General features: G+C 45.1%; 58 protein-coding genes and 2 pseudogenes (1 of these 60 only partly in view). 30 read left to right on the forward strand and 30 right to left on the reverse strand.

Features of this window, described 5'->3' with window-relative positions; all coding sequences use genetic code 11:
* Positions 1-669: 669 nt before the first annotated feature.
* Positions 670-1,035 carry a transposase gene (locus tag JGK07_RS33110; protein WP_363319223.1) on the reverse strand — a complete coding sequence of 122 codons (366 nt, stop codon included), beginning with the start codon at positions 1,033-1,035 and terminating at the stop codon, positions 670-672.
* The gene (locus JGK07_RS04090) at positions 1,013-1,993 is read right to left on the reverse strand and encodes a transposase (RefSeq protein WP_293207847.1); all 981 of its coding nucleotides are present in this window, start codon (positions 1,991-1,993) and stop codon (positions 1,013-1,015) included. Before JGK07_RS04090 ends, JGK07_RS33110 begins: the two co-directional genes overlap by 23 nt.
* A 66-nt stretch (positions 1,994-2,059) precedes the next feature.
* Here JGK07_RS04090 and tnpA point away from each other — a divergent pair, with 66 nt between their 5' ends.
* From tnpA to JGK07_RS04145, 11 genes and pseudogenes are all read left to right on the forward strand, one after another.
* A complete protein-coding gene (gene tnpA / locus JGK07_RS04095) occupies positions 2,060-2,473 on the forward strand; it encodes an IS200/IS605 family transposase (RefSeq protein ID WP_293207850.1) in 414 nt (137 codons plus the stop codon).
* Positions 2,474-3,506: 1,033 nt separating this feature from the next.
* Positions 3,507-3,911, forward strand: coding sequence for a DUF4347 domain-containing protein (locus JGK07_RS04100; RefSeq protein ID WP_293241421.1), 405 nt, complete (start codon positions 3,507-3,509; stop codon positions 3,909-3,911).
* Complete coding sequence (locus JGK07_RS04105) at positions 3,866-4,354, forward strand: DUF4347 domain-containing protein (protein ID WP_293241418.1); 489 nt, start codon at positions 3,866-3,868, stop codon at positions 4,352-4,354. Before JGK07_RS04100 ends, JGK07_RS04105 begins: the two co-directional genes overlap by 46 nt.
* Complete coding sequence (locus tag JGK07_RS04110; RefSeq protein ID WP_293241427.1) at positions 4,302-5,126, forward strand: hypothetical protein; 825 nt, start codon at positions 4,302-4,304, stop codon at positions 5,124-5,126. Before JGK07_RS04105 ends, JGK07_RS04110 begins: the two co-directional genes overlap by 53 nt.
* A 98-nt stretch (positions 5,127-5,224) precedes the next feature.
* A pseudogene (locus tag JGK07_RS04115) lies at positions 5,225-5,290 on the forward strand (hypothetical protein); the annotation flags it as partial.
* Positions 5,291-5,350: 60 nt separating this feature from the next.
* A complete protein-coding gene (locus JGK07_RS04120) occupies positions 5,351-6,250 on the forward strand; it encodes a calcium-binding protein (RefSeq protein ID WP_293198838.1) in 900 nt (299 codons plus the stop codon).
* A gap of 280 nt (positions 6,251-6,530) precedes the next feature.
* Positions 6,531-7,025, forward strand: a complete 495-nt coding sequence (sixA, locus tag JGK07_RS04125; RefSeq protein WP_293186333.1) for a phosphohistidine phosphatase SixA — start codon at positions 6,531-6,533, stop codon at positions 7,023-7,025.
* A 224-nt stretch (positions 7,026-7,249) separates the two neighbouring features.
* Positions 7,250-8,395, forward strand: a complete 1,146-nt coding sequence (locus tag JGK07_RS04130) for a citrate synthase (protein ID WP_293190127.1) — start codon at positions 7,250-7,252, stop codon at positions 8,393-8,395.
* Between the two features lie 51 nt (positions 8,396-8,446).
* A complete protein-coding gene (locus tag JGK07_RS04135; protein ID WP_293241415.1) occupies positions 8,447-8,590 on the forward strand; it encodes a hypothetical protein in 144 nt (47 codons plus the stop codon).
* Positions 8,591-8,861: 271 nt separating this feature from the next.
* Complete coding sequence (locus tag JGK07_RS04140) at positions 8,862-12,371, forward strand: hypothetical protein (RefSeq protein ID WP_293241412.1); 3,510 nt, start codon at positions 8,862-8,864, stop codon at positions 12,369-12,371.
* Complete coding sequence (locus JGK07_RS04145) at positions 12,361-13,533, forward strand: hypothetical protein (RefSeq protein ID WP_293241409.1); 1,173 nt, start codon at positions 12,361-12,363, stop codon at positions 13,531-13,533. Before JGK07_RS04140 ends, JGK07_RS04145 begins: the two co-directional genes overlap by 11 nt.
* 157 nt (positions 13,534-13,690) lie before the next feature.
* On the opposite strand, the gene JGK07_RS04150 is transcribed toward JGK07_RS04145, so the two are convergent.
* The 3 genes from JGK07_RS04150 to JGK07_RS04160 form a co-directional block, all read right to left on the reverse strand.
* Positions 13,691-15,805 carry a TIGR00300 family protein gene (locus tag JGK07_RS04150; RefSeq protein WP_293241406.1) on the reverse strand — a complete coding sequence of 705 codons (2,115 nt, stop codon included), beginning with the start codon at positions 15,803-15,805 and terminating at the stop codon, positions 13,691-13,693.
* Positions 15,806-16,219: 414 nt separating this feature from the next.
* Entirely contained in the window at positions 16,220-19,375 is a 3,156-nt protein-coding gene (locus JGK07_RS04155) for a PAS domain-containing protein (RefSeq protein ID WP_293207318.1), read from the reverse strand.
* 979 nt (positions 19,376-20,354) lie between these two features.
* On the reverse strand, positions 20,355-21,293 hold the full coding sequence (locus tag JGK07_RS04160; protein WP_293186321.1) for a glycosyltransferase: 939 nt from the start codon (positions 21,291-21,293) through the stop codon (positions 20,355-20,357).
* A 495-nt stretch (positions 21,294-21,788) separates the two neighbouring features.
* On the opposite strand from JGK07_RS04160, the gene JGK07_RS04165 reads away from it, so the two are divergent.
* Entirely contained in the window at positions 21,789-22,991 is a 1,203-nt protein-coding gene (locus JGK07_RS04165) for an argininosuccinate synthase (protein ID WP_293179989.1), read from the forward strand.
* A 269-nt stretch (positions 22,992-23,260) separates the two neighbouring features.
* Positions 23,261-23,887: a Uma2 family endonuclease gene (locus tag JGK07_RS04170; RefSeq protein WP_293179992.1), complete on the forward strand. Its 627-nt coding sequence runs from the start codon at positions 23,261-23,263 to the stop codon at positions 23,885-23,887.
* Between the two features lie 39 nt (positions 23,888-23,926).
* Here JGK07_RS04170 and JGK07_RS04175 read toward each other — a convergent pair whose 3' ends face one another.
* Positions 23,927-24,706, reverse strand: coding sequence for a pentapeptide repeat-containing protein (locus tag JGK07_RS04175; RefSeq protein WP_293179995.1), 780 nt, complete (start codon positions 24,704-24,706; stop codon positions 23,927-23,929).
* A 262-nt stretch (positions 24,707-24,968) separates the two neighbouring features.
* On the opposite strand from JGK07_RS04175, the gene JGK07_RS04180 reads away from it, so the two are divergent.
* Both JGK07_RS04180 and JGK07_RS04185 read left to right on the forward strand, forming a co-directional pair.
* Positions 24,969-25,526, forward strand: coding sequence for a DUF6232 family protein (locus JGK07_RS04180; RefSeq protein ID WP_293179998.1), 558 nt, complete (start codon positions 24,969-24,971; stop codon positions 25,524-25,526).
* Between the two features lie 44 nt (positions 25,527-25,570).
* On the forward strand, positions 25,571-25,984 hold the full coding sequence (locus tag JGK07_RS04185) for a hypothetical protein (RefSeq protein WP_293180001.1): 414 nt from the start codon (positions 25,571-25,573) through the stop codon (positions 25,982-25,984).
* Positions 25,985-26,038: 54 nt separating this feature from the next.
* Here JGK07_RS04185 and JGK07_RS04190 read toward each other — a convergent pair whose 3' ends face one another.
* From JGK07_RS04190 to JGK07_RS04210, 5 genes are all read right to left on the reverse strand, one after another.
* The gene (locus JGK07_RS04190) at positions 26,039-26,467 is read right to left on the reverse strand and encodes a hypothetical protein (RefSeq protein ID WP_293180004.1); all 429 of its coding nucleotides are present in this window, start codon (positions 26,465-26,467) and stop codon (positions 26,039-26,041) included.
* Between the two features lie 80 nt (positions 26,468-26,547).
* Entirely contained in the window at positions 26,548-27,120 is a 573-nt protein-coding gene (locus JGK07_RS04195; protein ID WP_293180007.1) for a Uma2 family endonuclease, read from the reverse strand.
* 74 nt (positions 27,121-27,194) lie between these two features.
* Positions 27,195-27,815, reverse strand: a complete 621-nt coding sequence (locus JGK07_RS04200) for a Uma2 family endonuclease (RefSeq protein WP_293180010.1) — start codon at positions 27,813-27,815, stop codon at positions 27,195-27,197.
* A gap of 63 nt (positions 27,816-27,878) precedes the next feature.
* Entirely contained in the window at positions 27,879-28,613 is a 735-nt protein-coding gene (locus JGK07_RS04205) for a hypothetical protein (protein ID WP_293190115.1), read from the reverse strand.
* Positions 28,614-28,810: 197 nt separating this feature from the next.
* A complete protein-coding gene (locus JGK07_RS04210) occupies positions 28,811-29,434 on the reverse strand; it encodes a DedA family protein (protein ID WP_293151269.1) in 624 nt (207 codons plus the stop codon).
* A 345-nt stretch (positions 29,435-29,779) separates the two neighbouring features.
* On the opposite strand from JGK07_RS04210, the gene JGK07_RS04215 reads away from it, so the two are divergent.
* On the forward strand, positions 29,780-30,124 hold the full coding sequence (locus JGK07_RS04215; RefSeq protein ID WP_293197027.1) for an STAS domain-containing protein: 345 nt from the start codon (positions 29,780-29,782) through the stop codon (positions 30,122-30,124).
* Between the two features lie 97 nt (positions 30,125-30,221).
* On the opposite strand, the gene JGK07_RS04220 is transcribed toward JGK07_RS04215, so the two are convergent.
* The 3 genes from JGK07_RS04220 to JGK07_RS04230 all read right to left on the reverse strand — a co-directional run bounded on the left by JGK07_RS04220 (position 30,222) and on the right by JGK07_RS04230 (position 32,429).
* Positions 30,222-30,875 carry a hypothetical protein gene (locus JGK07_RS04220; RefSeq protein ID WP_293197026.1) on the reverse strand — a complete coding sequence of 218 codons (654 nt, stop codon included), beginning with the start codon at positions 30,873-30,875 and terminating at the stop codon, positions 30,222-30,224.
* A complete protein-coding gene (locus JGK07_RS04225; protein ID WP_293151059.1) occupies positions 30,868-31,422 on the reverse strand; it encodes an Npun_F5560 family protein in 555 nt (184 codons plus the stop codon). Before JGK07_RS04225 ends, JGK07_RS04220 begins: the two co-directional genes overlap by 8 nt.
* A 413-nt stretch (positions 31,423-31,835) precedes the next feature.
* Entirely contained in the window at positions 31,836-32,429 is a 594-nt protein-coding gene (locus JGK07_RS04230; RefSeq protein WP_293190114.1) for a class II aldolase/adducin family protein, read from the reverse strand.
* A 514-nt stretch (positions 32,430-32,943) separates the two neighbouring features.
* On the opposite strand from JGK07_RS04230, the gene JGK07_RS04235 reads away from it, so the two are divergent.
* Positions 32,944-33,150, forward strand: a complete 207-nt coding sequence (locus JGK07_RS04235) for a hypothetical protein (protein WP_293190113.1) — start codon at positions 32,944-32,946, stop codon at positions 33,148-33,150.
* 275 nt (positions 33,151-33,425) lie between these two features.
* On the opposite strand, the gene JGK07_RS04240 is transcribed toward JGK07_RS04235, so the two are convergent.
* On the reverse strand, positions 33,426-34,349 hold the full coding sequence (locus tag JGK07_RS04240) for a hypothetical protein (RefSeq protein WP_293151072.1): 924 nt from the start codon (positions 34,347-34,349) through the stop codon (positions 33,426-33,428).
* Between the two features lie 247 nt (positions 34,350-34,596).
* Here JGK07_RS04240 and JGK07_RS04245 point away from each other — a divergent pair, with 247 nt between their 5' ends.
* A complete protein-coding gene (locus JGK07_RS04245; protein ID WP_293180028.1) occupies positions 34,597-34,854 on the forward strand; it encodes a hypothetical protein in 258 nt (85 codons plus the stop codon).
* A gap of 420 nt (positions 34,855-35,274) precedes the next feature.
* On the opposite strand, the gene JGK07_RS04250 is transcribed toward JGK07_RS04245, so the two are convergent.
* From JGK07_RS04250 to psbN, 3 genes are all read right to left on the reverse strand, one after another.
* Positions 35,275-36,186 carry an MBL fold metallo-hydrolase gene (locus tag JGK07_RS04250; RefSeq protein ID WP_293180031.1) on the reverse strand — a complete coding sequence of 304 codons (912 nt, stop codon included), beginning with the start codon at positions 36,184-36,186 and terminating at the stop codon, positions 35,275-35,277.
* A 1-nt stretch (position 36,187) separates the two neighbouring features.
* The gene (aroC, locus tag JGK07_RS04255; RefSeq protein WP_293151084.1) at positions 36,188-37,288 is read right to left on the reverse strand and encodes a chorismate synthase; all 1,101 of its coding nucleotides are present in this window, start codon (positions 37,286-37,288) and stop codon (positions 36,188-36,190) included.
* Positions 37,289-37,542: 254 nt separating this feature from the next.
* Positions 37,543-37,674 carry a photosystem II reaction center protein PsbN gene (gene psbN / locus JGK07_RS04260; RefSeq protein ID WP_193971847.1) on the reverse strand — a complete coding sequence of 44 codons (132 nt, stop codon included), beginning with the start codon at positions 37,672-37,674 and terminating at the stop codon, positions 37,543-37,545.
* A 216-nt stretch (positions 37,675-37,890) separates the two neighbouring features.
* Here psbN and psbH point away from each other — a divergent pair, with 216 nt between their 5' ends.
* The 4 genes from psbH (at position 37,891) to JGK07_RS04280 (ending at position 39,422) form a co-directional block, all read left to right on the forward strand.
* Complete coding sequence (gene psbH / locus JGK07_RS04265) at positions 37,891-38,094, forward strand: photosystem II reaction center protein PsbH (protein WP_293127124.1); 204 nt, start codon at positions 37,891-37,893, stop codon at positions 38,092-38,094.
* 150 nt (positions 38,095-38,244) lie between these two features.
* Positions 38,245-38,496, forward strand: a complete 252-nt coding sequence (locus JGK07_RS04270) for a TatA/E family twin arginine-targeting protein translocase (RefSeq protein ID WP_293180036.1) — start codon at positions 38,245-38,247, stop codon at positions 38,494-38,496.
* On the forward strand, positions 38,497-39,159 hold the full coding sequence (gene pth / locus JGK07_RS04275) for an aminoacyl-tRNA hydrolase (RefSeq protein WP_293190112.1): 663 nt from the start codon (positions 38,497-38,499) through the stop codon (positions 39,157-39,159).
* On the forward strand, positions 39,156-39,422 hold the full coding sequence (locus JGK07_RS04280) for a DUF3146 family protein (RefSeq protein WP_293180042.1): 267 nt from the start codon (positions 39,156-39,158) through the stop codon (positions 39,420-39,422). Before pth ends, JGK07_RS04280 begins: the two co-directional genes overlap by 4 nt.
* 137 nt (positions 39,423-39,559) lie before the next feature.
* On the opposite strand, the gene JGK07_RS04285 is transcribed toward JGK07_RS04280, so the two are convergent.
* Entirely contained in the window at positions 39,560-39,871 is a 312-nt protein-coding gene (locus JGK07_RS04285; protein WP_293180045.1) for an S-layer protein, read from the reverse strand.
* Positions 39,872-39,927: 56 nt separating this feature from the next.
* Here JGK07_RS04285 and JGK07_RS04290 point away from each other — a divergent pair, with 56 nt between their 5' ends.
* The gene (locus JGK07_RS04290; protein ID WP_293180048.1) at positions 39,928-41,868 is read left to right on the forward strand and encodes a bifunctional serine/threonine-protein kinase/formylglycine-generating enzyme family protein; all 1,941 of its coding nucleotides are present in this window, start codon (positions 39,928-39,930) and stop codon (positions 41,866-41,868) included.
* Positions 41,869-42,137: 269 nt separating this feature from the next.
* Here JGK07_RS04290 and JGK07_RS04295 read toward each other — a convergent pair whose 3' ends face one another.
* The 7 genes and pseudogenes from JGK07_RS04295 to JGK07_RS04325 all read right to left on the reverse strand — a co-directional run bounded on the left by JGK07_RS04295 (position 42,138) and on the right by JGK07_RS04325 (position 45,240).
* On the reverse strand, positions 42,138-42,605 hold the full coding sequence (locus tag JGK07_RS04295; RefSeq protein WP_293180051.1) for a hypothetical protein: 468 nt from the start codon (positions 42,603-42,605) through the stop codon (positions 42,138-42,140).
* Positions 42,602-43,111, reverse strand: a complete 510-nt coding sequence (locus JGK07_RS04300; protein WP_293180054.1) for a hypothetical protein — start codon at positions 43,109-43,111, stop codon at positions 42,602-42,604. Before JGK07_RS04300 ends, JGK07_RS04295 begins: the two co-directional genes overlap by 4 nt.
* A 72-nt stretch (positions 43,112-43,183) precedes the next feature.
* Positions 43,184-43,402 (reverse strand): DUF433 domain-containing protein, encoded by a 219-nt coding sequence (locus tag JGK07_RS04305; protein ID WP_293180057.1) that lies wholly within the window; start codon positions 43,400-43,402, stop codon positions 43,184-43,186.
* Positions 43,403-43,489: 87 nt separating this feature from the next.
* Positions 43,490-43,705, reverse strand: a pseudogene (locus tag JGK07_RS04310) (CPBP family intramembrane glutamate endopeptidase); the annotation flags it as partial.
* Positions 43,698-44,129 carry a hypothetical protein gene (locus JGK07_RS04315; protein WP_293180059.1) on the reverse strand — a complete coding sequence of 144 codons (432 nt, stop codon included), beginning with the start codon at positions 44,127-44,129 and terminating at the stop codon, positions 43,698-43,700. The gene JGK07_RS04315 and the pseudogene JGK07_RS04310, both read right to left, overlap by 8 nt.
* Positions 44,122-44,340, reverse strand: coding sequence for a hypothetical protein (locus tag JGK07_RS04320; protein ID WP_293180061.1), 219 nt, complete (start codon positions 44,338-44,340; stop codon positions 44,122-44,124). The genes JGK07_RS04315 and JGK07_RS04320 overlap by 8 nt, the downstream gene beginning before the upstream one ends.
* Positions 44,341-44,403: 63 nt before the next feature.
* Positions 44,404-45,240, reverse strand: coding sequence for a type II CAAX endopeptidase family protein (locus JGK07_RS04325; RefSeq protein WP_293218429.1), 837 nt, complete (start codon positions 45,238-45,240; stop codon positions 44,404-44,406).
* A gap of 212 nt (positions 45,241-45,452) precedes the next feature.
* Here JGK07_RS04325 and JGK07_RS04330 point away from each other — a divergent pair, with 212 nt between their 5' ends.
* From JGK07_RS04330 to JGK07_RS04350, 5 genes are all read left to right on the forward strand, one after another.
* Complete coding sequence (locus tag JGK07_RS04330) at positions 45,453-46,901, forward strand: GTP-binding protein (RefSeq protein WP_293180065.1); 1,449 nt, start codon at positions 45,453-45,455, stop codon at positions 46,899-46,901.
* Between the two features lie 132 nt (positions 46,902-47,033).
* Complete coding sequence (locus JGK07_RS04335; RefSeq protein ID WP_293197023.1) at positions 47,034-48,434, forward strand: 3' terminal RNA ribose 2'-O-methyltransferase Hen1; 1,401 nt, start codon at positions 47,034-47,036, stop codon at positions 48,432-48,434.
* 59 nt (positions 48,435-48,493) lie between these two features.
* Positions 48,494-48,754: an AbrB/MazE/SpoVT family DNA-binding domain-containing protein gene (locus tag JGK07_RS04340; protein WP_293180071.1), complete on the forward strand. Its 261-nt coding sequence runs from the start codon at positions 48,494-48,496 to the stop codon at positions 48,752-48,754.
* A complete protein-coding gene (locus tag JGK07_RS04345; RefSeq protein ID WP_293180074.1) occupies positions 48,748-49,071 on the forward strand; it encodes a type II toxin-antitoxin system PemK/MazF family toxin in 324 nt (107 codons plus the stop codon). The genes JGK07_RS04340 and JGK07_RS04345 overlap by 7 nt, the downstream gene beginning before the upstream one ends.
* 12 nt (positions 49,072-49,083) lie before the next feature.
* Positions 49,084-51,693, forward strand: a complete 2,610-nt coding sequence (locus JGK07_RS04350; RefSeq protein WP_293197022.1) for a polynucleotide kinase-phosphatase — start codon at positions 49,084-49,086, stop codon at positions 51,691-51,693.
* A gap of 151 nt (positions 51,694-51,844) precedes the next feature.
* Here JGK07_RS04350 and JGK07_RS04355 read toward each other — a convergent pair whose 3' ends face one another.
* A complete protein-coding gene (locus JGK07_RS04355; RefSeq protein WP_293180080.1) occupies positions 51,845-52,606 on the reverse strand; it encodes a Uma2 family endonuclease in 762 nt (253 codons plus the stop codon).
* A 113-nt stretch (positions 52,607-52,719) separates the two neighbouring features.
* Positions 52,720-54,399 carry a mechanosensitive ion channel gene (locus JGK07_RS04360; protein ID WP_293190093.1) on the reverse strand — a complete coding sequence of 560 codons (1,680 nt, stop codon included), beginning with the start codon at positions 54,397-54,399 and terminating at the stop codon, positions 52,720-52,722.
* Positions 54,400-54,476: 77 nt separating this feature from the next.
* Here JGK07_RS04360 and JGK07_RS04365 point away from each other — a divergent pair, with 77 nt between their 5' ends.
* On the forward strand, positions 54,477-54,941 hold the full coding sequence (locus JGK07_RS04365) for an SRPBCC family protein (RefSeq protein ID WP_293180086.1): 465 nt from the start codon (positions 54,477-54,479) through the stop codon (positions 54,939-54,941).
* Between the two features lie 162 nt (positions 54,942-55,103).
* Here JGK07_RS04365 and JGK07_RS04370 read toward each other — a convergent pair whose 3' ends face one another.
* Together JGK07_RS04370 and JGK07_RS04375 are read right to left on the reverse strand one after the other, a co-directional pair.
* Positions 55,104-55,781, reverse strand: coding sequence for an alpha/beta hydrolase (locus tag JGK07_RS04370; protein WP_293180089.1), 678 nt, complete (start codon positions 55,779-55,781; stop codon positions 55,104-55,106).
* Between the two features lie 318 nt (positions 55,782-56,099).
* Complete coding sequence (locus JGK07_RS04375) at positions 56,100-56,921, reverse strand: SirB1 family protein (protein WP_293180092.1); 822 nt, start codon at positions 56,919-56,921, stop codon at positions 56,100-56,102.
* Between the two features lie 489 nt (positions 56,922-57,410).
* On the opposite strand from JGK07_RS04375, the gene JGK07_RS04380 reads away from it, so the two are divergent.
* A protein-coding gene (locus tag JGK07_RS04380; protein ID WP_293241399.1) for a hypothetical protein crosses the window boundary here: on the forward strand, positions 57,411-57,671 show its start. Its footprint extends 960 nt past the window's final position; only the first 261 of its 1,221 coding nucleotides appear in the window; the start codon lies at positions 57,411-57,413; its stop codon lies off the right edge, out of view.

Here is a 57,671-nt window from a genome sequence, read left to right on the forward strand (position 1 = left end):
TATACTCAGCTCGCCGACGCACCAAAAACTCCAATAAAAGTCATACTTCGTCTTTTTGAGAAGGTACGTTGTTGGGAAGAGAGCCCTCTTTTGGTGATGATATAGCCTTTCTCAAAAAGATGAGGTATAACTGACAACTTATATAACCACTAAACTCAGAGGGCTGAAGCCCAACAACATACCTCATCTGTGTGATAACCGCTATACACTAAACTTGCGGACGCACCAAAAACTCCAATAACAGTCATACTTCATCTTTTTGAGAAGGTACGTTGTTGGGAAGAGAGCCCTCTTGTGGTGATGGTACACTCAACTTGCGGACGCACCAAAAACTCCAATAAAATTCATACTTCGTCTTTTTGAGTAATTGCTGTTGATAGTTCCTATAAACTTTCTGAGATTTGTGGAAGTAAAGACGATCTCCGGGCGTGTGTGCGATCGCAATCATATCGTCGTACCATAATTTGTGATACGCGATCTTTATGAGAACCGTTATAGGATAAGCCAGAAAAAAAGGGGGTTGCCATAGATTTTTGGCGGCCTCTCATATTTTGCCAGAGAAATTATCTCTTGGTTAGTGACATACTCCCACATCAAACTGAGTACAGTTATGATGTGGGCATCTTTGCAGCCCGATGAAGGGTATGCAAAATTTCCTTCGCGGTACTGTCATCCATAGTTCCTACTACAGAAAGATTCCCGCAGGGCGCGTTTTATACTTGGGAAAATGCCCAACCCAAGTCTCTTTAGGTTGATCGCGGCGTTCACATCACGATCAACCATCAAAGAATGTTGCTCATCCCAATAGCTTCGTATTCCGCAATCGATAAAAACGATTTCATTCCGATAACACAGAACCATCGAGGTATAAGCAGGGTTTTGCGGAACGACAACTGATCCAGCTTTTTCGGCTATGTATTCCAGCGTCTTGAAAAATTGACCGAACGCAGCATCGAGCCAAGACTTGTTTAATCCTGATTTTGCTGATTGACCGTTCGGAAGGTAATTACCCTCATCCAGAAAGCTTGACTTTATTCCGCTTAGTTAAGCCTTTTAAATTTAAATCTTCGTGAAAGAAGAACTTAGCTCCAGACTCGATTAGTTTGTGGGCCGTTTTGTAATGAAAGTCTTGGCGAGAACGCGCTATTTTTTGGTGTTGTCTCGCTTCTTTTTTGGCTAATTTTCGTCGGGATTTAGAGCCACGCTTCCGTTTGTTCCGCTTTTTTGAGATGCGGTCTAGCTTGGCTTGGTTTTTGCGAAGCGGTTTTAAGGAAGGTAACTTTTCTCCCAACGACGTTGCTAGGTAGACATCTTCGTGTAGTACCGCATCTAATCCAATTGAATTTTCCCAGTTTGGGGTAACTTTATCAGGAATAAATTGAGGCACTAAAGAGTCTTCAAGCATTATTTGAATAAACCAACCGTCAGCCTTTTTAGTTACACTAATTTGCTTGACGCTAAATCCATCGGGGATTGGGCGGTGCATCCGAACTTTTATGATGCCCAACTTTGGCAATCGGATATAAAACCAATTCTTACGAATCAACTTAATCCAGTCGCTGTTAGCCGTACAAAAAGTCATCGTCCGGTAATCTACCTCAGTCTTGAAGCGGGGTTTACCCGATCTTCCGCCCTTACTATCCCCTATGATAAACCGCTCAAAAGCTTTGTCTACTCGCTTAGAGACATCTTGCAGTACAGTTGAATCTACCTGCTTAAAATCCAAAAGCTCGCCACTATGAAAAACTTTTACTAAGTCTTTCTTGATGACGGGCAATTGTTGTTTTTGGTTATAGTAGTTGGGCTTCGCGCGGGGCGCAGAGATGCTAGTAATCAATGGACAAGCATTTATAGCAGTACGGTTTCTTTCCCACCAATCAAATCTATCTCCTAATTGGCAATTATACCAATAACGGCAGATTCTCAGCCATTGGTTGAGGATTAATTTTTGATTGGTGTCGGGATAGAATTGGTACTGGTAGGCTACTTTCATTGCATCACAGACGATACGCCTCGATTAGTGTTACTCTATCAGAGAATACTGTTTAGTGTCAAGTATATGAGTAAAGATTTTATCCATAAAGCCAGAGGGGTTTCCGATCTCAAGTGTCATTTAGTGTTGACAACCAAATATCGGCGGAAAGTTCTAACTGATCCAATGTTGTCCAGGCTTGAGGAGATTTTTAAGAACTTGATGGGAAAATGGGAAGGAAGATTGGTAGAATTCAATGGTGAGCGTGACCACGTACATTTGTTGCTTCAATATACACCACAAACTGAGCCAAGTAAGCTTATCAACAATCTTAAGACTGTCTCTAGTCGCTATTTGCGAAAAGAGTTTGTAAGTGAAGTTGAAAAAGTTTACTGGAAAGATGTTTTTTGGACAAATGGCTATTTTATTGCTTCCTGTGGTGGCGTGACGGTTGAGCAATTGAAAAAGTACATTGAGGAGCAAGATAGACCTGTCGAGTAAAACAAGAAGTCTGTTCGTCTCGTCATCCATCTGCCCACTGCTCAAAGCTATGCTTTGAGATTGTGGACAGATAGAATCCTCGTCTCACGCGCATGAGAATCCCACACTAATCGAAGCGATATAGTGTGGGGATTCCCGTCTGTTTAGCTAAATTTAGCGTCAATATCGACTAAATGAATAAATAGTTATATACGATATATAGCCTTTCTCAAAAAGGTGAGGTATGACTGACAACTTATAGAACCGCTTAAACGTATAGGGCTCTCTTCCCAACAACGTCCGCGAATATGAGAGCTAGATCCGCTATAGGTTTTACTAACTTCCGCAGCCACGAAGGCAAAGACAGAATTTGGATCAAAAGTACGATCGCACAGGAGTCGATCGGCTTCTAGATGCAAATAAAGTGGAGTCATCACAGAAATACGTAGGGGAAAACACATAAGTATCCGTAGCAGAAGTAAGAAGAAACAAGCAAGAAGCAATAACCACTAACCAATAAAAACAAACGTTTCAGCAATTAATAAAGTTTTCAGCGTTTTGGCGATCGCTATAAGTATCGAACCATTATTGAAATTTGATGTAAGTAAATCTACTGCCGATAAATGGCTTACGAGTGAAAAAATAGATAAGCATAATGGCCAATGACTTAGCAAGGTAAATCTGAGAAAATTGTATCAAAGACAACAATTTGACAATTAAATTAGTAAAAGTTTTAAATCCCATCAGGTTTTAGATAGCTTGCTAACTTAATTTCAAATAGTGCAAAAACCCAAAGGCTTGTAATAAACACATCCTGAAATTCTTGAGTCTTTTGTGGGTACTCTAAAAAATATCTTTGTGTTAAAGGGTAACTAACTTGCGGCAAAACCATTGCAGAATAATGGTTTTACGCAATAGTTACTCTTTTTGTTTTTTAAATTGCATATATATTATCAATTGATGCAATTCAAAAGTATGTGGAATATACTGAAGGTTCTTACCAAAGAAAGGGGTAGGTTAAATATAAAAAACAATACATCCGCCATCAAAGACAATGAATATTTTTGAGACAAGCGATCAAAATAATGGTTCTAATTTTTCGGAAATTACTGTTGCTAGCTATGTAAATGCCATAAACTTAATTCCACAAGTAAAACCAAAAAAAGAACTACTATTTATAGATGGAAATGTAGATAATTATCAGAGTCTCGCCAGCGGAGCCAGACCGGGAACAGAAGTATTTATCTTAGATTCAGCGCGGGATGGAGTAGAACAAATTAGCGAAGTTTTAGCCAGCCGGAGTGATATTAAAAGCGTTCATATTGTTTCTCACGGGGGTTCTGGAAACTTGCAATTGGGTGCAACAAGACTCAACTCTGAGACACTAAATACCTATAGCGAACAGTTGCAACAGTGGGGAAACTCACTTACTTACTTACTACTAATGCCGATATTCTGATTTACGGCTGCGATGTGGCGGCTGGCGAATTAGGCGAAAACTTCGTAAACAAAATAGGCTATTTAACTGGTGCTGATATTGCAGCTTCAACAGATTTGACGGGCAGCGCACTACTGGGCGGCAACTGGAATTTAGAGAAATTAACAGGAGCGATCGAATCTCCCTTAGCTTTTCAAGCAGATGCGATCGCGGATTATCAGTCCACGCTAGCGGTTGACTGCCAGCCAAACGTTATTTATGCGATCGCCAACGGCCAAGTCTTAATTACCAGTGTCAACACCGGAGGCAGCATAACCCCTTCGGTACCAAATATACTGCCTTTCTCTCCCCAAGCAGTGGCCAGAGATCCGCTATCATCAGTCAACCTGCTTTATTACCTGGAACCTACCAATAACGGTCGGATCGGCACCTGGAACCCTACCGACACCAACTCCCGATGCTGACTTAGCAGTCACAAAAACTGACGGGCAGACTACTGCAACACCAGGCACTCTTCTGAGTTATACAGTTACTGTTACAAACAACAGTTCCTGCTACATAAAAGGTATATCCTTTACCGATAACCTTCCTGCTAGCTTGACGGGAGTCACTTGGACTGCTTCGCTTTCAGGTGTAGGTGCTTTCCCGACTGCTGCGGATCGATCGGGTTCGGGCAACAACATCAATACGAAACTGGATCTAGATGCTGGATCGACTGCTACCTATATTGTTACTGGTACTGTTGCTAATAGCGCGATCGACACCACGATTAGCAACACAGCTACGGCAACTCCGCCAGAAGGTATCGTCGATAAGATCGTTAGCAACAACAACAGTGCGACTGACTTAACTGCTGTTGCTGCGAACCAACCTCCTGTTACAGCTAGCCCCAGCACTACAGTCAATCCTGGTAGCACCGTCCCTGTAACCGGATTGGGTGCTACAGATGCTGACGGGACGATCGCATCTTACACCGTCAACACGCTACCGCCAGCAGCCCAAGGCGTCTTATTTCTAGGAGATCCGGCAACAGGTGGAGTGGCAGTCATAGCAGGTCAAACCCTGACTCCGGCTCAAATTAGTCAGTTATTCTTCAAATCGACAGGCACATTCAACGGCGCTAATTTTACTTACAGCGCTACCGATGACAAAGGTGCTACCAGCCCTGCAACCGCGACACTCGGTGCGATCGCATTACCAGCACCTCTAGGGCGCCGGTACAGTAGAATATTTTGACAAAAAGAACGAAATATGTATTATGTAGGGCGAAGGATGAGGGTGACAGTAGATCGCGATCGCCAACCAACCTTTAATACTGAACCGACACCCTAGTTGGAGGGGAGGGAAACGACAAAGCTTTCGGAGGAAAAGGCAGCGATTTGGTATATGGCGAGCTCGGTTCCGACACCCTCTACGGTGGCGAAGATGGAGACACCATCGTCGGCGATTACGGCAACCCGATGGCTGATACTTCTAACGAAGGAGACTTAATATTTGGCGATCGAGGTGCGGATTTAATCGCTGGTGGCAATGGCAACGATACCGTATATGGCGGTAAAGGTAACGACAAAGCTTACGGTGGCAAAGACAACGACCTGATCTGGGGCGAAATAGGTTCCGATACTTTGATCGGCGATAGCGGTAACGATATCCTGTACGGCGGTACGACAGATTCGTTGGTGCGAGATACACAAGGACGCGACTTGCTATTTGGTGGTGGTGGCAACGACTTCCTCAACGGAGATGAAGCGAATGACACTATTAGTGGCGGCAAAGACGACGATACCCTACGCGGTGGCAAGGATGATGACATTATTCACGGTGATGCAGGCAATGACTTGATGTTCGGTGATAATGGTAATGATATGCTCTGTGGCAATGATGGCAACGATACGATTCTTGGAGATAACAAAGGTATCTCTGTTGCTGTCGGTGCGATCGGTCAGCAAGATTGTATTGATGGCGGTGCTGGCGATGATTGGATCAACGGTAATGAAGGACAAGATACGCTCGCTGGCGGTGAAGGTAACGATACTTTAATCGGTGGTAAAGATAACGATTTACTCACCGGTGGTATGGGTGATGATTGGTTGATTGGCGATATGGGTGACGATACTCTGATTGGAGGTATTGGCAGCGATCGCTTTGTGTTAAACCCCGGCAGTGGCGCGGATACGATTGTTAATTTTGAGGTTGGTTCGGATAAATTTGTCATCACAGGTGGTTTGAATTTGTCGCAGTTACAAATCAGCCAAAGTGCTAACACTACCTTCCTGAAATTTGCCAGCACTGGGGAAGTCTTGGCGACGGTAATTGGAGCAAATAACTTGATTTCTCAATCAGATTTCCTTCTGGTTTAGATTGCACTCGGGATTTAGGCACGCAGGCTGAATAAGCCGAGTTTTTCAACCGATATCTAAGGTACGTAGTTGCGCTTTAGCGCTCTATTAGTCTAGAATAGAGCGCTAAAGCGCAACTACGTACCTTTAACGTACTTTTGAAGTCAACCTGACGACAGCACAGGATTGTAAGGCAGTTGTACAATGGGGCGAAAATGCGATCGCACCCAATCTCAAAGGAAGTACGTAGGCGTAAGCCGGGGCGTAGCCATCGCACAACTATCAAAAAGGACAGCCAAGCGTGCATCTCTACCTAGTCCGTCACGGCATCGCAGCGGAACCCGAAGAATATGATACAGACGAGGAACGGCCCCTAACTAAAGAGGGCGATCGTAAAACCCGAAAAATCGCTCAGCGGCTGTACGAGCTCGAAATTCAGTTCGATCTGATTCTTTCCAGTCCCCTACTACGCGCCACACAAACCGCCCAAATCCTGCTGTCAGCGGGTCTGAGTTCCAAAATAGAAGAATCCCTCCCCCTCGCACCTTCAGGAGACATCGGGGACTGGCTGAGGTGGTACAAGCAGTGGCAGGAAACAGGGAACCGCAGCTTGGCCCTGGTGGGGCACCAACCAGATTTGGGCAATTGGGCTGAAACTTTGCTTTGGGGGCGATCGCACGACACCCTCATTCTCAAAAAAGCAGGTATCATCGGTTTAATTCTCCCCGAAACAGGTTCCCCAGTCGGCCGCAGCCAAATGTTCTGGCTGACTGGGCCCAAGTTTTTGCTCTGCTAGAAACGGCGAATCGCCCTCTTAAACCCAGATTTTCGGGCGCAGAAAGCGGGTGGGAGGGGCGAAAATATCTAGCGGCGCGATTGATAACTTCGTTGAAAAATCCCGTTTCTGAGCGCCGGAGTGCCTGAGTCGCGATCGAATTATTATTGGTCAAGACGGTGACACGATCTTGCTTTCTGCTAATGTAATTTGATTAGATTCAACTCACACAACACGGTATCGCAATGGTCGTCGGCGAATTCAAACCAGGTTTAGAAGGTGTTCCCGCCACCTTGTCCAGTATTAGTTACGTAGATGGACAAAAAGGGGTGCTGGAATATCGCGGGATTAGCATCGAGGAACTAGCACTCAAAAGTTCCTTTGTGGAAACGTCATATTTATTAATCTGGGGTGTACTTCCAACAAAGGAAGAACTAGAAGCTTTCGAGCATGAAATTCGCTATCACCGCCGGATCAAATATCGCATCCGCGACATGATGAAATGCTTTCCCGAAAGAGGACATCCCATGGATGCCCTGCAAGCTTCAGCAGCGGCTTTAGGTTTATTTTACTCGCGCCGAGCTCTGGCTAACCCAGCATATATTCGAGAAGCTGTAGTGCGGCTGCTAGCTAAGATTCCCACAATGGTAGCAGCGTTCCAGCAAATGCGGCGAGGTAATGACCCCGTGCGGCCGAGGGATGACTTGAACTACTCGGCTAACTTTCTTTATATGCTAAACGAGCGAGAACCAGATCCGCTGTTAGCTAATATTTTTGACGTTTGTCTGACTCTGCACGCCGAACATACTATCAATGCCTCTACATTTTCGGCAATGGTAACAGCTTCGACGCTAACAGATCCTTACGGGGTGATTGCTTCAGCAGTTGGCACTTTGGCGGGGCCGCTGCACGGGGGAGCGAATGAAGAAGTGATTGAGATGTTGGAGCAAATTGGTTCTGTAGCAAACGTGCGGCCTTTTGTCGAGAAGTGCGTTGAAAATAAGGACAAAATCATGGGCTTCGGACACCGAGTTTATAAGGTGAAAGATCCGAGAGCAACTATTCTCCAAGGGTTAGCGGAACAGTTATTTGACAACTTTGGTCGCGATGATTATTACGACATTGCTGTCAAGTTGGAAGAAGTCGTTGAAGAGAAATTGGCTCACAAAGGAATTTATGCTAATGTAGATTTCTATTCTGGTCTGGTTTACCGGAAAATGGGAATTCCGACGGACTTGTTTACACCAGTTTTTGCGATCGCCCGAGTTGCCGGTTGGCTGGCCCACTGGAAGGAACAGCTAGAGACAAACCGCATTTACCGTCCGACTCAAATCTATACGGGTACTCACGGTGAGCCTTATATTGCGATCGAGGACAGGCTCCCATCTTAAAGCATAATTATCAAGTGCGATCGATAAAATGGCGAGAGGACTTGTGAATGTATGCCTAATGTTATGTCCTGTCGGTTGCGATCGCAAAAACAGTTCGTAGTGCGGACTTCAGTCCGCATAATGCTGCGGACTGAAGTCCGCACTACGAACCTTACTTATTGCGGTCAATCGATCGGACATGATATGAAGTATTGAATCAAAAACCGCTTTCGCGTTGCGAGTCAGGAAGAAATCTCAGTCTGCCAACAACTGCCGTGCTGGGTTTCACCCCTCTTGTATTTTATGCTGTTCGTTGACGATAATAGTAAGAAATGACGATTTTCAGGAACTCCGGTCCTCAGGCTTGCGGGTCTGAGGTTTTTTATGGGAATATTACGAATAGCTTTCGGTAGGGTACTCAGTGGGAATCCTGCTTGTATTTACGCTTTGCTTGTATAGTATTTGGTAGAAAGCGAACATAACATCTATGGCTTATAGCAACAGCGAAACTGAGGGCAAATCTTTCTACCAATCCGAACCCTTAATCGCCCGGTTAAGAGGGATTATCCGAGATTATCCCGAAGGCGTTGGCATTATCAAAGAGTTGATCCAAAATGCTGACGATGCTAAAGCAACGCGGGTAGAAATTACTCTGGATTGGCGGCAGCATCAGCCTAAACAATTGCCTGACGATCGCATGATACAGCTCATGGGGCCGGCGATGCTAGTCTACAACGATCGCGTTTTTACAGATAAAGACTTTGACAGCATCCGCAGCCTCGGACAAAGTGAAAAAGCGCGAGACTTGCAGAAAACGGGTAGATTTGGCGTCGGGTTTAATGCCATATATCACGTTACAGATTATCCCAGCTTCGTTTCGCGCGATCGCATTATTTTTTTTGACCCCCACGGCGCAGCTATCCCCGGCACTTCCAGACAAGAACCCGGGCGCGAGTGGAATTTAGCAAACACTAAATGGTACGAAAAATATCCCGATTTTATGCAAGTCTACGCAGCGGGAGGATTGCCATTAGGAGAGACAAATTTTCAAGGCACTTTGTTTCGCTTGCCTTTAAGAACCGCAGAACACGCGAAAAATAGCGAAATTCGCAAACAAGCTTTCACCGAATCCAACATCAAAGAACTGCTAGACGAACTGATTAATTCAGGTGAAGAGTTACTGCTATTTTTGAAATCTGTTCAGGAAATTAGAGTTTACGAAATTCCCGCCAACAGTCAAGAAACTAGGCAAGAAATTCTCGCGATTGTTACCCAAAACCAGCAAGAAGTACGAGAAGCACGCCAACTCCTCCTCGATGCAATTCCCGATACACCAGACAAATTGCTGGAATTGTGCCACCATAATCCAGCAGGTTTAGTATCAGTTTCATACCGCCACGACATAGAAACAATTAGCCGGAATCGAAATACCAAATCAACTTGGAGAACAGTCAGTTTAATTCGGACAGACGAAGGCGGGGAGTTGGCAAAAGTCATACAAGCAATGTACGAAAGCCAAGAAAAAGTATTGCCTTGGGCGGGCGCTGCTGCAAGAATTAATGCTGTGAGTACCGAGGGAAATCCTCAACCTGTCAACGGAAAAGTTTACTGTTTTTTGCCGCTTCCCCTCGAAACCGGGCTACCTATTCACATTAATGGTTTTTTCAACTTAAATAGTTCGCGCGACAACCTCAGCAGCGACAGCGGACAAACTGGAAAAGATAGACCGAGATCTATTTGGAACCATCTACTCGCACAGCACGTTTTGTCCCACGCTTATGCTAATTTAATTGTTGATTTAGTGCAAGATATCGGCAGGTATCAGCCAGAGGGATTTTACAAGTTTTGGCCTGTTGGCAAAATTACTGTCAGCAAAGCTCTCGAAGAACTGCACCGCTGTGTCATACAGTTATTGTATCAGAGATTAGTTGTGCGATCGGCTGTAGAACACACTGTAACTGAACGTCAATTCAGCGGGGTAGCGATGTCACAAACAAAATGGGTGACACCTCCGACAGTTAAAAATTTACCCTCGAAAAAGTGGTGGGACGAATTATTAGCAGCAATGCGCGCCGACAATATCGACATTCCCGAACCGCCATTACCAGATTCAATTTTAGCAGCTTTTAAAGATGCAGGTTTGCCATTACAAACATTCACTCCGGCTAATCTGCGCCAGCACTTAACTGAAAACAAACAGCTAGGTGTGCCGTTGCAAGATGCACCGAAACCCAGCCTGCAAAATAGACAGTGGATTGCGAATATGCTGCGCTATTGCATCAGCGACAATCATCGAGATTTGCGCGGTTTGCCGCTAGCTATTCTCGCGAATAATACTTTACAAGTATTTGGTTACAACCCGATAGGCACTATTTACTTTTCCGAGGATACATCAAGGCAGATATTTGCCAATCATCTAGAATGGTTTTTGCACCGAGATTTAACTAATGTAGTGCCTCGACATAACATGATTGGTGTGTCAGAAATGAATGCTACAGAAGTAGCTAAAAAATTGATTCATGTCATTAGTTCAACGCAGTCAGAATGCGATTGGCAAGCTGATGCACTACATCCACCAAATACAGACTGGTTGACTCTCGTATACAATTATTTTTCTAATATCTCGCCTAGATATCTGTCGTCAGAAACAGTCGAGGAATTAAAGAAAGTTCCGCTGGTTCCGGGAAATGATGGTAAGCTCCACAAAGGAGGAACTGCGGGAACTCCTTTGTTGTGCGGTGATAATATTGCAGCGGAAATCATCGAGGCTGTACAGTATTTTGGGGTGACGCTTGTCCGAGCACCGGCAAAACTTGAAAGTGCGATCGCCCAATTTGCCCAAAGACACAAAAATCTGTTAGTCTATTTTCTGACAGGCCCAGATGTCCTAGACACGGTATCTTCGCGGTGCGATCGAGGTTTGCCACCCTACCACCAACAGCATTATACATCTCTCCTCAACTTCCTAGCAGCTTCAGAACCAACAAATTACGACCAAGATAGCCTCCACAAGCTGCGTCAACTTCCAATTTACCCCACAACTTCCCACGAAATCGTTTCCCTCAACGATGAAAATGTCTACCTTCCGGGCGGCGGATACGAACCGCCGGAAATTGCAGGTACGTTGAGGCTTTTACGGACAGAAAAAAACCAAGAATGGCTGCGACTGTTCCAATTTTTGCAAGTTCCGGTACTCAATCGTGCTAGACTGATTCGCGAGTGTTTGTTACCTGAGTATGCCTCATTAGCGCCGGAAGAACAATTAATCGCGCTGGCGTGGATTCGAGAGCATCTCACTGAAGCTTATAAAGAACTAGAAAAGGCAGGAGAGGATGCTTTTTCATTCAAAGAAGAGCTGAAAAAGGCGCGTTTGGTACGCTGTAGCGATCGCAGATTGCGCTCTGTCGAACTAATTTACAATCCCGAAAGTCAAGTAATCCGCAACATTCTCGGAAATTTAGCAGCTATTCCAGATATGGAATTTTACTCGCAGGATTATCCACTGTGGCTCGAATTCTTTGAGAATTTGGGAATGCGAAAAACCTTGAGTGCAGATGACATTGTAGTTTGTGTTGACAATCTAATTCAAACTGCGAATCGTTCAGGTGCAGGCGCAGTAACCGATGCTTCGATTGCGGTTTTTAACTATATCATTGATAATTGGGATGCACTAAAATATACCTCAATTGGAAACACCAACAAAACACTGGCTGAAACACTCGCAGATAAACCTTGGCTTCCTGTTGAGCAAAATCCTCAAAAGTTAAGCCAATATCCCGCCGCTGCTATACCTGAACCGAGGCTGTATCGCGCTAAAGATGTCTGTTTCATTCAAGATGTTCGGTTAGTTGCAAGCCAAAAATTCGTATTTGCACGCCCTCAGCGGGATTTGCTGAAACCCGAAATCAAAACAGCACTTGGTTTTATGCCTGTAGATACAAGTACAGTGATCGACCACTTTGATACATTAATAAAAACTTGGGAAAATGACAGTTGAAATCACAATATCCGACGATTTAAACGCACAAATACAATCAGTCAAGGCAATTTACAAATATCTCGATGAGACTTTCATCAAAGGCAGTATTTCCAGCGAACAACGCCAGCAAATTCAACAGCGATTTGCTAGGCGTCAATGTCTGTGGGATGATTCTAGGGGCAAGTTTTGGCGGCCGAAACACGCTTTTTTGGATGACGTGCCTTTTTTCGGGAACCGCCGCACAACGATAGATGTTTCTCATCCATTTTCCGAAGTCTATCAGCTTTTAGGACAAGGGCGATCGCCCGTTGTGCAAGATTACCTAGATTTTCTCGAAGAATTAGCAGCCGAATACAGCAATACGCCGTTAAACGCAGCAGACAAAAACTATGCAATCGAGGTAATCAGTCGCCTAGAATCTCAACAGTCATTAGAAGGCCGTCCAGTTAAAAATCCACCGATTCTTACTGCAAACAACACACTTGCTCCCGCCTGTCAAGTTCTCATCCCGGACGCACCTTGGCGGAAAGATTATATTGACCCCAATCAGATACTGCACCAGCAAATCTCCCCAAAGTTTGCCAAATTAGCCGGAAGTCTTTCTTTATTAAAAGATGTGATTGAACGTCCGGCGGCAGTCAAAAATGCCTTAAATGCTCAAAGTAATGATTGGTGTCGGGAATGGCAAAAAACTCTCAATTCTCCGGAATTAATCTCTGGTTTAAAGCGGCTGATTTTTCACGAGTATGACTCTGAACCAATCCTCGATATCGTCTGGATTGCTAAAGCTCAAGTTTTGCCAGCCAGTCAAATAGATGTAGATTTATTCTGGAAGGGTGAAACAAAAATCGCTTCAGCTATACCGGGAACTCAATACTTTGACGAGTTCAAGAAAATATTTCATATTATCAGCAGCGGTAGCAGATACATTATGCTATGCTATTTAGCAGAAAGTATTAACGCTCAACTCGGCGAATATGCAGTGCAAAATCTGCTCCCGTTAGCAAGTATTCTGGATGCTGAGCCGCATCATATTAATGGTTTGCTCAACGAGTTGCGAATTCGGTCTTTACCGGGCGATTTGTCTCCCGTCACCGCAGCTAATTCGGAAATTAAATCCCCTCCAAGTTCCAGCGGCGATAAAAAGGGCGATAGTTCAATTTATTGGGGCGCTTTTTGAGCGAAAATAATCAGGATTATCGGCTCAGGAAGGTGCTTGTGGCGCACCCTACCAGCCTCTATTATTCAGTCCCTCTGAGCTCGGACATTGTTTGTGTAGACGCGGTTTCAACCGCCGAGTCTACACGGTTTAAATCGCCGATTCTAAATCGATTCAGTTACACCGATTGAGTTACATGATGGCGGCTAGTCAACTTATCCAATTGATTCACCAACAAACTCAGGAACAATCCCACATCGGTGACAACTCCAGTAGATTCGATCGACCCCCGATCGCTCAATTTCGTCACCACAGCCGGATTAATGTCCACACAGACCATCTTTACACCCGCCGGCGTCATATTTCCCACACCGATCGAATGCAGCATAGACGACAGCATTAACACCATATCCGCGCCCCGTAACAGCTCAGTATACTCTTCTTGAGCCTTCACCAAATCCATTTGCGTGTCGGGAAGCGGCCCGTCATCGCGGATCGAACCAGCCAGCGAAAACGGTATATTATGCTTCACGCACTCGTACATTACACCGCTAGTAATCACGCCTGCTTCCACGGTTTTAGCAATACTGCCATAACGGCGCACAGTGTTAATCATTTTCAAGTGGTGGCGGTGTCCGCCGCGCACAGCTACGCCGCGTTTCATGTCAACTCCCAAAGAAGTTCCCATGCTAGATTGTTCCATGTCGTGAACTGCGATCGCATTTCCACCTAACAATGCTTGTACGTAACCTTCGCGGATCAAATGCGCTAAATGTTCGCCGCCGCCGGTGTGAATCACCACAGGCCCCGCCGTCACCACAACTTTACCGCCCCGATCGCGAATTTGGCGCAATTCCCACGCTACTTGTTCCACTACCAATTCTACCCGGCGCTCGCTAGAAACGCTACCGGACATAAAGCTAAATTCTTGAGAATTGCGCTGTTCCCGCGATTCTGTTTTGCGGATAGTACGGATACCAACCACATCAACAACGACTTTTTCACCTATTTTTAAATCGCGCAACAATTTGCACGTAGCCACCGGGCCTTCTGCGGTTTCAGTAATTGCAACTGCACCATCCATCCGCTGATTTCGCGCTTTCACCCACTGACCGTTTACCCGCACTTCTGTAGGATAAATGGTACTAACGTAAAAGTCGTCTGGGCCGACACCATCTTGCACGACATCTTCTAAAATAGCGTCGCAAATCTCTTGCGGCGGTGGCACTGCACCCAAGTCAATCAGCAATCCCATGATTTCTTCCATCACATCGTGGGAAGGTGCCGAAACTTTCACATCCGCGGATGATGTGCTTTGGCGCTGTTCTCCTAAATTGAAATTGAGCACTTGGAAACTGCCACCGTTTTCGATAATTAAGTCTAAAGCGCGGCTGATTAAACCGGCATCAAGCAGGTGACCTTCCATGCGAATGGCACGGCTTTCTACCATCACGTTTGCCGATCGATCTTCTTGCACAGGTTCATTCACCCGCAGCGTCAAACACTTACAGGCGCCGCCCGCTTTCAAAAATTCGCTCATCGGCGTTTCAATGACTTTGAAGCCCGCTTGAGTGATGCGCGTTTTCAAGCCTTCGCTCACCTTGTTCATTACCACAACTTTGTCAATATTGACAGCATTGCAAGCAAAATTAGCGGCATCTGCTTCTTCGATCGCAATCCGTTTTTCCGGCGCTACTCGCATTTCAATTAAGCGGTTCGAGTAAGAGTCAAATGCTGCTGGATAGTAGAGCAAATATCCGCCTGTGAGCGGACAAAAACAGGTGTCTAGGTGATAGAAACGTTCGTCTACTAAACGCAGCGACAGCACTTCAATGTTCAGCCAGTTTGCTAGCAACGGATGCGAGTCGAGTTCGGAACGGAAGCCGTATCCTGCCCACAACCAGCGTCCTTCGCGATCGAGCAAAGCGTCACCAGCACCCTCAAACGGCAAGTCTTTCGGGAGTTCGTGCACGGTGAAACCTTGGTTTTCAAACCATGCTTTGAAATAGGGTTCTTCGCCTTGGCGTTCCTTGTGATAGAAGCGGCTGAGGACAAAAGTATTGCCTAAAAGTAAGCCAGCGTTGGCGGTGAACACCATATCCGGCCAGCCTTTTTCGGGCGTTACCAGGTCTACAACGGCGTTGTCTTTCAACACGTGGTAAAGTTTCTCCCACTGTTCGACGGCGCGATCGCGCGATGATTTGTGTACGTTACCCTCCATCCAAGGGTTAATCACGTAATCTACATCGTAGTGGTCGGGAGCGCACATCAGGAAGCGAATTGAGTCGGTCATAATTCAGTTAAAATGTGGTAGATGCTACAGACTTAAGTTGAGATAGTATGTATGAAATCAACTGTAAAATTCACTCCCAAGAGAAAGAGTGCAACGTCTAGCAGCGAAAAAAGTAGCCTTTAATTATATCACAGTTAGGTTAAAATCAAACTCAGCCACAGACGGTTTGCATGAAATATCGGATAAAATTTCAGGTTTTGACATTATTTTCGGTAAATTAGCCTTCATAAAAGGTTCGTAGTGAGGACTAAAGTCCTTCTTTCTGAGGGGAGCATCTCATTTTTGCAAAAAGCATTTTTTCTTTCAGTGCGAGCGTCCCGCTCGCGTGCTTTATAAAGCACGCGAGCGGGGACAGCACTACAAATGCAAAACTGAGATGCTCCCGAAAGAAGGACTTTAGTCCTCACTACAAACCTATTTTACTTTCAACTTTTTTTGCGAAATCGGTAGTTCGATCGCAAATTCTGTACCTCGGTCAACTTCTGAATGACACCACAAATTACCGCCGTGGCGGTCTTTCACAATTTGGTAACTAATCGACAATCCCAAACCAGTGCCACTGCCGATCGGCTTTGTACTAAAAAATGGGTCAAACATCCTTGACTGAACCTCAGGACAGATACCGGGCCCGCTGTCAGCAATCCGCACGCACACTTGATTTTCGCTGCTGACTTCCGTAATAATGCGAATCTGATTAACTTTGTCATTACAGGCTGCTGATGACTCTTCCACAGCATCGATCGCATTTGACAGCAAATTCATAAATACCTGATTTAATTGCGCCGGATAACACTCAACATTGGGCAGTTCGCCGTAATTTTTAACAACTTGAATTTCCCGACGTTTTGGCTGTGACAGCAATCGATGCTGCAAAATCACCAAAGTGCTCTCTATCCCTTCATGAATATCGATTACTTTGCGCTCTTTTTCATCGAGTCTCGAAAAGTTTCGCAAGGACAACACGATCTGCTTAATTCTGTTAGCACCTGCTTGCATTGAAGCCAGCACTCTGGGGAAATCCTCAGCGATAAAATCCACTTCTATTTCTGCCAATCTTTCGGCAATTTCTGGCACTGGTTCGGGATAATTTTGCTGGTAAAGCTGGATCAATTTTACCAAATCGTTAGCGTACTGTGCGGCGGGAATAATATTGCCGTAGATGAAGCTGACGGGGTTATTAATTTCATGGGCAACTCCCGCCACCATTTGCCCAATACTTGACATCTTTGCGGCTTGAATCAGTTGTGATTGAGCATTTTTTAAGTATTCCAGAGTTTGTTCTAACTGTTGGGCTTTTTCTCGTTCTCGCTGTTCGCTATTTCGCAAACTTGCTTCGGCTTGTTTGCGATCGCTAATATCGATATGCGTGCCCGTCATCCGCAAAGGATTTCCCGAATCATCACGTTCCATCACCTTAGCTTGAGCCAAAATCCACTTCCATTCACCGATTTTTGTCAGCATCCGAAATTCTGCTTCGTAGGTCGGTTTTTTGCCTACCAGATGAGCATTTATCGCTGCTGTAGCCAGAGGCAAATCATCTGGATGTACAAGTCTTTCCCAGGCTGCATAACTATTTTCTATTTCCTCTACTTCATATCCCAGCATCGTCTTCCACCGTGAATTCAAATAGACTTCTCCCGTGGCAAGATTCCAATCCCACAATCCCGTCGCACTGGCTTCAAATGCCAGGTAAAAACGTTCTTCGCTAATTTGCAGCGCTGCTTCCGCTTCTTTGCGATCGGTGATATCCATTACTGTTCCAAACAGTTTAATTACTTCTAGGGATTTGTTAAAAATAGCTTCTCCCCTTGTTTCGAGGTATCTAATTTGACCGCTGGGATGCAAAATTCGCAACTCTTTTTTGTAGGAAGTTCCCTGTGAGATACCAAGGCTGACAGTTTGTTGAAACAACTCTCTGTCCTCTGGATGATACATCTGTAAAAGTTCGATATATGTCGGTTCAGGTGCGGCTGAGTCCAGACCAAAAATGCGGAATACTTCTTCCGACCAAATATTTTTATTGGTGACGAGATCGAATTCCCAATTGCCGATATGGGCAATTTTCTGGGCTGCTGCTAGACTAGCTTCGCTTTGTTGCAATTTAAGTCGCTGCTCTTTATCTTGTTCCAGAAGATTGGCTTGAGCGATCGCAATTCCCATTTGTGCAGCGACAGCTTTCAATAATCTGATCTCATTTTGCGTCCAGTGGCGGGGCTCATCGTACTGGTGCAAGCACATCATTCCGTTGGGTTTTCCCTGGTAGGAAGTGCGGATGGCTATCATCGACTTCAAACCTATTTGACGGCACAAATCAGTAACATTTTCCAGCAGCGGTTCAGCAAAAACATCGTCAGAAACTACAGGTTTATCTTGAGACAACACCAACTGAGCGTGAGGATTTCCCAGGACGGGAATTTCTACTACATCGCACAGCGTTGCTGATTCAGATTTCCTGTACTGAGTCATACAATAGATGCGGGGCAGTGGGTGTTCTTTGTAGGTGTGAATCAAGCAAGAATCGGCATTAAAAACTCGACCTATTTGAGCAGCCGCTGTTTGATAAACTTGGTCTTGCTTTAAGCTGTAGCGAATTTCGAGAGTAATTGTTTCTAGCAGAAATCTTTGCTTGATTTGCCGCTCCAAAGCAGACAAAGCTGTTTTAAGATCGAATTCTGCTTGTTTGCGATCGCTAATTTCAGTAGCAGTTCCCAGAATTTTCCAAGGTTTGCCCTCCACCGTCCTTGAAAACACCGTATCCCGGCTAAAAAACCAGCGAAATTCACCATTTTTGTGTTCTATTCGGTATTCAAACTCAAAGCTTTCACCATCTTTTGATGTCTGAATCCTCCTCATATGTTCTGAGAATGCTGGCAAATCGTCAGGGTGTATTAAGTTAGGAAGAAATGCTGCTGGCATTTGCTGTATTTCTTCCAGCGAGTAGCCAAGATCGATATATAGTTCGCGATTGAGATACAGAATTCGCTGTTCTATCACATCGTAAACGTACAAAACATTAGGATTCATTTTAATTACTGCCGACAGCCATTGCTGACTTTCTCGCAGTTGTGCTTCGACCCGCTTGCGTTCTTCTATTTCTGCTTCCAGCCGCGCATTTTGTGCTACTACTTGCCGAGAAAGCCTGCTCAGATGCATTTGACTTTCGACGCGAGCGACCAATTCTTCTATTTGAAATGGTTTAGTAATGTAGTCTATAGCTCCCAGCGAAAAAGCTTTAACTTTATCAAAAGTTTCATTTAAAGAGCTGATAAAAATTACAGGAATATCTTTGGTTTCAGGAGCAGCTTTTAGCTGTTTGCAGACTTGATAGCCATCTATACCGGGCATCATAATGTCCAGCAAAATTAAATCCGGTGGAGTCGATCGCGCAAACTTAAGGGCTAATTTTCCATCTAGTGTTGGCCGCACTTGATATCCCCGCTCGGACAACAACTTGGATAAAAGACGCAAGCTTTCTGGGTGGTCGTCAACAATTAAAATGTTTTGTTTTAAGCCAGATATTTCAGATTTTTTTGTTGTTATTTTGGCGTATTTTTGGTCAATTTTATTCACGATAACCCCTCAGAGTCTTAGGAATATCTACGCAGCTTTTCTATCTATAGCGTTTACTATTTTGTTTTCATATGATAATTTTGCTGCGTAATATAGTGTGTATTAATCAAATTGTAAGAATCATTAAAGCGCAAGTGCTTATAGGTAGAACTATGAGCTTGCGGCAACAATAAAATTGGGTAGATGTTGATTTATGGCGCGAATTTGAGCAGTATAAGTTTCTATCAGCTCCGCATCCTGTTTATCAATCGCTGGTCATTCTATTTTAGATTGGAGATTTCGGGATCAGACGTTCGATCAGGGAAATCGTCCAACGATTTTAGATTTACAAGGGTAGATGAATCTGGGAGATTGAACTTTTATCTAAAATTTTGGAATGCTCGTGACAGAAGAATGTGAGACGGTATCCGTTTTTGGACAGGAGTCAATGAGTGGCTGTATGCGATGCTTTTATTAGCTATGGCAGCATAAATCAGACACACAGCTTCCCTTTTGTGCTATGCCAGTGGCACTGTCCGATCGCCTGCCAACATAGCGCACCCCTTAATTTGTATTCAGTCTATCAAAAATGTCTGCATCTTTAATTCTTTGTTTCAGCAAATTATTGCAGGCGATCGAGAAAACAGCCGATATTCCTCAAATCCGGCATAAATCCGGCAAATTTCATTAAATATAAAATTCAAACAGTGATTAGAACGCGGTTTCGCTACTATTGGGCTAGTTGCTCAATGTTTGTTTTTAAGTATATCTACTGGCTCTGCACGGCAAGCAAATCTAGCCTGACAACCTGCTACCGTATCTTAAGTTTTGTTGAGGCGTTGGCGCGATCGCCTGTACAGCATCTAGATTGTCTGCGATCTTAAAGGAGGAGAGGATTTGACGAGTAGGGAATAGGGCCTTGAAATCTACAATTTAAATGCCGTACAGCTTACTCATCAGTCAATATCAATCTAAAATCTAAAATCTAAAATGGCACGATCTATGGCATCTTTGTAGGAGCGTGCAATTCATCGCAAGCAGCATACACGGCTTTGACATTATACCAATTCAGAAAAATTCGAGCAATTTCTAAAGCTAACTGCGACTTACCTCGGTCGATCAACCACTGCAAAAAAGGTTTCATAGTGCGCTCGTTCAGCATCCCGCCCAAAGATAAAACTCCCCACAGTATTTGGTGCAAAACAGTCATTTGAATCATCAGCCGCACTTCCCAAGTGGGGTGTTTTTGATAAAACAAAACTCCCATTCTTCCGCGCTGAATTTCTCGGTCAATCATCCCAGGAATTTGCTCTAAACTAAAAGGTGGATGCCAGTGATAGCCAACAGCAGTCGGACATTTAATCAATTTTAAACCTAATTTTTTCAACCTGACACCCAATTCTAAATCTTCCCATCCGTAAAGTTGAAAGCGAGTGTCAAACAGTCCAGCTTCCAGCAGCCAGTGACGGGCGATGCTGACATTTCCCGTAGCAAAATAAGCAGCCGAAAAATCAGTTATTTTGTAAGGTTCGGCAGTGGGATTGTCGAAATTGCAAGTATTAATCACGCTGCCGTAAGTAAAAACCGCATCAGTATCTTTGTAAGCCTGTAGCAAAGCATCTGCGTGTGCTTGCAAAAAATCCTTTGTAACGACTAAATCGCTATCAATAAAAATAATTGTCTCGCCTTTAGCATCTTCAACGCCCAAATTCCTGGCGGCGGCGGGGCCTTGATGAGATTGACAGATCGATCGCACGTGCGGCAAAAACTCAGCATCTGCGGCCAACCAGTCGATCGTCCCGTCCGTCGAACCGTCATCGACTACAATCACTTCATAATCTGTGACAATGTTATCAAACTGCTGATTTTCCAGAGCCTGTAGACATTTTGCCAAAATCGGTTTACGATTGTACGTCGGAATCACAACACTAAAAAACACGGCTTTTCCCCATCGCCACAGTTACCGTATCCCACGGTAGCAGATTTTTCGCAGCAACTGGGCCGGGAAATACGCCGAGAGATGGCGGCGATGTTGGCGATGTTGGAGGGGAGAGGGGAAGAGGGGGAGAATGGGAGAATGGGAGAATGGGAGAGGGGGAGAATGGGAGAGGGGGAGAATGGGAGAGGGGGAGAATGGGAGAGGATTGATGAGTTTTGAGCGGAAATGGAAATATACAATTTAAATGCGCCACAGCTTAGCCAAGTTGAGCAAAAAAATAATATCTGAATCTGTACTATGTCTGACGAGCATTGATGTCAATTAGGTGCATAATACAAAGTTGGTTAAATATCACATCTTGCACCATTATCCAGAACAGGCAAGATGCCTGTTCCACAAAAAATTAATTTTATGGTGGGGTGGGCATCTTGCCCGCCCTAAAAAGCTTAGTGATAATGGTGCAAGATGTCAGTTAAATTCAGGATGTAAATAGCAATGAGTCGCGCTAAAAAAGTTGTGCTAGCATATTCGGGCGGAGTCGATACTTCTGTCTGCATTCCTTACCTGATGAAGGAGTGGGGAGTCGAAGAGGTAATTACTCTGGCGGCGGATTTGGGACAGGGAGACGAATTAGAACCCATCCGCAAGAAAGCTTTAGCATCTGGTGCTTCGGAATCTTTGGTGATTGATGCTACGGAAGAATTTGTCAAAGATTATGCCTTCCCAGCAATTCAAGCTAACGCGCTTTACGAAAATCGGTATCCGCTATCTACGGCGCTAGCGCGCCCGCTGATTGCTAAATTGTTGGTAGAAGCTGCCGAAAAATACGGTGCGGATGCGATCGCCCACGGTTGTACTGGTAAGGGAAATGACCAAGTACGGTTCGATGTGTCGATCGGCGCACTGAATCCCAAGATTAAGATTTTAGCACCAGCGCGGGAATGGAAAATGAGCCGCGAGGAAACCATCGCTTACGGTGAGAGATGCGGGATTCCGTCGCCGGTGAAGAAGTCTTCACCTTATAGTATCGATCGCAATTTGTTAGGAATGGCGATCGAAGCCGGCATTCTCGAAGATCCTTGGGCGGAACCGCCGGAAGAGGTGTTTTTGATGACAAAGGCGATCGAACAAACTCCCGACACACCCGAATACATCGAAATCGGTTTCGACTGCGGAAAACCAGTCAGTTTAAACGGCAAAGAATTAGCACCAGTCGCCCTAATTACCCAACTCAACGAAATAGCTGGAAATCACGGAGTCGGCCGCATCGACATGATTGAAAATCGTGTAGTCGGGATTAAATCGCGGGAAATTTACGAAACACCAGCGATTTTAGTTTTGATGCACGCGCACCGAGACTTAGAAAGTTTGACTTTGACAGCAGATGTCACGCGATACAAGCGCGGCATCGAAGAAACCTACAGCCAAATGATTTACAACGGCCTTTGGTACAACCCTTTAAAAACAGCTTTAGACGCATTTATTCTAGACACGCAAAAGCGAGTAACTGGAACCGTGCGCCTAAAAATGTTCAAAGGAAACGCCACAATTGTCGGCCGCAAATCAGAGAATTCGCTGTACAGTTTCGACTTAGCAACCTACGGCGCCGAGGATGAATTCGATCACAAAGCAGCCGAAGGATTTGTCTACGTTTGGGGATTGCCAACCCGCATTTGGTCGGAGAAGAATCGGGGTTAGAATGTGTTAACAGGACTTGTGCAAAGAAACCGGGTTTCTATCAAAAATCTTTGCTTTCTAAACTAGAGATTTAGGAAGAAACCCGGTTTCTGGCCTCGGCATCCAGCAAGACTGACAAACAAAGTCCCAGCAGAGTGGGACTAAGAGTAAGGTGGGCAATGCCCACCTTATTTGTTAAAATATGGATCAAATAATTTAAAAATCCTAGTGGGTTTGGTACAATAGAAGTGGTCTGAATCTAGTATCATAAAAAACTCAATATAAAGCCAATGGTTGCAAATCAAAGCCAAAATTACATCTCACCGGAAGAGTATCTGAAATTAGAAGAACTCAGCCAGGTTAAACATGAGTATATTCAGGGCGAAACCTACGCAATGGCAGGTGCAAGTGATGCTCATGTGACAGTTGCTGGCAACTTATTTGCACTTTTGAGAAATCATGTTCGGGGTAGTGGCTGTCGTGCTTATATGTCAGACATGAAAGCTAGGATTGAATCTAGGAATATTTACTACTATCCCGACGTGATGGTAAGTTGCGATGAACGGGACAAAGCATTTCAATCTTTTAAAAGACATCCTTGTTTAATTATCGAGGTTTTGTCAACAGGAACTGAAGGATTCGATCGCGGTGATAAGTTTGCTGACTATCAAGAATTAGAAACGCTTCAGGAGTATGTGTTAATTAGTCAAAAGCGGCAGCGGGTTGAGTGTTTTCGCCGCAATGCTGAGGGGTTGTGGGTTTTGTATTCTTACACCCAAGGAAGCGAAATTCACTTGGCTAGTGTGGATTTTCGCACTAGCATGGATTCTATCTATGAGGATGTAATCTTTACCAACGAAAGTCAGTCGGCGATTGAAATCGCGACTACACAAACGAAGTCCGCCTGCGCGGACTGAAGAGTAGAATGGATATTATGGCAGGATTTGGTATCATAGCTATGCCTGACTCAATATTTCCAAAAACTCCTGCACAACTAGAGCCGGTTGTTCGCTGCATCGGGTAGCATCGTAATGTTTGACAAGACTGATGCCAGAATCTATCGAAAGTCCGCACATTTCATCTTCTGCTGTGTTTTGATGCGATGATTCGCGGTCAATTTTCAGCATTCCTAACTTGTTTTGGTGGAATATAAGAAAGTCAGCTTCTTGGTTTTGTCTCCCTTCCGGTGTTGTGAGTCGGAGTTGGGAGTTGGGGATGAAGAGAGTGGAAGTGCGATCGAGTATTTCGGCAATTTTCACTTGTGCGTCGGAGTGAAAGCAAAAATCGTTCCAGTTAATTTTGTTTTCCGAGTCAGATAATTCTGTTTCACTGTCAGCGTTTATAGTTTTATCTAAATCAGCTTGACCATAATCAGCTTCATTTAAGTTTGCGAATAATCTAGCACCGCTTAAGTTTGCTCCACTGAGATTTGCACCAGTGAGATTAACTTCGATGGTCAGATTTCGCTGTAGATTCACTTTACCTCGTCTTAAATATCGTTTCAATACTGACTTGAGATTATCTTTTTTGACTTTTTCTTCTAGTGCTTTTGAAAGTAGTTTCCATAGTTTAGCACCAGCATCTTTGATATAATCATATTCATATTCAGCACTGGCTGCAATTTCTTTATAAGACCGCCCTTCCCAGGATTGACGAAACACTAGCTCTTGAACTTTGTTGAGGCGATCGTAGTTGAGGGCTGTTTCTGCGATCGCTATGGCTTCGTCAACGGTCATATGTTAAAGTCCCTTACTAGCGGAGCGTTAAGGTAGGCTGAGTATAGATTGTACCGCAACAGGGAACAAATCTTACTTTTTTATTACTTTTTTATTACTTTTTCTCACTGTTGAAGCTCATATTAAGTCGCTATTATACTTCTAACTACACAGGGATGTCAATATCAATAGCACTCATCAGCAGTCCCAAGGACTTCATTTATGTAGGGATAGAATTAATTCTTATTACCTGGTGGGTTCACAGTTTTAAAAAAAGGGGGGAATGATGGCTGCAAATAACATATCATCACAAGATAATGACCGACCTATCTGGGATGACACCAAGATATATATTACCAAAAATACAGTTAAATTTGGTTCTGATGTCTATCAATTTCGCAACATTACAGGTTTTGGTATATCACCAGTTAAGACCCCAAAAATTCCATTTCAATGGATTTTGGGATTGTTTGTCATTGGACTTGTTGTAGCTACTTATTTTAATAATGCTGAGATGAGAGCGGCAGGAATAATTATGGCGATAGTAGCAATTATCTGGTTAATTGTAAATACTTTTTCGCCCGAAAAATACGGTCTTAAGTTATATCTGAATTCCGGTTCTCCTATGCCAATATTTGTGACAACCGATATGAAAGGATTAAAAAAAGTAGTTGATTTCTTATACAACTTCATGGAAAGTAATGCAGAAGGTAGTTATGTAGTCTATTCGACCGATCGATCTATCCGAATAGAAGGAAGTGTGGGAGGTTCTGTCACAGCAGGTGATATAGGAGGCAGTTCATCAAGTAATGTTGGAGGAAATGTTTCGCGAAATGACTAAAAATAACAGTATTATCCAAATATCAATCAACTTAGGAGGGAATAATGGAAGATAAACAAGGTATTCAAATCGGAGGAAGTGTTGGAGGTGCTGTTACAGGAGGTAATATTCAAGGCACTTCATCAAGTCACGTTGGAGGAGATGTTTCATTCGCTATAAACGAGTTACCTTCATCCTCTGAACCTGATAAACCCGGAATCAAAGAGTTACTGATTGAACTCGAAGCAGCAATTTCAGCCGATCCAAATTTAAGTGAAGATGACAAAGAAGATGCTTTAAAACAAGTAAAGGAATTAGCTGAAGCTGCTACAAATCCTAATGATGCAGAAATGAAGACTAAAGCCAAACAGGCAAATAGGATGCTAGAACGAATTATGAAAAGTGTACCAAAAGCGACAGAACTACTAGAATTCTGCAATAATCTACTGCCATTGATTACTAAAGCGTTTGGGTTTTAGTAAGTGTTTGCAACTCTTAGAATCACGTCTGAGAGTTGCGAACACTTACTATCTTTACCACATAAACAGTTCTTTGTCAACATAAACATATTTGCCCAAAACCGTCAGTGGCATCATCTCCCCGCTGCCAAGCAAATCAATTGAAACCCCATCTCGAATCAGTATTTTAAACAATTCCTCGTCATCTTTGATCAAACTAGCATCTAATTCAATAACTTGACCTTCTTCCCTCATTACCTCCAACAAATCAGAAGTAGATACCTGAAATATTTCCTGATTATTGCACCGCGCAGTCAAGCAATTGCCATAACTGCCCGTAGCTTCAATATCAAATATTTCCCATTGCTTTAAGAGATAATTTTTGTCTAAATATTCAAGGATTTTTGCAACTCTCAATTCCAGTTTTTCCTCTGCTTCGCAGCAAAGTGTCACAGCCCATTTTTGACCGATATTGTAGGTAATAGCCGACTTTTCAGATTTCATAATGCTTCCGGGATTCTACTATATCACTTCACTCTTCAGACTCAAAATCCACGCGATCGAACATTTCACCCAACGACATCTTAACTCAATCCAGGAACATCCTCATACAAAGCAGAGATTGGACACTGAAAATTGATACTAGCCAACTCCAGACATTCCCCCTCACCGCAGGAAGAAAAAACCCAACGCCCTTCCACATCGCGACGGTAGCAATCTACATTCATCCGTTGTTGACCGATTAATACATATTCTTGTATAGTTGAGAGCGATCGATAATCCGCAAATTTATCTCCTCTGTCAAACGCCTCAGTTGTTGGAGATAGGACTTCCACAATTAGCGAAGGATAGCAGATAAAATCGGCAACAGAAGTAGTATCTCGTTCATCGCAAGATACAGCTACATCTGGATAATAAAAAGTATTAATTGTCTCAAATCTTACTTTTGTATCGGCCATAAAAACCAGGCAACCAGTCCCGCGCAGATGATTTCTCAGCAGAGTTGCTAAATTTAGACAAATCAAAACATGGGGATTACTTGCGCCGGCCATTGCATAGATTTGTCCGTTCCTGTATTCATGCTTGATGGGACTTACCAGTTCACCTTCTAAATAGTCTTTAACTGAAACGTCAGGATGATTTTTGCTGGCAATCATTACGTTTTCCTCGATTTTTATGATTAAATTTACTCGCTTAATTCGATCTTACTTAATCATGTTTTTTATGGCTACTAATCAGACTCCGACTCAAAATCCACGCGATCGTACATTTCGCCCAAAGACATCTCAAACTGCACCGAGCTCAACACCAGAACCGCTTCAGCACCATCATACTCAGACAAAACCCACTTATTGTCATCCGTCTTAGAAAACTGTTCGACGTGCATCTCGTACTGATCGATCAAAATATACTCCCTCAAAGTGGGAATCGATCGCAAAAGTTTAAATTTTTCACCTCGATCGTAATTTGCTGTCGATTTCGATAAAACCTCAGCCACCATCACCACATTAGTAATCGCATCTTTCCTCCCCTCCGCAAACTCCAGCTTACCCGCAACCACCATCACATCAGGATAAGTACAAAATTGCTTTTGTGGTATCCACAAACGCAAGCCCAAAGCAAATAAATGATAATGTTTCTGTCCTTTAAAAGCAAAATTCAAAGGAGTAATAATATCACCTACTATCATATTGTGGTTGGCGGAATTCGCAGGCATTGGTAATATTTGACCGCGACAATATTCACTTTTGTCCTCTGCTGCTTCTTCTAAAGCAAAATACTCGGCTGGAGTGTAATAAGGTTGTGGCTTACTCTCAATTACTTCTTCGCGAATTTCTGTTGATGCCGTCATACTACATCCTCCTGCGATCGTACTCACAATTATAACCGGATTATCCGCAATCAAAACAACCGCTCAAAGCTCACTATCTGTCATTTTAATTACCTTCCCCTCAAACTCAAAACCCCTCTCCCAACCATCCAAATACTTATCCATATTAGGCTTGAACCACAGCGCCGCTTCCCCGTGTCCCAACTCCACCGCCCGATCGACTAATTCATACCAATGTGTCAGAGGCTTCCCCGTCGCTTCCACCGCTTGCAAATAATCCCAAACCACCTTTGGCACTGATACCGGCGACACCGCATACCTCAACAATTCCTGTGCACCCTCCGGCGAAACAATCACATTATTCTCAACCCAAATCATACCCACATCCGCCGCCTCTTCCCCTTGCCAATTCACCTCGCCTCTCAAAACATAACCCCAAGGTTTGATAAAATTGTCAATCAGATACTGCAACCATTCCACATAATCATAAAATTTTTCCATGCCATTCCACTGAATCCCCCCGCCGTCAGCAGTCGGAATCCACTGACACCACAAACCGGGCTGAGTCTTTGGCGGGCGGTTGTAATTTACGATCGACAATTCCGACTCTTCATCCCACTTTTCATTGACAAAATAGCAGCCTTCTTCGCCCACAGGCAAACCCACGGCTGTTCTCGCCGCATCGGGAACATCTTGCAAAATTTCAGGATTTCGCTTCATTCGCCTCGTCCGAGAAAACTCTAATAAATAAAGAGTTTCGCTATCCAATAACCGCTGATTTAAATGAAATGTGCCTTCAAAGATTGTAGTGTATCCCATGATTTCTATCTATTATAAATGTAGAGATATCGAAGTCTACCTCAGAATAAGTTTTATTGTTTGTGGAACGGGCTTCTAGCCTGTTCCTGACATTGGTGTAAAATATAAGTTTAACCTCAGATGTTACACTATTTTAAGAACGGGCAAGATGCCCGTTCCACAAGAAGATTGAGTCTTTTTGAGAAGAGTCTCCAACCCTACTTAGTCTTGTCCAAATTCCGCGACTCCAACCAAATAGGAATTGCAATCCAAGCAACTGTTAATAGCAAAGCAACTACCGCAAATTGAGCAGCCCAACCTACTAACTTCTCTAAAGACACAACCTGTCCTAAGAAGTATGACAAACTTACCATTACGGATGCCCAGCTTGCGGCACCCAAAATATTGAAGAATGAAAATTGCAAAAAGGGCATTTCTGCAATTCCCGCTAGGGGGCTGGCAAAAATTCGCAGCAGTGCGATGAAACGGCCCAAAAATACGGCTTTAGCTGCATTTTCGCTAAACTTTTCTTTTAAGTCAAACAGTTGTTCTTCCCGAAAGCGGAAGATTTTTCCCAGCTTCAGCAGCAGGGGCCAGCCGCCGTATCTGCCGATCGCATAACCGAAATTTCCCCCCACAGTCGCACCGGCGATCGCACTTCCGAGCACGTACCAGTAATTCAGTTCCCCGCTGCCAGCCAAAAATCCGCCAGCAATCGTAATTGTCTCGCCTGGAAGAGGGACTCCCAGATTTTCTAGCAAAATCCCGAAAAATACAGCCCAGTAGCCGTAATCTCGCGCCAATTGCTGAATAGTCTCTAACGATAAAAACTCAAAAGACATTTCGATATTGCCTTCGTAAACTTTTGCAAAGCTCAATACTTTTATATATTGGCTCGATTCGGCCAATAGTGCAATCTTTCGCTGTGATGAAAAACACACTACACTTGCGATCGCCCGCTCAAGCAAAAACTAACCTTTCAGAGATAATCAATTAATCAGGAATTGTTGCGCTTGCATTCCGATCGAAAGCCAGTCATCTTACTTAATCTACCACAAGTGCGATCGCCTCCGATTATTTAGTCAGCCCGATCGCCTCTTGAAACTTTAGCTGAAATTATTCTGTCTTTTGACAGAAGCAGCAAATCAATTTACTTAGTCGCATTTTACAATCTTAGGGTAACAGTTATGCAATTTCCCAACTTCCACCAACACATCGTGCTTCAGCCTCAAAACTGCCTCGACTCCCAAGCCGGTAGTCTCCTGCAACAACAGCTAGCAGAAATTTTGCCCGATCGCCACAATCTGTGGGTAATTGACATGACTAGCGTCGATTTCATCGACAGTTCGGGGCTGTGCGCTTTAGTCGGCGGGCTCAACGCCGCCCGCCACCGGGGATGTCGCCTCGTCATCTGCAACCTCTCAGCCACAGTCAGGCTAATTTTTGAAATTACTCAACTCGACCAACTCTTTGAAATTTTTGACACTTTCGAGCAAATTATCTCAACAGCAACTCCCGCTTTAGTTGCTTAATAAAAATTCTACTATCTCCCGTTAATTACCCATAATTAGGTTCGTAGTAAGGACGAAGAGTCCTAATTGATTCATCAAGAAAGGACTAAAGTCCTCACTACGAACATAAAGAAGTAATTTGCATATCGTAAATAGGCTTATTTGTCAAGCAATACCAATAACAGACAAATAAATCCGGTACTTGAACGCCGACAGAAGCGATCGCAGGTGCAGCCGGAAAAGGCAAAAGTCGATCGAAACAAATCCTGTCCCCAACGAACCCGAACTGCATCAAATAAGTCGCCGGTGGCGCATTTAAAAGATCCACGAGCAAGCGGAAAGCCAACTCGTACAACTGCTGCCGCCAAACATCAGACAAATGCAGCGGTTGAGAGTAACTCAACTCGCTCGACAACTTGTCAGATTCCCCAGCGATCGCCTCAGCATACAGCGGCCCCTTTGCCGTCAACACCACCGGCAGCCAAAAATTGCCATCGCCGACGGACACTTGTAGTTCCCGAGCCACTCGATCGCGCGCCGCCGCAACATTAGCGCCAAATCGAAACACATATTGACCCGGAAAAACCAGATTGGACGGAACATCCAGCGTCAAAGGGCAAACGATCGCCCCCGAAAGAGCGATCGCGCCAGAATTGAGTTCAGAAACCGCACATATCTCGACTTCAGTTAAAGGATCGGATTGAGCGATCGCAGCCTTGAGGCGATCGGCCGAGCCTTGTTCGTAGCCTGTTACAATCACAACTTTAGGCATTGCCAAAGCTCGGCATTTGAATACCGCGATCGTCCTCAGGATCGACGCTGGGCAGATCCAGGCCCTTAGCCTTGCGGTTGCGTACCGCCAGACGGTAAGTCACGCTCTGTAACTCAGTGTGCAACTGGTTGTTTTCCTTTTGCAGTTGCTGCAACTTTTCCTTAATCGGCTCGATCCGCTCGGCAAACTTCTGGCGGTAAACTCCCGGCAATTCCTGAACCACCTGTTCGAGCATTCTAGAGCGATCGGTCAATTCTTGCACCGACTGTCGCAGTTGGTAAACCTCAGCATCGCGCTCGGCGATTTGTTCTTGATAAAAACCAACTTGCTCTTCCACGGCTTGCAATTGTTCTCGCATCGCCTGCATTTGAGCTTGGTGGCGATCGGAAACTTCCGGCGCCGGGACAAAACTCGAATTTCCCTTGACCAGTCTGAAAAGTTCTTGAGATAACTGCTGCACCAATTGGTCGCGCATTTGCAGCTCTTCGGTGAGACGAGATACCTCTGATTGCAGTTCTTTTGAGCTTACAAGTTTCGTCTGATTCACAATGGCCCTCAGTTTTTACATTATATATTTCTTTAAAATATCTTTACCTTACCTCAGAGGCAAGAGGCACTTGAAAAGTTTTGAACCCGCAGTCGCTAGAGCGATCGGTGACAAATCAACGACCAAGCCCAGTTTAACCCCGATCGGCACCAACATCAGCCGATTTTAGATTTTAGATTTTAGATTTTATAAGGGATTGAAGCGCACACCTACAGTTGCATGATTGCGGTTTGAGTCAAATATTTGGTTAAAAAAACCGCTTTTGAGAGACAAGTTCATCTGTGTGGCCTCGCTTACCTCAGAAACCAGGTTTCTGCGTAGATTTCTTATCCCTGTCGCAAAATTGGTAGAAACCTGGTTTCTAACTACATATCACGATGAGCTTTTTCTGGCAAGAGTGCGAGATCTCCAGTTTACCCGATCGCCGCCGAGAGCACTTTGCCAGCTTCATCCAAGGTGCCGCCAAAACAGATAATTCCGTCCTCGTGACCGGCCATGGCCAGAATTTTGCGATCGGCCAAATTCTCCTCGTCAAAAAGTCTAAACATTTCTAGCGCCATTTGAGGAGTGCCATAGGGTATCTCTTTTCTAGTAGTAGGAATTTTAAACAGCAGTTGCTGCCATAGTTGAGGATTGTGAACGTGAATTATCGCACGCACATCATCTCTGCGAAGGTACAGTGCAGCGTGAGTTAGAGACTCCGACGAAGCTGGTACGGGGCCGCGACAGCCGAGGAAATTTTGTTCTAAGTTAAATTCGGTAACAGTACAATAAAATTCAGGCCCCAGATTTGGCAAGTGTGCCGTCTGGGTGCCTGAAATAATGAACTGACAAGAATTGCCAATTCTGATACTGATGTTACCAAAACCAATACTATTTTCGTAGACGCCTATTAGTCCCCAAGAGTGGAGTCGATCGCGCCAGTCCATCAAATCTGCTATGTTCTCGGCAGCTAAAGGATCTGCCTCTTGCCATTCGCAGCGGTACTTAACGACTCCTTCATCCATCTATTTTTATTCCTAGCAAATCCACGACACACAAGTCAGCTTCTGAGACTTCACCGAAGTTGTCAAACTGTTTTTTTGTCTGCTGCCTTCTGTCGAGAGTGCCTGAGTGCCTTCAATAATTTACATTCCTGTGTCACCGTAATTGGCGATCGACATTAGCAAAAAGTATACTACGCAAGAAGAACAAATTATTCCAAACATCATAAGTCTAGCCTCAACAGGTCATTGCAAAAGTGGAAGGTAAAAACACACGCTTTCAGGCTGGGAGTTTGATTCTTGGCTCTTGCTAGATCGAGTCTCTTATGTGAAACTATCTAACTTCCCTCAACAAGTTATTGCTTGAGATTACAGTATTTCTACTGAGCTTGTTAACCCTCTCAACAATATTTAACGATCGAGTAGTCCTTTATCCGGAAACTTAGGTAAAATCAACCGTACATTTACTTATTTTTTATTATATAGATATTTAAGTGAGCTGAACACAAAATCAAAAAAGTTTACCAAATCAACACAAATGCCAGCCGATCTGGAGTTGTTAATTACTGAAACCCTTGCTATTATTGCTTTTCCGTTTTCTCATACAACTCAATCAGGTTCAGCTAAGACCGTCCGATCGCCAAAACAAGCTGAAACCCTTGCTGTGATTGATTTTTCCTTTTCTCGTATCGCTCAATCAGGTTCAATTAAGACCCTCCGATCGCCAAAACGATGTGAAAAATAGACACGGAGATTGCTGTCACGCGCGATCGCAATTAAGTACGTCGGCGCTCTAAAAGGCAACTATGTTAAGGATCGTAAAGTATCCAAATGGGAAGAAACCAGAACTCGTCAGTCTATTTACATACTGTTACATGGTTCTGTTTAATCTCGCCGACCTAACCAAAAAAACCTTAACTGCAACATCTGCTCGCCGTTGTTTACCCCAAAAAAGCAAGCCGATCGAGCAGTGGCTCGATCGGCTAAACTCTTCTGTGGAGGGCTCGCGCCCGCAGCCCTTTAAATGTGGAAATGATACAAAATGCTGCCGTCGTCTTTAATTTCACAGTTGGCATTAAAGACTTCAGCTTGTTGGTTCAAAAAACGCTGGGCGACATCCGGCGACAGCCGCGTCTCCATCGCAAACCGTACCAGAGTGATTTCGCCGCTGCCTTCCTTGATCAGTCGGTACAAAGCACTTTGGAGCCTTTCGCTCTCTTCTCGCTGAAAAGCTGCTTTGTTCCTCCAATCCGCCACTGAAGGAATCAAACCGCGACTTACCAAAATCGCTAACAGCAGGCCAACTCCCACAATCAGAGGCACAGTTGGATCGCTCGTGGGCGTCGCCACAATTTGTGGCGCTGTAGCGGCGGCCAAACTGCTCACCATTTCTTTTTCCGAGGCTTGCGTATCCGCCATCGCAAGCTGAGTTTTGTTGTAAACGTCTTGCTGAAGCTTCATTTGCTGCAACAGGCGAGCGCGCTCTCTTTCGTATTGGTCGAGTTTTTGCTGAGCTTGTTTCAGGTCTTGAGTGACTTGTGCCAAGCGTTGGTTGAGCGTCTGATTGACTGATTGCCAGCGATATCTGTTAATCAGCCGGCTTTTTTCAACCATGCCCTTCATCAACATATCCGCTGTTTTGATTGCTTGCTGCTGATCGAGCGAGCGATACCCAACAGCAATCTCTAGCGGTTGTTCCGGCTTAGAAATCTGGACGCTAGCATTTTGTCGAACTTGCTGTGGCGACAGTTTAACTGCATCTGCCACTGCTTTGACAACATTATCTGCCAGTAGAACATCCGGAGTCAGTTGCTCTCCCTGCTTGAGAATTGTCGTGCCCGTGCTCGAAAATTTGACTGGCGGATTGTTAGAAGTGAGAGTGCCTTGGGCCATGAATCCGGGTGGCGGAGCTAGGCGGTAGGCAAGGGCCCCTGAAATACCCATAATTACAGCGAAACTGCCTAAGGCAATCCATCTGTACTGATTTGCTGAAGATCTAAAACGTAAATTTCCCATTTTGATAGTCAAGTCATAACTTTCACTTTGCTTGCAGCTAGTCCCAAACCAAAGAGCGATAGTCTCTTTCTTTTGAGTGAAATTGACTGCTGAAAAATTCCTCAGATTGTAACGAAAAGCTCTCAAATCGGCTTTTCAGAGTTGCCAATATTCATGTTCGGAAAAAAGCATCGCAATGCTGTATTTTTTCGTAAATCTAACCTCAGCTTTTATCTTTAGGAATTCTCAGAAAATTACTGGGCGATCGGGATTTGGGAAGTTTGCTGCCACCAGCCGCTCATCGCGAGAGTCTGCTCTCACGAGCTTTGCCGTGTTTGTTGGCACTCAAAACGTTGACCTTTTCGCCTCTGGCAATCCTCCAGTTATTTTACTTCTTGCTGTGCATTTTGCGGAAGCGATCGGGCCAGATGCGTCGTTACTCGATCGCAAATAATAGCACGTCGCAATAAATTTTTGCTTTGGTTTAGGGGCGACGTTAGTTCTGTCGTGGCATTTGGCGAAAGTCTGAGACCTTGCTTGCACTAGATATTTTTTCCGGTCGGCATATTTCTACCCATCACAGTCACAGAAAGTCCAGTAATCGGGTCTACAGACTTGAGCAGCTAAACTCCCGCTTTGAATAACAAACTGCCAATTTTGTTCGATTTTCTCAAATAAGAGCCTGTCAAACAATGAAAAAAACCTTAAATATTCTTCCTAAAAAGTTACCAAGTCAGAATTATACCACGTACCAAGACTCTTTGCTACACATAAAAAAGTTGTGGAGCAGGCCGCGAGACCTACTCCACATCATCATCATCATCATCATCATGATGATTTGACAAAGGATACGATCGACCGTACCGACGAAAGTTCAGAAGCCGATCGGCAAAATAAGACCCTCGCGGGCCATAACAGCCTTGGGAAAAGCGATTTGCACGTCTTCGGCGATGCGATCGAGAAAATCGTCAGTATGAGCCGGATCGTGGTGAAAAATCACCACCCGTTTCACCCGGGCCTCCTTAGCCATTCTCACCGCTTCCTGCCAAGTCGAGTGTCCCCAACCCACCTTCGGAGACTTGGGGTTGTGATATTCCTCGTCGGTGTACATCGCATCGTAGATCAGCACGTCAGCGTCGAGGGCTAAATTGTACACATTTTCATCTATTCGATCGGGAAAATGTTCCGTATCCGAACAGTAAACAACTGAACGTCCCTGCCAAGTCACCCGATATCCCATAGCAGTATTCGGGTGATTCAGAGAACCAGTTCTAATCTCAATATCGTCCAGCATCATCGTCTGGTTGTGATCGATCTCGTGAAAAGTCAGATCTGCCGGCAAACCCATCAGCGGTACCGGCGAATTGGAGTGCAAAACCCGTTCGACGAAGTGCCGTTTCAGGCAATCTCCATCGGGGGGAATTGCCCCATAAATATCAAAGCTATTGCCGCGAATGAAAGCTGGGGCGAACATTGGGAACCCTTGAATGTGATCCCAGTGATAGTGAGTAAAAAACATATAAGCTTGCACGGGCATTTCTTGCAGCAACTGGTCTCCCAGCATCCGCAAGCCAGTTCCGCCGTCAAAAATCAAGCGTTTTCCACCGACTCGCATTTCCAAACAAGAAGTATTGCCACCGTAGCGAACAGTTTCCGATCCGGGTGTCGGAACACTGCCCCGCACGCCCCAGAACTGTACTACAAAATCATCTATACCTTTTATTGCTTCGGAGGGTTGAGGGCAATCAACGGGATTTGCCACTACAGAGGACAAGCTGATTTCCATTTTAAAATTCAGACTTTAAGGTTCCACATTGTCCGTGATGGCGCAGCAGATGGTCGCACAACACTAAAGCTACCATTGCTTCGACCATTGGCACAGCTCTTGGTAAAACGCAAGGGTCGTGCCTTCCTTTTGCCGCCAGCAGCGTTGCTTCCCCCTCTCGGGTGACTGTGCGCTGTTGCTGGCGAATTGTTGCAGTTGGCTTGAAAGCCGCGCGCAGAATGATATTTTCACCGTTAGCAATGCCACCCTGAATTCCACCGGAGCGATTCGTGACTGTACGAATTTCTCCTTGTTCATCAGTATAGTATTCATCATTATGTTCGCTGCCCAAAAGCAGAGTCCCCGCAAAGCCCGAACCAATTTCAAAGCCTTTGCTGGCGGGTAATGACATAATCGCTTTGGCCAAATCGGCTTCGAGTTTGTCGAATACCGGCATTCCCAGACCTTTGGGTACGTTGCGGGCGACGCATTCGACTACGCCGCCGATCGAATCTCCACTGTCGCGAACTTTTTCGATCAGTTCAATCATTTTAATGGCGCATTCGGCATCGGGACAGCGAACGATGTTGCTTTCTACTTGTTCTAAGGTAACAGTGTCCGGGTCGGCGACGCATTCTAAGTCTTTGATGCGTTTGACGTAGCCGACTATTTCTACGCCTGCTGCTTGTTGGAGAATTTTTTTGGCGATCGCCCCTGCTGCTACTCTACCAATTGTTTCTCTCGCCGACGATCGACCTCCGCCTTGCCAGTTGCGAATTCCGTACTTAGCATCGTAGGTAGCATCAGCATGGGAAGGACGGTAAGTTGTGGCCATTTCGCCATAATCTTGGGGACGAGTGTCTTGATTGCGGACTAAAATGGCGATCGGCGTTCCCAGAGTTTTGCCTTCAAACACACCCGACAGAATTTCGCAGGTATCTGCTTCTTTGCGGGGTGTGGTAATTTTGCTTTGTCCGGGGCGGCGGCGATCGAGTTCCGCTTGAATTTCCGATGGGTCGATCGACACCAGAGGCGGGCAACCGTCAATTACCACTCCCACACCCCCGCCGTGAGATTCCCCAAATGTCGATATCCGAAATAGATGCCCAAAGCTATTGCCCATAATGCTTTTCCCTGAAACTTAATAATTTTTACTTTAACTGGAAGATAGATTTCTCAAATATAGATTTAGCGTATTTTAAAGAATATAGCATTGAGCAGCAGGAGACGGTGATTCGCGCAACGCAGAAGTTCGATCGCAGCGGGGAGGGGGAAAATTGGGAAAGGGGGAGAGGGGGAGATGGGGAGAGAGGGGGGAGGGGGAGATGGGGAGAGAGGGAAAATCTTCCTTCTTCCCTCTTCCTTCTTCCTTCATTTCTAATCTTCGTGTTCTTCAAAAGGATCTCTCAATTCCTTAGCAGGAGGGCCGAAAGCCGTGTAGATCGAGAAACCGGTGATTGCCACCAGACACATACCGAGAGAAATGCCGAGAACTGCTGCTGGTTCCATATTGAGGAGCGATTATGAGTGATCCCCTCTATAATATTACAAAAAATAACAATTCGTCTAAAAGTCTAGTAATTTGAGGCGCGGTACGGTATGGCAGCCTCTGAGTGGGACAGGGAGAGGGGGAGAGTGTCCGAGTGGGGGATCTGAGAAATTGCGATCGCAATTAGCGGTGGAAATATGTCAAACTTTTCTGTAGAGATTCATTGCAGGTGACTTATGGCACAACGGACTTGGTTGGGAGACAGACTCAAACCCCTTAACTCAGAATACGGCAAGGTAGCCCCCGGTTGGGGAACCACCCTATTGATGAGCGTTTTCATTGGACTGTTTTTCGTGTTCTTGTTGATTATTTTGCAAATCTACAACTCTTCTCTGATTCTAGAGAATGTGGACGTTGATTGGTCGAGTCTCGGCCGCTAAACTTTGAGCAGCGAAATTTAAGACTAACAGTAAAAGCTGAGGGTAGAGGAGAAAGGGTAAAAGCTAAGTTTTCCCATTTCCCCTTGCCCTTTCCCGTTAGTGCGTCGGAATTAAATTCTAACTAATTAAACAAATTGCAGGAGAAACAAAATGAATATTTTTGGCATTGGTTTGCCGGAAATGGCAGTAATTTTCACGATCGCGCTGTTGGTATTCGGCCCGAAAAAGTTACCAGAAATTGGTCGTAGTTTCGGGAAAGCACTGCGGAGTTTTCAGGATGCTTCGCGGGATTTTGAGTCGGAGTTTACGCGGGAAACGAAGCAGTTAGAAGAAGCAGTCGCAATCAAAAAGCCGGAACCGGAAAAACTCGCGGCTGTTAAGGAAGATAGCACAGACATTTAAATGAACAACACTCAGAAGTCGGAAACTCCAGCAGAGTTGGTGATTCCCCAGCTAATTGTAGGTTTGGGGAATCCAGAACCAAAGTACGATCGCACGCGACACAATATCGGCTTTAATGCAGTAGATGCTTTGGCTCAAGCTTGGCAGATTTCGCTGTTGGAAAATCGCAAATTTCAAGGCATATTCGGCGAGGGAAATCGGCCGCGCGGACAGAAAATTCGGTTGCTGAAACCGCTGACGTACATGAATCTGTCGGGCCAATCGATTCGGGCGGCTGCGGATTGGTACAAAATACCTGCGCCTGCTGTGTTAGTAGTGTACGACGATATGGATTTGCCGATCGGGAAAATGAGAATGCGCCTAGCCGGTTCAGCGGGCGGGCACAACGGCATGAAATCCACAATTTCTCATTTGGGGACAGACAAATTTCCCCGATTGCGGATTGGCATCGGCAAACCTCAAAGCGATCCTGCTAAAAATGATAAAGATACGATTTCCTTCGTATTAGGAAAATTTTCCTCAGAGGAAAGTCAGTTAGTAGAGAAGATGCTGAAATTGGTTGTAGAGGCGATCGAGCTAAGTCTGCAACAAGGAATAGAAAAAAGCATGAGTCTCTACAACAATCGTACCATTATAGAAACAAACGCGGAAACAAAAAGGTGAGTTCGAGACGTTTGCCTGAAACTACAGCCCATGTCCGAGTTACGGGTCAATCTTGGCTAAAAGGCACGATTGAAGGTGAAGTAAGTGCCGGCAGTTTTGAGTGGCACTTTCAATGGCGTTTTCGGGAAGAAAAAACACTAATTCTGGAACCTTCTCAGGGTAGGGCATTGATTCAGGAACCGCTGCACCGTTTTCTAGAAAAATGGGATTATCAGCTTGAACCAGGTGGCGATTATTCGTTTACGGTTCGGGCTGAATTTTGAGAATAAACCTCTTGCACTCATTCCCAAATAATCTTGAAATAATCTGCGTTTATCTGTGTTTATCTGCCTGAAATCTGCGGTTTTTGTTTTTTTAACCGCAGATGAACGCGGATTAACGCAGATGAAATGCGGGATAGTCAATTTGTTGGTGTTGATTCCAGCAATTCTTGAATTAAAGCAGGCGGGGTTGCTTCTCGGTAAGCGCCGCAATAATACATCGTCAAAACAGCTTTGTAAGCCCAGTGATTTGATGGCACATCGGTAAAAGGATTTGGCAGAGTTTCCGCACGATTGAGCACGCAAGCATTGAGGATTTGTTCGCGGGTTGGCTGGACTTGAACTAAAGAATTATTTGGCTTTATTTGTGCAGGATTTTGCGCCTGTGCGGGAGATGAACAACTGGCACTAACTAGCAGTACAATTGTGGAAACGATTCTGAGTTTAAGCATCTCATTACTTTTTGTGCGACAATATATCCTAACTTCCACTGCATTCCCTGAAAACTATGCTGGGTCGTACCCTCCGCAATCATTATCAAATTATCAAATTCTTGGGGAAAGGCGGTTTTGGCCACACCTACCTTGCCAAAGATTTAGACTTACCCGGACATCCCCAGTGCGTTGTCAAACATCTTAAACCGAAAAACGCTGACCCTGGCCTTTTGCTAATGGCCAAACGCTTATTCGAGACGGAAGCCCAAACTCTGTATAAATTGGGTAGTCTACACGACCAAATCCCCAAGCTTTCCGCCCACTTTGAGGAAAATGGGGAATTTTATTTGGTGCAAAATTTTATCGCCGGACATGACCTTACGAAAGAACTGATTCCCGGTAAAAAATTAAGCGAATCATATACTATTACATTATTGCACAATATCTTAGAAATATTAGCAATTGTTCATCAGCAAAAGGTGATTCATCGCGATCTTAAACCTGATAATTTAATGCGTCGCCAAGATGGTAAAATTGTCTTGATTGACTTTGGCGCTGTCAAGGAAATTAGCACAATAGTTGTAAATGCTCAAAAGCAAACTAGCTTAACTATTGCAATTGGTACTCCTGGTTATATGCCGAGCGAACAAGCGAAGGGCAAACCTAGATTTGCCAGTGATATTCATGCAGTGGGGATGATTGGAATTCAAGCATTGACTGGTGAACATCCTTTTAACTTACGAGAAGATACGCGGACAGGAGAGGTAATTTGGCGAAATCAGGCTCAAGTGAGTAATAATTTAGCTAATGTTTTAGATAAAATGGTGCGCGACAATTTCAGTCAGCGTTATCAAAATGCAGATGAAGCATTCCAGGCAATTTTATCTTTGTCGCAGTCTTCCCCGCCGCCACCGCCACCACCGCCACCACCGCCACCACCGCCACCGACAAGGCGAGGTTTTTTACAATTAGTCGGTTTTGCTGGAGTAGGACTTGTCGGTTCAGTTGTGATTCAAAACTTGCTAAACAACTCCTCTCAAACTCCAACGGTTCAGCCATCGTCACCGAGATTACGCAATGATACACCATCTCCTTTGCCACCTTCAGAAATCCGACAACTAGAACCACCACCACCAAAAACTCCAGCGCCAAAAGTATCGTCAAATACCCTAAAAACAGTTCAATTTGAAACGGTGACAGTGAATTCAAAGGGGGAAATCACCAAGCGCAGCCAAAGTCAAGCACAGGTTTTTACTGAAACTATCGCCAATGGCATAACTTTAGACATGATGGCAATTCCTGGGGGTAGTTTCGTCATGGGTTCCCCCGATACGGAACCAAGACGAGAGAAGAATGAAGGACCACAGCGTACTGTTAATGTCGCCGCTTTTTTGATGGGAAAATATGAGGTGACTCAGGCTCAATGGCGTGCTGTGGCCGGTTTTCCAAAAGTCAAGATTGACCTCAAGGCTAATCCTTCTAATTTTAAAGGTGATGATTTACCTGTTGAGCAAGTAAGTTGGAATGATGCTATAGAATTCTGTGCGAGGTTATCTCGACTTACTGGACGCAATTATAGATTGCCTAGTGAAGCCGAATGGGAATATGCTTGTCGTGCAGGAACGACGACACCTTTTTATTTTGGGGACACTATTACCCTGGATTTAGTTAATTATGACGGGAATTATCCCTATGGTTCTGCACCGAAGGGAACCTATCGTGCAAAAACAACTGCTGTGGGTAGTTTTCCGCCTAATACCTTTGGACTTTATGATATGCACGGGAATGTCTGGGAATGGTGTCAAGATATTTGGCCCGATATTTATAACGGTGCGCCGACTGATGGTAGTGCTTGGGAAAGTGGTGGAGATAGTCGAAGGCGGCTCTTGCGCGGTGGTTCGTTCGTCAACGATTCGGGGCTTTGCCGTTCTGCTTCTAGGCACAGTAATGGGCAGGACTGGGGCGACTACGGCAAGGGTTTTCGGGTTGTGTGTGTGGCTGCGTGGACTTCTTAGCCCTTTGTTTTTTTGCTCTTTTGTCCTTTACTCTTCTTCTCTTTTCCCTTCCCCTTATCGCCTCTGGTGACTCGATTTATTTTTGGCACTCGTGGATGCACTCCCGACAAAGAAACCGGGTTTTTTACACTTTCTGTGGAGTACAGCGAAGGATTATCGTCAAAAAACCCGGTTTCTAGCCACCTGTGCGTAAGTTTTGTTTGGGAAAATTACTGTCAATTTGCCAATGCTTTCTGTAGAGACAAGTCTGCTGAAATAGTCTGGTTTATTTACGGAGGAGTTGGTGCTGATTTAGGATGGGTTCCCGCGTAATAAACAAGCACCTTGCGTTTGTGTTCATCCGGTACATAAAATACTCTGTCTGAACTTGTTACTTCGTATTCCCACGCACCTTGATAAAGTTTGCCTTTTAACGGAAAAACTCTCCTCGGTTTTCTCACCATCGGGCTAGTACATAAATCCTGATAGCAGCGACGAGTATTCTCAGGGGCGCGTAACAATAAAGCTTCCCAATCTCGGTTAACCCGTCGGTTTTTCGCTACTACTAACCAGGGCGATTCAGGCAATTGCACGATAATTTCGGCTGCATTTTCTTTAGTAGATAGGGATGTTCGGGGTGCTGTAAGTGCTTCTTCAGGTGGGATTACCAACTCGGAAATCACGGGTACAGGTACGGAAAGTTCTTCAGAGGAAACGCCAGTTTCTGAATCGTCTGGAGTAGGTGGAGTGTGGGTCATAACTGAGTCGATTCAGTAGTGCTTTCTATTTGAGGTGGTGTCAGCAAAACTTCGTCAATTTCATCGCTGAAAGCTGCTGCGAGTTCCGGGCTAGAAATTGCTTTAGCGCTTTCATGCCATTCATGAATTACAATCTCAATCTGATTCCATGCGCCAGATTCCGACTCAGCAAGTCGGTAAGCTTTTTCTAATTCAGCAATCAATTCGCACAGTTCATCTGAGTCAAATACTGTCAGCCAGTGATAGGGATTTGCTGAACTAATCGCTTCTCCCAATCGCAGCCGGTAAGCAGCGGCACTTACTTCAAATACAGTCAAAGAAAGCGTCGCAGCTTTTACCCACAGCGTCATCTCTTCCCGGCGCAGTAAAGCAAAATGCTGGTCGTTGCGAGTGATAGTGACAGGGTGTTCCATCGCCAAATCTAGCACTCGATTCAGTTGCTGGTTCAATTCTGTTGCGGTAATTAATTCATCGCCGTAAATAAGGCGCGAAGATTTACTTAGCATGGTTTTTGCGTTTTTATGAATTCAGTATAACATAATTATCAATTAACTACGTTAGCTAAGATCGGCTTAATTCTACGCCACCATCGCAATCAATTGTTTTCTAAGAACTTCCAAGAGAGCAATTACTTGCTCCCTAGTTACAGTGGGAAATCCATCTAAAAAATCATCAATTGACTCTCCGGCTTCTAAATAGTCAAAAAGTGTTTGGACAGGAACCCTAGTGCCAATAAAAACAGGTGTTCCGCCCATGATTTCACCAGAAATGCTAATTATCTGAAAATTCTGAGACATAAGCCTAAGTAGTTGTAGGGTGTGGATCCTGCGATAAATTCCTAACTCAATACCAACAATCTGATAGATCCGCACCTGATGGATATATTACAAACCTTTGGACTGTTCCGATATCTGCCGCATTGCCACAGCCAACACGCTCAAAAACAATAGCCCGATCGCACCAGCCAACGGATTGCCGTTAATTCCAGTTACCCAATCCGGGACAGAGCCAGAATATCGCACTAACTGTCCGACGTTAATTATATAGTATCCCCAGACTAAACCTGCATGAAGCCCGATCGACAAACCCAGCCTATCTTTGCTCTCCTCTCCTTTTAGGACTAATTTCAAATAATAATTCAGCCCGGTATAAGCAGACATCAAACTCCAGAAAGAAATTCATGTGTCCTAGAATTAATGGAGCATTCCTGTCTTTTGTCCAAGCAAAAGCTAAATCCACTGGAGGAAAGCGCTCAATGTTCGCCCTCAATACCAAGGCCCGCGCCTCAAACCTAGCCAAATTGCCTCCTAATGGAACAGAAAGTGTTTGACGTTCCCAAATTGCTCCTAATCTTAATCCCATTTCGTAGGGCAATACGTTAACACTAGAACCTGTATCTAGCAAGCCTGATGCACTTAAAGAGCAATTCTGATAAGTTAAAGTTAGTGGCAAGTAAGGCAATGTACTTAATGCACCCAGTTGCGGATCGATTTCGGTAAACGCAAATCTGACTTTATCAACCATGTTTTACTGCTTTTTCTTCTGATAATGCCTTTGCTAATACAGCAGCGGCTTCAAAAGAGTTGTAGGAATTAGTGCTAGATACTTTGCCTTGCTCTTCTAGCGGAACTATACCTGATTCTTGGAGTAATTCTGATACGATAAAATGCAGTAGTAAAAGTTTGTCAGTGTGAGGCAAATCTTTCACGAGTGGTAGAAGTTCAGCAAGCTGCATAAAAAGTTCCCCAGGTTGGTTGTAGAGTATGGTCTGATCTATTATGCCATTTTCAAGAATTGATTAATCCGATCGCCCTTTGGACTGTTCCGATATCTGTCGCATTCCCACAGCCAACACGCTCAAAAACAATAGCCCGATCGCACCAGCCAACGGATTGCCGTTAATTCCAGTCACCCAATCCGGGACAGAGCCAGAATATCGCACTAACTCTCCGACGTTAATTATATAGTATCCCCAGACTAAACCTGCATGAAGCCCGATCGACAAACCCAATCGATTTTGACAACTTCGCTTTGCCAAAACCAGGATCAAACCCAGCAACAACAGCCCCGGAAACTGAGGCCAAGTCCGCAGCATTGCCTCCACGGGTTTGATAAAATGAGATAGGGCAAACACCAGACTGTTCGCCCGCACAGACATCGGATAACTGTAATCCCGCTGCAACTCGTCGAACAACCAACCCCGGAATACCAACTCCTCTGCAAAACCCACTCCCAGGGCGCTTAATAGCCCTTCTGCGATGATTCTCGGCAAATTATGAGAATTTTGCCATGCGACAAAGCCGAGCAGCCCTTGCACAAAAAATAGGGTGAAAGTAATCGAAATGCCGATCGCCAATCCCGTCAAAAGCTCAAAACCGTTTTGTCGCGTATTTACTAAACCATAACTTTTGAGCAATTGCGTTTGTCTGTAAACCTGTTTTCCCCAGCGCGGAAGTAGCAACAAAAACTCGGTAAACAGCAATCCCATTGTCAGAATGGTTGCTAGGTTACTATCTTTAACTAAGAGATAAATTGGTACGGCTAGCGGTAGCCAGATTGCTGCTAAGATTAAGAGGAAAATTATTACACGTAATGGAAATGGATAACTGGCTATTATTTGGAGGCGGTTAATCATTGTTGTAAATTAAACAAGTTTTACATGATATCTGTAGGGACACAGCATTGCTGTGTCCTTACCAGGATGAGGACACAGCATTGCTGTGTCCATACCCGGATTATAAACACGCCATTGCCCTACCCCTAATGTACAAAGCCCACAGAAAAAGCTAGAATAGCATCATATCGGTAGAAACTTTAAGTAAAGCAAAGCTATAACATCAGGTAACAATGACTGAAGTATCGGATTTTTCAAATGTCGATCGCGAATTAGACGACACAATATTAAGCTTCGCAGACATTCAAGCAGAACTAAACCTGCGCCGCGCCAAAGATGCTCTGCGAGATATAGTAGAAAATCTCGATTTGACAGCACAAGAGCGAACTGGACTGGAGCCGGAAATTGGCGGCTTGGAAACCATGCTCGACAAGCTAGAGCGCGCTTGCGTGCAAATCGCTGTGTTTGGGATGGTAGGAAGGGGAAAATCTTCGGTTTTGAACGCGCTTTTGGGTCAAAATGTGTTTGAAACGGGCCCGACTCACGGGGTGACTCGCACCACAACTATTGGCCAGTGGGATGTCGGAGATGGTGTTGATGATGATTTACCCGATAGACTTTCGCCGGTTATTTACCGTTTGTCGCAAGTAGAATTAATCGATACTCCGGGAATTGATGAAGTTGACGGCGAAACTCGCGAACTTTTAGCCCGTCGCGTCGCGCAACAAGCCGATTTGATTTTGTTTGTGGTGGCTGGCGATATTACAAAAGTAGAATACGCAGCACTTTCGCAGTTGCGGGAAGCCGGAAAACCGATGTTATTAGTGTTTAATAAAATTGACCAGTATCCCGATGCAGACAGGCTGGCAATTTATCATAAAATCCGGGACGATCGCGTGAGAGAATTGCTATCTCCCGATGAAATTGTGATGTCGGCGGCTTCACCTTTGACAGCGCAGGCGGTGCGCCGTCCCGACGGAAGTATGGGAGTAAAAATGACGCGCAGTTTACCACAAGTACAAGATTTAAAATTAAAAATTTTGGAGATTTTAGACAGAGAAGGTAAATCTTTGGTGGCGCTGAATACGATGCTCTGTGCGGGGGATATTAACGAGCAGTTGGTGCAGCGAAAAATGGAGATTCGCGATGATGCTGCTAACCGGATTATCTGGAATGGGGTAATGACTAAAGCTGTGGCGATCGCCCTGAATCCAATTACAATAGTTGATATTCTCAGCGGGGCGGTAATTGATGTGGTGATGATATTAACTCTATCTAAAGTTTACGGCATTCCGATGACCGAAGCGGGGGCGGTGGAATTGCTGCAAAAGATTGCGATTAGTATGGGGGGAATTACTGCGGGGGAATTGTTAGCGAATTTTGGCTTAAGTTCTTTGAAAGGATTGCTGGGTTTGGCGACGCCGGCGACGGGTGGTTTGGCTTTGGGGCCTTATGTTTCTGTGGCTGTGACTCAAGCTGCAATTGCTGGGGTTTCTTGCTACGGAATTGGTCAAGTTACTAAGGCTTATTTGGCTAATGGTGCTTCTTGGGGTGATGATGGGCCGAAGGCTGTGGTGAGTAAGATTTTGGCTTCTTTGGATGAGGATTCTATTTTAAATCGGATTAAGGATGAATTGCGCGCTAAGTTGAATTTGGGAAGTGTGGAAAAACAGCAATCTTAGTAGTCAGTAGTCATTAGTCAGTAGTCAGTAGTCATTAGTCATTAGTAAAAAGAAGTAATTATGAAATAACAAACACCAATTCCCAATGCCCGATGCCCGATGCCCGATGCCCGATGCCCAATTCCCAATATTATGTTATTAACTATCTCCACAACTCGCGTCCCTGCTACGGATTTAGGCTATTTGCTGCACAAACATCCCGATCGCCTTCAATGCTTCCCGATGACTTTCGGACAAGCCAGCGTGTTTTATCCTGAAGCAAATGCAGACAAGTGCACGGCAGCTTTGCTGTTAGATGTCGATCCGGTTGGTTTGGTGCGCGGTAAGACCAAATCGGGCGATCGCCCTTTAGAACAATACGTCAACGATCGCCCCTACGTAGCCTCATCCTTTCTCAGTGTCGCCCTCGCCCAGGTCTTCCGTACCGCCCTATCCGGGCGCTGCAAAGACCGTCCAGAACTCGCAGAAACTGCCATTCCGCTGACAGTTAAGCTGTCGGTTTTGCCCTGTCGCGGGGGCGAGAAGTTCCTGCGCCAAATGTTTGAGCCGCTGGGCTATCAAGTCGCAGCAAAACCGCTGATTCTTGACGAACAATTTCCCGAGTGGGGCGCGAGTCCTTACTTTGCTGTGGAACTGCAAAATACAGTGCGGTTGGCGGATTTGTTGAGTCATCTTTATGTACTAATTCCTGTCTTAGATGACGATAAACATTATTGGGTGGGCGATGATGAAATCGAGAAGTTATTGCGTCACGGCGAAGGTTGGTTGAACTCGCATCCCGCCCGCGAACAAATTGCCGATCGCTATTTGAAACGCCAGCGCCGTTTGACTCGCCTTGCTGTGGCACAATTAGCAGAAGAAGATAATCTTGACTGCGATGCAAGCGAAGTTTCTCGTGCTTTAGAAGAGGAAGTTTTAGAACAGCGAATTAGCCTCAACGAACAGCGTTTAGAAGCTGTGATGACTGTTTTAAAAGCCCGCGGTGCTCAGCGAGTGGTAGATTTGGGCTGCGGTGAGGGAAAACTGCTGCGATTGCTTTTAGCCGAAAGTGCGATCGCCCAAATTACCGGAGTCGATGTGTCTTTTCGGGCGTTGGAAATCGCTAAGGAACGATTGCAGGTCGATCGCTTTTCTCCCGCACAGCAATCTCGCTTACAATTGATCCAAAGTTCCCTGATTTATCGGGACAGCCGCTTGACTGATTTTGACGCAGCAGCGGTGATTGAGGTGATCGAACATCTCGATTTAGAACGGTTGGCTGCTTTTGAACGGGTTTTGTTTGAGTTTGTGCGGCCGAAATTTGCGATCGTCACAACTCCCAACGTTGAGTACAATGTTCGGTTTGAAAACTTGCCGGCGGGTAAATTTCGCCACCGCGATCACCGCTTTGAGTGGACGCGCGCAGAGTTTCAGACTTGGGCGAATGGGGTGGCTGAACGGTTTGGTTTTAGGGTGGAGTTTCGATCCGTTGGATCGGAGGATTTAGCACTTGGTTCGCCTACACAAATGGCAATATTTGCTTTGATAGAATAACTGCTACAGTTTTTTGTGCTTACAATGTAGTTAAACTTGGAAAAAGGCAGGCTTCAGCTATGAGCAAATCTATCCAAACCCAGATAATTAAAGTCGATCGGTCTCAAGGAATTCGCATTCCTAAATCTTTATTAGAGCAAATTGGTATTAGTGAAGCAGTAGAAATCGAAGTTCAGGGCGATCGAATCGTCATTCGTGCAGCTATAAAACCGCGTGCTGGTTGGGAAGAAGCGTTCGCAAAAATGGCCGAACAACATGATGATGTCCTGCTTGATGATGTCATAACTACTGAGTGGGAGGAGAATGAGTGGCAATGGTAGTCAAACGTTTTGATGTTTTTTTAGTTAATCTCGACCCCACTGTTGGCAGTGAAATTAAGAAAACAAGACCTTGTTTAGTGATTTCACCCGATGATATGAACAAGCGCATTTCCACTGTCATCATTGCTCCAATGACAACGAAGGGGCAAGCATATCCCAGCCGGATAGCTTGTAATTTTCAAGGCAAAGATGGACAAATTATCCTGGATCAAATTCGGACTGTTGACAAAAATCGATTAGTTCAATATCTCGGTAAAATCAGCGCTGACGAACAAAAAGCTGTTTTAGATATTCTGGCGCAGATGTTTGCTGAATAATATTATTAAACCATGAAAATTACAATTCCCGAACTATCTTTAGTCCTGCTCATCGGTGCATCGGGTTCCGGCAAATCTACCTTTGCGCGCCAGCATTTCCAACCGACAGAAATCATTTCATCCGATTACTGCCGCGGCCTGGTTTCCGACGACGAAAACAATCAAGCGGCTACCGCTGATGCTTTTGAAGTGCTGCATTTAATCGCTGCTAAACGTCTGGCTGCGGGTAAATTAACTGTGATTGATGCTACGAATGTGCAGCCAGAAAGTCGCAAACCGCTGTTAGAATTAGCCCGAAAATATCATTGCTTTTTAGTAGCAATTGTGCTGGATTTACCCGAAAAATTGTGTGCCGATCGCAATCAACAGCGTCCAAACCGCAATTTTGGCAGTCATGTCATTCGCCGCCACGTTCAAAATTTAAGACGATCGCTCCGAAATCTCGATCGCGAAGGCTTCCGCTACGTTCACATCCTCCGTTCCCCAGAAGACATCGCAGCAGCCCAAATCGAGAGACAACCGCTGTGGAACAACCGCAAACAGGACACAGGCCCCTTTGACATCATCGGTGACGTTCACGGATGCTGCGGCGAATTGTCACAATTGCTGCAACAGTTGGGCTATCAAATTGTCGAACCATCCAGCGCATCTGGCTTTTGGGATTATCCCACCTACGCCCATCCAGAAGGTCGTAAAGCCGTGTTTTTGGGCGATTTGGTCGATCGAGGCCCGCGCATTCTCGATACCCTCAAACTCGTCCGCAACATGGTAGCAGCATCAACCGCTTTGTGCGTCCCCGGAAATCACGACATCAAATTATTGCGAAAACTCAGCGGCAAAAATGTCAAAATCAACCACGGACTCGAACAAACCTTAGCAGAAATTGCAGATTTACCCGATGAATTGCGCGAATCAGCAGTTAGCGAAATTAGCCAATTTCTAGATAGTTTAATCGGACATTACGTCCTCGACGGCGGCAAATTAGTCGTCGCCCACGCCGGAATGAAAGCAGAACTTCAGGGACGCGCATCCGCCCGCGTTCGAGATTTCGCATTGTACGGAGAAACCACAGGCGAAATCGATGAATTCGGCTTACCAGTCCGCTACAATTGGGCCGCAGAATATCGAGGTCAAGCTGCTGTTGTTTACGGACATACCCCGATTCCCGAAACAGAATGGTTGAACAATACTGTTGATATTGACACAGGCTGCGTTTTCGGCGGCAAGCTAACAGCTTTGCGGTATCCTGAAAGAGAATTTGTCAGCGTTCCTGCTGCGATGATTTACTGCGAACCAGCCAAACCGATCGCATTTCCATCCATTGCAACTCCAGATAACAGTTTTCCCGCCACAAATCTCACCGCCCAACAGCAGTTTGATGACGTGCTGGATATTGCCGACGTGCTCGGAAAACGCATGATTTCAACCAGGCTGCAACGTAACATAACAATTCGCGCAGAAAATGCGATCGCAGCCCTAGAAGTAATGAGCAGATTTGCCGCCAATCCCAAATGGCTGATTTACTTACCGCCCACCATGTCTCCCGCTGCTACCTCCCAAGAACCCGGACTTTTAGAACATCCAGCCGAAGCCTTTAACTACTACCAACAGCAGGGCGTATCAACAGTTGTCTGCGAAGAAAAGCACATGGGTTCCCGTGCAGTTGTCATTGTTTGCCGCGATGAATCGGCGGCCAAACGGCGCTTTGGGATTCTCAACAATAGCATTGGCATTTGCTACACCCGTACTGGTCGCCATTTCTTCGATAATTCTACCTTAGAAATAGAGTTTTTAACGCGGGTAAATCGCGCTCTTTCTGCTAGCAATTTTTGGGATAAATTTAAAACCGATTGGGTGTGTTTGGACTGCGAATTAATGCCTTGGTCTGCCAAAGCTCAAGGTTTATTGCAAGAACAATATGCTGCCGTGGGAACCGCATCCCGTCACGGGTTTGCAGAGGCGATTCAGCAGCTAGAACAGGCGAAACAGCGGGGAGTTGAGGTTGATTCTGTGTTGGCTAGCTACCGGGAACGAGCCGATTTAGCCGATCGCTATGTCAATGCCTACCAGCGCTACTGCTGGCCCGTGAAATCCATCTCCGACCTCAAGTTAGCGCCTTTCCACATCTTGGCAACCGAGGGAAATGTTCACACCGATCAGAATCACTGCTGGCACATGGAACAGATAGCAGAAATCTGTAATTTTGACCTAGAATTGCTGTTAGCTACTCAATACAAAGTAGTTAGAATTGCCGATCTTGACAGTCAATTCGCAGGGATTCAATGGTGGGAAAAAATGACTGAGACTGGGGGCGAAGGGATGGTGGTTAAACCGATGGAATTTATTGTGAACAATAGCAAAGGACTCGTACAGCCTGCGATCAAATGTCGCGGTAAAGAGTATTTGCGAATTATTTACGGTCTGGAATATTCTTTGCCGGAGCATTTAGAAAAATTGCGATCGCGCGGGCTTTCTGGCAAGCGTTCTTTAGCTTTGCGAGAGTTTGCTCTCGGTGTAGAATCGTTGGAGAGATTTGTGGCTGGTGCTCCGTTGAGGCAAGTTCATGAGTGCGTTTTCGGAGTTTTAGCGATGGAGAGCGAACCTGTCGATCCGAGGCTGTAATCTGAAGGTTGGATGCGCTTAGGAATGAGAATGAAATAACTTATAATCTTTATTGTTCTTGTGGGATGGGCGTCCCGCCCGTCCAGAAAAGACGGGCGGGACGCCCATCCCACAAACTTGTGTAAATTATTTAATTTGCGATCCTTATTGCTCATTCATTTCCTACTACTAATCGCTCAACTTCCGATGTCGATAAATTCATCATTTGTGCAACTTGCTCTAAATTCATGCCTGAATGTAACAGTTGAGAAACGAGCGATCGCAAAGCTGATTCCGCCGCCATTTGTGCTTGTTCCGCCGCCAGCCGTGCTTGTTCTGATTGCTGGTAAGTCTTCAGAAACTCTCCCGTTTGAGGATTTCTAAACCTTAATTCTCCAGAAACTAAGTGCAATTCCAGTCCCAATACTTCGCTGTACAGCCACAGCGTATCGAAGGCGATATTATTGACAGGAATCGGATCGTACTGGTTGTTTACTAAACGCACTCCTTGCAATATCGGATTCAAATAATCCCCAGACGGATCGTACTGGAAGTATTCCCTGACTCCCAAACTTCGATATATTTCTGGTTTGGTTTCTTGGTCTACATCTTGAGTTGTTTCTGAGGTTATTTCTAAGACAAACTGCGGTGCTATCCCTGCTTCTTTCCAGATTTTATAGTTATCTCTCTGGCGTTTTCTGACTCCAAATACTACATAAATGTCGGGAGCAACTACTGCTGATTTGTTTCCTTCTTCGTAATACACGAAAGAATTTGCTGACACATAGACATCCGATCGCCCTTGAAAGTGCTGCTTCAGAGCTTCCACGCCGTAAGTCATGTAATCGCGCGTGATGTCACTTTCCGCCATCGGTTCTCCGTCGCTGCTGGGATATTCTATTTCTTCTTCGATTTGTTGAGTTAAAACTGTCACGGTTTAAGTCTCCTCAATTCTCGCTGATCTTATTTTAGCAGGTTCGATAAATTTAAGCATAAAAAAACGGCGTTTGTTAAGGACAAACGCCATTTTTTACCGATCAATTAGACTTACGAACGTGGCGTCTTATCTTGTTTAAATGACGCTAGCCATCCGCGAAGTTCGTCGGCCGCAATCTCGCGCCCGCCCAAACCAAAAGCTAGAGCAATCCCAACGGCGATCGCCCCGAGCAACAGCCCGAAAGCCAAATTCACAATATCGCTGCCAATGCCCATCTGTTGCAGCGCCAAGGCTCCAACAAAAGCAATCACCGCGATTCGAGCCGTTTGGCCCAACAGCCGCGCTTGGCGAGTTCCAGAGCTAGCAATCAAACTAAACGCCAGATTCGCCAAATACAAGCCGATCGCAAATACCACCAAACCAGAGAGCACCCTACCAGCAACCAGCACAATACCGCTAACAATCGCAGTCAGCGCTGGAATCTTCAGCACGTCGGTAGCCGCCACCACAGCAAACAGCATGATGCCTACCTGCACCACAATGCCGACAAATTGCGAAGGCGTGCGTGCCGCAACATCCGGTTCCTGAAGTACAGTTGCGTCGGGATCCGTCGAACTCGACGGCGGTAGTCGCAGCGGCTGTTTCGGCTGCATTCCCAACCAAGAAAAGACATTGTTAAAGCCAATTCCCGTCAAGATATTCGTCACCAAATCGCCGATCCAGCGCCCCAAAAAGTAAGCAACCGCGAGAATTATCGCTGCTGTAAAAATGTTAGGAAGCGCGCCCAGAATCGTATTGAGCATCGCGATCGCCGGCAAGGAAATCGCTTGGATGTCCAAAGCATTCAAAGCTGCGATCGCCGTAGGAATCAAAATCAACACATAGACAATTGTGCCGATAATCCACGACAGCGATTGTCCGCCCGAACTCCGGGAAATGCCAAACCGAGCGCCCAAACTGTCCGCGCCAGCAGCAGCCAGCAGATTCGTAACAATCCGCTGCACAACTTGAGCCAGCAGCCAGCCCACAAACCCAATCAGCACAGCTTCCAGAATCTTCGGAATTGCCGCCAAAATTTGGTTCAGCAAATTATTCACTGGCAGCAGAGCCTGCTGTAAATCCAGCGATTCGAGAACCAACGGCAAAAACAGCAGAAAAATGAACCAGTACAGCGCATTTGCCAGAGTATCGCTCAGCAGCAAAGGAGTCTCGGTGGGTGCAGTACCCACCTGCTGGTTCAAGCGCTCGTCTACGCCAAAAGTCCGCATCGCCCGCGACAAGGCTAATTTGGCAACTGTCGCCACCACCCAAGCAATCCCCAAGAAAATTAGGGCTTTAGCCAACTTCGGCAAAGCACCAGCAATTTGGTTGAGAAAAGTATTCAGCGGTTGCGAGACAGCCGTGAGATTCAGCCGGTTGAAAAAGGCAACTAGGAAAAAGATAAAAATGATCCAGAATACCGCACCGGAAATCCATTTTTCCACTTGCGGAGATCCTTCTCCTTCCGGGCGCCCGGTAATCCAAGCAGCCAGTCGGTTGTCGATCGTTGTTTTCTTGAGCAATCCGCCGACTAAAGATGAGACGAGGGCTGATACGATCAAGCCAATTAGCAGGATGCCGATCGCCCAGACGAGATTTTCAATGTCTTTGCCCGCAAATAGATTGTTTAATCCCCGCTCCGCTTCTGAGAGCGGATTCGGGGCTACCTGGGCCTGTGCCAAGATTCGATCGGACACAACCGCCATTGGGCCCGATATCGGTTGAGTTATTTCTTGCCAAGTTTCATTCATTGTTTTTTCAGGTTAAGGTCAGATTTGACAAGGAAAATAAGAAACTGTAAGAATACGCTTCTAGCTTGCAGGTTCTCATGTCAATTCGTCAAGTTTTCGAGCAATCCATTGAAATTCGCGCTGCTGCTACGTTGGTGGAGCGCTGTATAGTCGATCGCACTTTAATGCACAAATGGCTCAATCCGCTGCTGCGTTGCGATCCAGAGGGCGAATGGGATACTGCTGTAGGAAGTCGCAGTTTATTTATCATAAAAATTCCCGTTTTGCAACCCACTTTAGAGAGTGTTGTGTTGGAGCGACAACCCGGTTTAATTGTATGGGGGTTCGACGGATATTTCAAAGGATGCGATCGCTGGGAATGCCAGCCCCAAATCCAAGGGACTCTCTTGATTAACCGCTTTGAATTTCAAATTCCCAATCCTTTAATTAGATTTGGATTCAATCGCTTTGCAGCCCCTTGGACGCAAAAAGATATGAAAAGCCAACTGCGCCGGCTCAAACGGGTAGCCGAGCAATTATCTCAAGAAATTGGCAAGGTGTAATGGGGAATTGGTAATTGGGTAATGGGTCATCGGTAATGGCTGAAAAGTAAGAGATAATAGGAAAAGAAAGCACCAATTCCCTATGCCCTATGCCCTATGCCCTATGCCCTATGCCCCATTCCCCATTCCCCATTCCCCATTCCCAATCCAGAGCAAAATGATTTACTTCCCAGCCCCCGATGATGAGTTGGGCTGACAAATCATTTGTCTTGCTTGACCAGCCGTACTTTGCAAACCCGGGGAATTCTGATACATAGCTTGCAAATCTTGGATATCTTTAATCACTCGCTGGTAGATAGCCATAGCTTGATTGCCATCAACTTCTAAAGCCGGAGGAGTGTAATTTTGCATCACTTCCATCAGGGATAGTTTGCCATCTTTGGAAGCTGCAACCAAAGCATCGCGCAGTGCCGGCGCGCTTTGTGCCTTTGTAGCCGGGGTATAAGCAACCTCACCCAATTGCTTGAAAACAATTTCCCCAAAATAAGTATTTGCCAGCCGCGAAACCATTTGGGGATCTAAAGCCACTTCTCGCGTTAATATTTCGCGCACCGATTCGGGAGTTTGTTTCGCAAGACTCAAAACACTTTGCAGTTGAGATGATGGTTTGCCGGTTTGTGCAAAGCTTTGCAAATCGCTCATTGGTAAAGTTACGTCAACAGCACCGTATTTTACGGTAACTTTGTCTAATGCAAAGGCTTTGCTACTGCTCAGCAATACTGTACTTGTTCCCACCAAAAGCGCCAAACCTAATGATAAAGACTTTGAGATTCTTTTGGCTAAATGGGCTGACTGCGGTTGCATTCCGTTAAGATAACCTTGTTGAAACTTAAAGTTCATGAGTTTATGCCTCTTTACGTCAAAATACTTTTTCGTTCGATCGAATGCCCAGGTATCAGTCGGGAAAGTGGATTCAGAAGTTCCGTAAATGACCTAGGTATTATACAGTCATGTCAAGCCAATTGAACCTATCAAAAGATAGGTGTTAATTCATAATTTATATGTTATACTCCGATTTTTGACAATTTTATATACCTTTGCAAAACTTATAAAAGCGAGATTTGGCGATCGCCCTGTAACTATATAGATTGTCGGTTTCACCTGTGATGTTGTGCGAGCCAATAGCTGCAACCTTGACTAGCGATCGCAAATTTAAGTTTAGTTTTGGTCGAGCCTTTCGAGCAATAGGCGAATTCTAGCAGCATCCTCAGCATTCGGAGCATTGGTAATGTATAGTTCCAAATCGTGCCGCGCCTCGGCCAAGCGCCCCAGTTGATAATAGAGAATTCCGCGATCGCGCCTTTCCAAGAGTGCATCAGGAAACAGCAGCAAAAGCCGATCGATCGCCGCCAGAAACCTCATAGCATCACCCTGTTGGAAGTAAATCGCCTTCAGATTTCCCAGCATTCGCCCCAATAACTGCCGCGGACTTACCGGCGCGAGAAAAGCCGGCTGCAACTCCATAGGTTGACCGTAAATTTGAGAAAGCCTCCCTTGACAATCTTCAGGAAATAGTATCTCGCCACCATTAAACGCATCCACAAAAATCCCAGCATCCTCAAAATCCGGCCTAATCAAAAAATGTCCCGGCATCCCAATCCCCACCATCGGAAAATCAATCCGCTTAGCAACCTCCAAATAAACCAAAGATAAAGAGATGGGAATCCCAGTGCGGCGATCGATCACTTGATTCAAAAAGCTATTGCGGGGGTCGTAATAATCAGCATTATTGCCGGAGAATTCCAAATCGTCATACAAATAGCGGTTAATAGTTTGAATGATCCGCAGCGGATAATTCTGTGGCGGGAGGCGCAAACGCACTCGATCGGCGATCGTGTCAAGTGCGTTGAGATAATCCAGAGGCTCAAAATTCGGGTATTCTTCCAAAGCCATGTACAGCGCAGCTTTCGCCAGATCGATCGCAGCCTCTGGCTGATTAATTTCTTGATAAAAGAGTTGTCGGGCGATCGTCAAATCCATATTTATAATTGATTAATTTTTTAATAAACATCGTGCGAGATTGCCTCTGGCGTATTTAAATTGTATATCCTGATTGAGAGGTAGAGAGTCCGATGGGGATCGGGGGATAGAATTCTCCATCGTCATCGAAATATACAATTTAAATGCTGCAACAGCTTAGACATCCTGTAAATAACCTATGAATGGCAGAGTGCGAGTTCGATCTGGAGCATCTCAGTTTTACATTATTATTATTATAGTCCTGTCCCCGCTCGCATATTGTACAATACGTGAGCGGGGACAGCACTCAAAGAAAAAATGCTTTTTACAAAACCCAGATGCACCCAAATGCGAGTTCGAGCGAAGATGGCAGAGACTCCTATTTTACCTGGAAATTCAGCTTCGGGAATACACCCGGACTCATCTAGATAGAGACAATACTTTAATTTAGATTTTAAATTGATAAAATGGTAATCTACTGCACAAATATAGATAATCGAAATTGCAACCGTGAATGTAGAACAAATCGATCGCCTGCTAGCTCAGTGGAAACAGAATCTCGATCGCATCAGTCAAAATCTGATTGATTTGCATGGATTGCCAACTTATCAACAACTCACTGCAATGCCATCTGACGTTGAGTTAACTGGCAAAACAAAAGCAAAGGTTGTTCCCGCACTCAGTGCGATGAATGACCTCTTTCAGAATTTTGATTTGTTAGTTAAAACGATCGATCGGGCTGTGATGCTCCGCAAGCAAGTTCCTAAGTTT

Origin of the sequence: Microcoleus sp. PH2017_24_DOB_U_A, from assembly GCF_020738205.1 — a bacterium.
In the GTDB taxonomy this organism is placed as follows: domain Bacteria; phylum Cyanobacteriota; class Cyanobacteriia; order Cyanobacteriales; family Microcoleaceae; genus Microcoleus.

Bases quoted from the DNA above. Each gene is read 5' to 3' on its own strand.
- JGK07_RS04090 (WP_293207847.1), bottom strand. From the start codon at position 1,993: ATGAAAGTAGCCTACCAGTACCAATTCTATCCCGACACCAATCAAAAA.
- tnpA (WP_293207850.1), top strand. From the start codon at position 2,060: ATGAGTAAAGATTTTATCCATAAAGCCAGAGGGGTTTCCGATCTCAAG.
- JGK07_RS04100 (WP_293241421.1), top strand. From the start codon at position 3,507: ATGAATATTTTTGAGACAAGCGATCAAAATAATGGTTCTAATTTTTCG.
- JGK07_RS04120 (WP_293198838.1), top strand. From the start codon at position 5,351: ATGGCTGATACTTCTAACGAAGGAGACTTAATATTTGGCGATCGAGGT.
- JGK07_RS04130 (WP_293190127.1), top strand. From the start codon at position 7,250: ATGGTCGTCGGCGAATTCAAACCAGGTTTAGAAGGTGTTCCCGCCACC.
- JGK07_RS04135 (WP_293241415.1), top strand. From the start codon at position 8,447: ATGCCTAATGTTATGTCCTGTCGGTTGCGATCGCAAAAACAGTTCGTA.
- JGK07_RS04140 (WP_293241412.1), top strand. From the start codon at position 8,862: ATGGCTTATAGCAACAGCGAAACTGAGGGCAAATCTTTCTACCAATCC.
- JGK07_RS04145 (WP_293241409.1), top strand. From the start codon at position 12,361: ATGACAGTTGAAATCACAATATCCGACGATTTAAACGCACAAATACAA.
- JGK07_RS04150 (WP_293241406.1), bottom strand. From the start codon at position 15,805: ATGACCGACTCAATTCGCTTCCTGATGTGCGCTCCCGACCACTACGAT.
- JGK07_RS04165 (WP_293179989.1), top strand. From the start codon at position 21,789: ATGAGTCGCGCTAAAAAAGTTGTGCTAGCATATTCGGGCGGAGTCGAT.
- JGK07_RS04170 (WP_293179992.1), top strand. From the start codon at position 23,261: ATGGTTGCAAATCAAAGCCAAAATTACATCTCACCGGAAGAGTATCTG.
- JGK07_RS04175 (WP_293179995.1), bottom strand. From the start codon at position 24,706: ATGACCGTTGACGAAGCCATAGCGATCGCAGAAACAGCCCTCAACTAC.
- JGK07_RS04180 (WP_293179998.1), top strand. From the start codon at position 24,969: ATGATGGCTGCAAATAACATATCATCACAAGATAATGACCGACCTATC.
- JGK07_RS04185 (WP_293180001.1), top strand. From the start codon at position 25,571: ATGGAAGATAAACAAGGTATTCAAATCGGAGGAAGTGTTGGAGGTGCT.
- JGK07_RS04190 (WP_293180004.1), bottom strand. From the start codon at position 26,467: ATGAAATCTGAAAAGTCGGCTATTACCTACAATATCGGTCAAAAATGG.
- JGK07_RS04195 (WP_293180007.1), bottom strand. From the start codon at position 27,120: ATGATTGCCAGCAAAAATCATCCTGACGTTTCAGTTAAAGACTATTTA.
- JGK07_RS04200 (WP_293180010.1), bottom strand. From the start codon at position 27,815: ATGACGGCATCAACAGAAATTCGCGAAGAAGTAATTGAGAGTAAGCCA.
- JGK07_RS04205 (WP_293190115.1), bottom strand. From the start codon at position 28,613: ATGGGATACACTACAATCTTTGAAGGCACATTTCATTTAAATCAGCGG.
- JGK07_RS04210 (WP_293151269.1), bottom strand. From the start codon at position 29,434: ATGTCTTTTGAGTTTTTATCGTTAGAGACTATTCAGCAATTGGCGCGA.
- JGK07_RS04215 (WP_293197027.1), top strand. From the start codon at position 29,780: ATGCAATTTCCCAACTTCCACCAACACATCGTGCTTCAGCCTCAAAAC.
- JGK07_RS04220 (WP_293197026.1), bottom strand. From the start codon at position 30,875: ATGCCTAAAGTTGTGATTGTAACAGGCTACGAACAAGGCTCGGCCGAT.
- JGK07_RS04230 (WP_293190114.1), bottom strand. From the start codon at position 32,429: ATGGATGAAGGAGTCGTTAAGTACCGCTGCGAATGGCAAGAGGCAGAT.
- JGK07_RS04235 (WP_293190113.1), top strand. From the start codon at position 32,944: ATGCCAGCCGATCTGGAGTTGTTAATTACTGAAACCCTTGCTATTATT.
- JGK07_RS04240 (WP_293151072.1), bottom strand. From the start codon at position 34,349: ATGGGTATTTCAGGGGCCCTTGCCTACCGCCTAGCTCCGCCACCCGGA.
- JGK07_RS04245 (WP_293180028.1), top strand. From the start codon at position 34,597: ATGCTGTATTTTTTCGTAAATCTAACCTCAGCTTTTATCTTTAGGAAT.
- JGK07_RS04250 (WP_293180031.1), bottom strand. From the start codon at position 36,186: ATGGAAATCAGCTTGTCCTCTGTAGTGGCAAATCCCGTTGATTGCCCT.
- aroC (WP_293151084.1), bottom strand. From the start codon at position 37,288: ATGGGCAATAGCTTTGGGCATCTATTTCGGATATCGACATTTGGGGAA.
- psbN (WP_193971847.1), bottom strand. From the start codon at position 37,674: ATGGAACCAGCAGCAGTTCTCGGCATTTCTCTCGGTATGTGTCTGGTG.
- psbH (WP_293127124.1), top strand. From the start codon at position 37,891: ATGGCACAACGGACTTGGTTGGGAGACAGACTCAAACCCCTTAACTCA.
- JGK07_RS04270 (WP_293180036.1), top strand. From the start codon at position 38,245: ATGAATATTTTTGGCATTGGTTTGCCGGAAATGGCAGTAATTTTCACG.
- pth (WP_293190112.1), top strand. From the start codon at position 38,497: ATGAACAACACTCAGAAGTCGGAAACTCCAGCAGAGTTGGTGATTCCC.
- JGK07_RS04285 (WP_293180045.1), bottom strand. From the start codon at position 39,871: ATGCTTAAACTCAGAATCGTTTCCACAATTGTACTGCTAGTTAGTGCC.
- JGK07_RS04290 (WP_293180048.1), top strand. From the start codon at position 39,928: ATGCTGGGTCGTACCCTCCGCAATCATTATCAAATTATCAAATTCTTG.
- JGK07_RS04295 (WP_293180051.1), bottom strand. From the start codon at position 42,605: ATGACCCACACTCCACCTACTCCAGACGATTCAGAAACTGGCGTTTCC.
- JGK07_RS04300 (WP_293180054.1), bottom strand. From the start codon at position 43,111: ATGCTAAGTAAATCTTCGCGCCTTATTTACGGCGATGAATTAATTACC.
- JGK07_RS04305 (WP_293180057.1), bottom strand. From the start codon at position 43,402: ATGTCTCAGAATTTTCAGATAATTAGCATTTCTGGTGAAATCATGGGC.
- JGK07_RS04315 (WP_293180059.1), bottom strand. From the start codon at position 44,129: ATGGTTGATAAAGTCAGATTTGCGTTTACCGAAATCGATCCGCAACTG.
- JGK07_RS04320 (WP_293180061.1), bottom strand. From the start codon at position 44,340: ATGCAGCTTGCTGAACTTCTACCACTCGTGAAAGATTTGCCTCACACT.
- JGK07_RS04325 (WP_293218429.1), bottom strand. From the start codon at position 45,240: ATGATTAACCGCCTCCAAATAATAGCCAGTTATCCATTTCCATTACGT.
- JGK07_RS04330 (WP_293180065.1), top strand. From the start codon at position 45,453: ATGACTGAAGTATCGGATTTTTCAAATGTCGATCGCGAATTAGACGAC.
- JGK07_RS04335 (WP_293197023.1), top strand. From the start codon at position 47,034: ATGTTATTAACTATCTCCACAACTCGCGTCCCTGCTACGGATTTAGGC.
- JGK07_RS04340 (WP_293180071.1), top strand. From the start codon at position 48,494: ATGAGCAAATCTATCCAAACCCAGATAATTAAAGTCGATCGGTCTCAA.
- JGK07_RS04345 (WP_293180074.1), top strand. From the start codon at position 48,748: ATGGTAGTCAAACGTTTTGATGTTTTTTTAGTTAATCTCGACCCCACT.
- JGK07_RS04350 (WP_293197022.1), top strand. From the start codon at position 49,084: ATGAAAATTACAATTCCCGAACTATCTTTAGTCCTGCTCATCGGTGCA.
- JGK07_RS04360 (WP_293190093.1), bottom strand. From the start codon at position 54,399: ATGAATGAAACTTGGCAAGAAATAACTCAACCGATATCGGGCCCAATG.
- JGK07_RS04365 (WP_293180086.1), top strand. From the start codon at position 54,477: ATGTCAATTCGTCAAGTTTTCGAGCAATCCATTGAAATTCGCGCTGCT.
- JGK07_RS04370 (WP_293180089.1), bottom strand. From the start codon at position 55,781: ATGAACTTTAAGTTTCAACAAGGTTATCTTAACGGAATGCAACCGCAG.
- JGK07_RS04375 (WP_293180092.1), bottom strand. From the start codon at position 56,921: ATGGATTTGACGATCGCCCGACAACTCTTTTATCAAGAAATTAATCAG.